The sequence below is a fragment of the Photobacterium sp. SP02 genome (assembly GCF_038519165.1).
Classification (GTDB): domain Bacteria; phylum Pseudomonadota; class Gammaproteobacteria; order Enterobacterales; family Vibrionaceae; genus Photobacterium; species Photobacterium halotolerans.
In genome coordinates this window covers 1-56227 of record NZ_JASJOJ010000014.1, presented here as the reverse complement: position 1 = coordinate 56227, position 56227 = coordinate 1, and the positions used below count along the sequence as shown (strand labels likewise).

The following is a 56227-nucleotide window of genomic DNA, read 5'->3' as shown; positions in this document are numbered from 1 at the left end:
CATCCAGCGACTCACCGGCGACACGATCCAGTTCAACGACCGAACCCTGGTTCAGTTGCAGTAAGTTACGGATACTGATCTTGGTGCGCCCGACTTCCATCGAAATCGTGACCGGAATATCCATGATGGAATCGAGACGACGACGTTCTTCATCAGAAATCGGGGTACTTTCGTCTGTGAGTTCTTCCAGCGGTGCCGCTTCAATATTGTCGTCGGCCTGCTCAGCCAGGGCTGCCGCCCAGTCGTCAGCAATTTGTTGATCTTTATCTGACATAAGTCACCTGTATTAATCGTCAATCGGGTCAGTGGCGGAGAAAGTCGGACTCAGTTCATCACCGTCTAAGAAGGCGAGGTCCGTTTTCACCGTATCTGGCCGCTTCAGTTTCTTGGAAATCTTTATCGCTACGTGATCGCCTGACTTACCCATTTTTCCGCGGTAAGTCGGCAGGTCTTCAACGTAGAGCGTGGCCGTTTCCGGCAATTCAATCGGTATCACATCACCGGAGTGCAGCTCCATCAGATCCCGCAGCGTCAGGTCAATATCGAGTAATTTGGCACGCAGATTCACTTCGACATCCATGACCTCATCCCGCAGGGCCTTGCTCCAGCGGACATCGGTATCCATTTTGTCACTCTGGACGCCGGCATCAAGCAATTCGCGGATCGGCTCCACCATGGAATACGGCATCACCACGTGGAAATCGCCGCCGCCGCCATCCACTTCAATGTGGAAAGAGCTCACCACTATCACTTCTGTCGGGCTGACGATATTGGCCATGGTCGGGTTCACTTCGGAATCCAGGTATTCGAACTCCACGCCCATCACAGGTGACCAGGCTTCGCGGTAATCCTCAAACACCAGTTTCAGCAGCATCTGAACGATGCGGCGCTCAGTCGGGGTGAATTCACGCCCTTCGATCTTGGCGTGAAAACGGCCATCGCCGCCAAAGAAGTTCTCTACCAGAATAAAGACCAGCCGGGCTTCCATGGTGATTAAGGCCGTGCCTTTCAGGGGACGAAAACGCACCATGTTCAGACTGGTAGGAACGTAAAGTGTGTTCTGGTACTCGCCGAACTTGAGCATCTGTACGCCATTGATCGACACTTCTGCCGTCTTGCGCAGCATATTGAACAAACTGATCCGCATATGGCGGGCAAAACGCTCATTGATAAGCTCAAGCGTCGGCATCCGGCCACGGACAATGCGGTCTTGCGATGAGAAGTCGAACGATATAACCCCAGTGCCTTCCTCTTGCCGGGGGTGATCATCCTCTACATCATCGACGCCATGCAGCAGCGCATCAATTTCGTCTTGGGTTAATAAATCAGTCACTGGGAACCTATTGCATTACAAAGCCAGTAAACAGTACCTGTTCGACCACAGGGCTGCCAGACACTTTCACCAGCGCAGACTGCACGGATTGCAGCGACTGTTGACGGAGTTCAAGCCGTCCGCTGGGAGAACGAAGCTGCTCCACACTGGCTGCACCGAAAGATTGAAGCAGGGTACTTTCTACCAAAGGAATATGTTGACGGGCCAGAGTATCGTTCTCATCACCACGTACCATGAGTTGTACTTTCACCTGTACCAGCCGCTGCTGGGTATCCCCAGTTACGTTAAAGATAAAGGGATGCGGCAAAATCACATAATAAGCCGGTTCCGGCTTACCTGAAGACTGGCTTGCCGACATGCCGTCGCTATCAGCAGCAGACTGATCGTCAGACAGGAAAAACCAGGCTGCTGCGCCCCCCAGAAGTACGGGGACCAAAGCAATTAAAATCAATAAAATGCGTTTTTTGCTATTTGTCGTTGCCGCTGATTCAGCCATATTTCCAATTCCGTTCGCGGGTCAATAATAGTCACTTGGGTCTCGCAGGATGCCAGCTATATCGCCGGGGGTCATGCGTAATAATCAATGCCGTCGCTTTGTTCACTGACAGTCACGGCAATCGCATTGCCATCGTCATCATCCCGCTGCGACTGGCCGCTCTGACCGCCGCCGGCCATGCCTTCTTCACCCTGTTGAGTGCCGGTATGCTGGCCGGCAAATTGCTGATTACCGTCCTGTTGGACGCTGCCCTGGGTCAACTGAATACCCTGCTGCTGTAACAGCTCTCTCAGTCGCGGCATGGCCTGTTCAACCAGATCCCGGGTCTGCGCGTTACCGACATGGAACTGGACTGAGGCCTGATCGTTATTGATGGCCAGTTTTATCTGCATCCGGCCCAATTCAGGCGGATCCAGGCGAATATCGACATGCTTGAGATTTTTACTCATCAGCATCTGTACCCGCTCCGCCAGTTGCTCACCAGCCATCTCTTTTTGTAATGGCAGTGCGGTGGGCTGCGCCTGCGCTTCAGCTCGCTGCATCGCAGCCAGTGAAGTAGGCTGCCCGGTGATCGCATTGGTGCCGGATGCCGGCCCTGTCGCCATGGCGTCTTTTTGCGCGGTGTCCATCTGCAGCCCGGCATCAGCCAAAGCCGCCTGAAGCGAGGCAGAGACGCCCGCTTGACCGGCTCCGGCCTGATTCGCACTTGCACCGTCAGCCGAGCCCGCTTCCCCGCCTTTGGCAGAAGCAGAAAGCCGGGCAATGGCGTCACTGAGCCAGTCTGGCTGAGTGTCTCCTTCGCTGCCCGCCTTGGCGTCACCCTGAATGGCGGACTGAACCGAGCCGGCCACCAGGGTCAAGTCAGGTTTCTCGCCCTTACCTTTGGCATCAGATGCCGTCCCTTTGCTGACCGCGGCCAGCATCTCGGCAAGTTTACCCGATTGCCCGCCAGCCATACTCGGCTCATCCCCGGCCTCAGTCATATCACCGTTCAGCGCCTGAGCTCCGGGTTGCAGAGGGACGCCTGCCGATAATAAGGCGACATCCGCCCCTTGCGCGTCACTGCTTTCAGACTCAGGTGGCAATTCTTTGCCATCTTTTGCCATTTGCAGCTGCTGGCTGGAGGCATTGAGTCGGTCTAACAGTGCTTCTGCCTCGGCACGGATGCTCTCTTCGGTGCTCTCAGACTCAGGGCTCTCGCCTGCCGCTGTCTGGGTGGCATCCGCCGTTTTTTCCGATGCTTTATCGGCTGTCACTGTGTCTGCACTTTCTTGCCGCTGGCTGTCTTTCGCCTTATGTGATTGCGCGGCGTTGTCACTGGCTTTTGCCGGCTGCGCGGCTGGCGATTCAATTTTTTGACGCTTAGGCGCCGCCTTGCTTTCACTGTGGACGGCAGACTCAAGTCGTGATGAAAAACCCGACACTCCGGGCTCTTCACGGCTGTCAGAACGACCAGGCTTACCCGGCCGGACGGAGGATCCGGACGTGCTAAAATCGACAGAAATGCTGCTGGACGGTTTCATAACTACCTTACACTGACAATTATTTGACGACCAAAGTCGTGGTTATACTCAAAACCATGCAAGAAGTGAACCAGCTCTTGAGTTGACTGCGATAAGCGACTAACACCGGCGGCGGGCAGATTGCAATGTGGCAAACTCATCCATTAACTTTTGTTCCTGACGTGCCAGACGTTGTTCCCGCTCTGTGTGTTTTTTTTCCAGCAGCCATTCAACTGACTTTCGTTCAGTACGGGCCTGTTGCCACAACTCAGCGCATTGCTCTGCCTGGCGTTCAAATTCTCGGCCGGCCGCTCCCTGCTGAACCAGAGTTTCGTCTAACTGGCCCAGGAATTTATGCAGATGGCTGAACTGACTGGCCGTCAGTCCATTCTGGCCGCGCTCGGTCAGTTGCAGGCAGTAATCGTAGCGGTACTTTTCAATTTGTTCGCGCTGCTGATAAAAGCTGTCCAAATCCCGCTTGGCCTGCTGAAGAGCCAGAAAAGCGTGATGTTCTTTGTCTTTGACCTGTTCAAGAATCAGGGTCAGTGCCTGATCAGACATCCATGCCTCCAGCCATGCCGTTTAGGTGTTTCATCTTCAGGCTCCCAGCGTAGAACGGAGCATATTGACGCACATATCATAGGGAACCGACTCTTTCATTGTCTGCTGCAGGTACTGATCCAACCTGGGTTTTAACGTAAAGGCCTGGTCAATCGCCGGATCTGAACCGGGTTTATAGGCGCCGATAGACACCAGATCCTGGTTTTTGCGGCAAATAGACAATATCTGCCGGACAGCTTTCGACATCAGCATCTGCTCTTCATCTACTATGGCAGGCATAACACGACTGACAGAACGTTCAACATCAATCGCCGGATAATGACCGGCATCGGCCATCTCACGTGACAACACGATATGGCCGTCAAGAATCGCTCGTGATGCATCGGCAATAGGATCCTGCAGATCATCGCCTTCGGTCAGCACAGTGAAGAAGGCCGTGATCGAGCCCTGGTCATCCCCGCCGTTACCGGCGCGCTCAACCAGGGCCGGGAGCTTGGCAAACACAGAAGGCGGGTAGCCTTTGGTGGCCGGTGGTTCGCCAATCGACAGGGCAATTTCACGCTGCGCCTGAGCAAAGCGAGTGAGCGAGTCCATCAGCAGTAACACATCTAAACCCTGATCGCGGAAATATTCCGCCACGGTCAGGGCGGTCTGGCACCCTTTCAGGCGCATCAGAGGGGAAGCATCAGCAGGGGCTGCCACCACGACCGCGCGCTGGCGGCCTTCTTCACCTAAGATCTCATCAATAAATTCTCTGACTTCGCGGCCACGCTCACCAATCAGTCCGACCACCACCACTTGCGCCGTAGTGCCCCGGGTCATCATGCCCAGAGTGACAGATTTACCCACACCGGAGCCGGCAAACAGGCCAATCCGCTGGCCTTTACCTACGGTCAGCAACCCATTAATGGCTTTTAATCCGACATCCAGCGGTTCACTGATAGGTTTTCTTGCGAGAGGGTTGATAGGTTCCGCGTTCAGGGCAGCCCGGGCCGAGGTATAGATCTTTCCTTTGCCGTCCAGGGGGTTGCCCATGCCGTCAATCACCCGGCCAAGCAACTCAGGGCCCACCGGCAGGCCGCCGTCGCTCATCACAGGCGTGACTTTAGCGCCGGGCATCACCCCGGTCAGCTGTTCACTGGGCATCAGGTACAGGGTGTCACCACTGAAGCCGACAACTTCGGCTTCGATACTGCCCTGTACCGCTTCGACACGGCACACACTGCCAACAGGCGCCCGGCAGCCAATGGCTTCCAGTGTCAAACCAACCACACGCACCAGTCGTCCGGAGGCCACAGGGCGGCAGGCCAGCCCCTGTAAACGGTAGCTACCCAGCCGTTGCGACAGGGTCATTCCGCGCTATCCTGTGCTGAAACGCCAGCCGGACGCTGATTCATGCCCAGAAACTGGCTCAACAGATGACGAACACGATCTTCCATTCGATAATCCACCGCAGAATCACCGGCACTGAGCTGGACATCACCGCGCTCAAGCCCCGGCTCTGAAAGCAACTGCCAGCGACGGGTATCGAGTTCCTGCTGACTGTACGCAGCGGTGACCAGCGCGAGATCGTCCGGATGCAACTGCACAGTAATCGACTGAGAGGCCAGCGGCAAGGTGGCAATGGCTTCGCGTAAGGTGGACAGAATCACCTGCGGGTTGGTCTGCACTTCAACCCGGATTAACTCGCGGGTCAACACGCTGACCATCTCCACCAGCTGGCTTTCGACCTGCTGATCGACCTGCTGTAGCGGTTGGGCGAGTTTGTCAAAAACCTGCGTTAAATGAGCCACATGCTGCTCAACTATTTCCTGTCCGGCAGCCAGCCCTTCTTCACGGCCAGCCTCCAGCCCTTCCTGATGACCGGCGGCAGCACCTTCCTGTCTTCCGGTTTCAAAGCCTTCAGCATGACCGGCAGCCCGGCCTTCGGCCAGTCCTTCTTCATAGGCAGACTGGCGGATATCGTCCAGATCCGCTGCCGTCAGTGGCTGGGGAGCCTGCTCCTCTTCCGGCACCTCTCTGGGGCGCCAGCCCGGATCATAATTTAACGCGTTCTCAACCGGGCCGCGATCTTCATCGCTATAATCGGGATAAGCCCAGCGTTCCAGCTCTTCTGCCTGGTGGCCACTCAGGCGGACAAAGCCCCGACGGCGTTCAATCGTCATTGTGCTTCCCCGGCTGAATTAGAGGTATTCATCCTGCCCACCGCCGCCATTCAGCATCAGCTCACCGGCTTCAGACAGACGACGGGCAATAGACAGAATTTCTTTCTGTGCTGCTTCCACATCGGAGACACGTATCGGCCCCATCGCTTCAAGGTCATCCATCAGCAATTCAGAAGCACGCTTGGACATATTGCGCATAATTTTCTCGCGCAGCATATCGTCGGCCCCTTTGAGCGCTTTTTGCAGCAGTTCCTGAGGCACTTCGCGCAGCAGGCTCTGGATACCCCGGTCGTCCACTTCGGCCAGGTTCTCGAACACGAACATCAGGTCTTCGATCTGAACGGCCATCTCCTCGTCGTTCTCGCGGATCTGATCCATCAGCAGACCTTCGATGTTGTTGTCGAGGTAGTTCATGATATCGGCCGCCGCCTTCATGCCGCCAATTTTCGCGGCCTGGGCACCGGCCTGGCCTGCAAACTGCTTCTCCATGATGTCGTTCAGCTCATGCAGGGCGGCAGGCTGAACTTCTTCCAGATTCGCAATTCGCATCATCAGATCCAGGCGCACGCGCTCAGGGAACTGGGATAAAATCTCTGCCGATTGCTCAGGATCCAGATACGACAACACGATAGTCTGTATCTGCGGGTGCTCATTGAGAATGATGCTGGCGACCTGACGTGGATCCATCCATTTGAGAGAATCCAGGCCACGCGAACCACTGCCCATCAGGATCTGATCAACCAGGTTATTGGCTTTATCTTCACCCAGCGCGGCGATCAGGGTATTGCGGACAAAGTCGGCGCTGCCCATGCCAATGCTGGTGTATTTCTGGATATCGGTCAGGAACTGACGGTGTACAGCCGTCACCTTGTCATTGCTCAGTTCCTTCATGCTGGCCATCGCCCCACCCACGCGCTGAACCTGCTTGGGTTCCAGGTGACGTATGATGGAAGCCGCATCCTGTTCATTCAGACTGAGTAACAGGATGGCTGCTTTATCCGTTCCACTTAAACTATTAATGTCGAACGGTTTTTCATCTGTCGTCGCGACTTCATTTGCCATCTTCGTATACCCAGTTCTTCACAACCTGAGCCGCCAGATCCGGTTCATTGGCCACCAGTGCACGCACGGCTTTCAGCAAGTCGTCATCTTTGTGCAGATTTGGCAGATCCAGGTTGTTATTGGTTAAATCGATACCGTCAACACCGTCCAGATCGGCCCCTATCAGATCTGAACCGTCACCCGCCATGATAGGCAGACCATTCTCATCCAACGGTGTGCCATCGGCAGCCTGGTTCGGATAGAGCAGTTTGCGCATGGCAGGGCGCACCAGCACCACCAGCACCACTATGATAACCAGCGCTGCAGCCAGCCAGCGAACCCAGGTATTGAAATTCGGGTGTTCCCAGATAGGCAAGTCGACAATGCGTTCCTGCTCCTGGGTGGCGAAAGGTACGGAAATCACTTCCAGCATATCGCCGCGATCCTGCAGGAAACCGACCCCGCCCATCAGCAGACGACGGATTTTCACCAGTTCTTCTTCGGTCACCGGGATACGGGTCATTTCGCCGGTTTCCGGATTAAGCTGCGGCTTATAATTGACCGCCACCGAAACCGTCTGACGGCTGATCGTACCGGTTTGCGAACGCTTATGACGGATAGTAGTATCCAGTTCAAAATTTCGCGTTGCTTCCCGGTGCACAGAGCCGTTGCCGCCTTTACCAGTTTGTAAGTCGATCACATCCTGCGGTATCGCTGAATCCTGCGGCGGCTGATTACTCAGCGCGCCCGGAATACCCGCTACAGACTGGCCGTTGTTGTAATCTTCCAGCGTATATTCACTGCGGGTAGACGGCGTATTGGGATCAAAACGTTTTTGCGTTTCTTCCTGGGCACTGAAATCCATCGAGACATCGACCTGAGAGGTGTAGTTACCCAACCCCAGGACAGGAATTAATATTGCATCGATCTTTTCGCGCAAGGCTTGCTCTTGTTTGCGCTCCAGTTCGTATTCTTTCCGGCGGGCCGTGGCTGCCGGATCTTCAGTACCGGAGCTGAGCAGACGACCGTGTTGATCTGTGACTGTGACACGGCTGGGTTTCAGGCCCGGCACGGCGGTAGAGACCATATCAACAATGGAGTCCACTTCCTGCTGACCCAGCGTGCCACCTGTACTCAGGGTCAGAAATACACTGGCCGTCGCTTCCTGATTATGACGGACAAAAACGCTTTGCTTTGGCATCGCCAGCAGTACCTGCGCTTTGCGCACTTGTCTGATCTGCTCTATGGCTCTTGCCAGCTGACGTTCGCGACTCAGTTTCAGCCGTTCTTGTTCAAGACGCTGTGAAACACCAAATCCCATATCCTGCAGCAGGATATCATCACCTTCCGCCGTCGGGTTATTCAATCCGGCACGGGTCAGCTCCAGCTTAAGTGCGCCGTATTTATCAGCCGGCACCCTGATGGTATTGCCTTCCAGCTGGTATTCAATTTGCTTCTGGTCAAAATGATCCAGAATCGGAATCAGCTCTTCAGTGGAGAAATTACCCAGCGGACGCATTTCCGGTTCTTTGAGCCAGGCGACGACCAGCACTATCAAAGCGACACAAATAGCCACTGACAGCACCAGAATAATCTGACGCAGCAAATCAAGGTTGCCCAGCATGCTGTCAACACGTGTGCTGGCGCTCTTCTCTTCAAGATCCGGATTTTGCAGATCCAGGTCGCTGTTGGCAACGACAGGAGCTGCAGCACTACCCGCTATGGCGAGTTCGTTGGATGTTTGTTCCGACACTCACTTAATTCCTGAATTAAACCGGCATATTCATCAGTTCTTTATAAGCTTCAACCAGCTTATTTCTAACCTGGACGGTTGCTTCGAAAGCCACGCTGGATTTATTTCGCGCGATCATGACATCTGACAGCGAAATGCTGCGATCGCCCTGATCAAAACGACTGGTCACCTCACTGGATGTATTCTGTAATCCGTTAACCGTTTGTATCGCATCTTGCAGGGCTGCACCAAAATCAGCACTGACCTTAGCGCCAGTCGCCGGACGTGACGCATTGCTGGCTTCCATTTGCATTGCCTGCATTTCTGACATAAATCCGTTGACTTTCATAGGTTATCTCCGTGGTACTTTTTTGACACAATCTAAATTGATCGCATCTTAAAAGATAAAGTTGTGCAAGCTTAACGCCAAAAATATGAAATTAATCTGTTAATTCCGCTTTTATGGTCAAACTGGGATCTCGATTCCGGCGTCCCGCATCTTGGCTAATTTATACCTGAGCGTGCGCGGGCTGATGCCCAATCGCTCCGCGACTTCTTTTCGTTTGCCTTCGCAGGCCTGTATGGCTTCCAGAATAATGGCAAACTCCTGTTCGCGAAGTTCGCTGCCCAGGCTGTCAGTCCCTGCCACGCCCGGCGGTATCACATGGACCGCAGTGTCATTCACTGCCTGCGATGCCACCGGAGTCAGGCTGATAGCGTGCTGCAGGCTGTGCGAATCCATCCAGTCCATGCCTTCCAGCAGAATATGCTCGCCACCTATGTCGGCATCACCGGCCAGAATCAGTGCCCGCTGGACCACATTGTCCAGCTCCCTGACATTGCCGGGCCAGCCATACTGCAGCAGTTTGGCTTGTGCAGCGGCAGAAAAGACCGGCGATGGCATGCCCTGTTTCTTGCAATGCCGGTCAGCCAGGTGACTGGCCAGCGGCATAATATCGCCCGGACGTTCGGACAGCGACGGCCAGACAAGCGGAAAAACATTCAGGCGGTAGTACAAATCCTCCCGGAAATTTCCTTCCGCCACGTATTGTTTCAGATCCCGGTTACTGGTGGCCAGCACCCGCACATCCAGCTTGATACTTTTCCTGCTGCCCAAACGCTCAACTTCGCGCTCTTGCAAGACGCGCAGCAGTTTCGCCTGCAGGTTCAAGTCCATCTCACTGATCTCATCGAGCAAGATGGTGCCGCCCTGTGCCTGTTCGAATTTTCCCGGACAGGCCTGAACCGCACCGGTAAACGCCCCTTTTTCATAACCGAATAAGGTCGCTTCCAGCATATTGTCGGGAATGGCGGCACAATTGATCGCGATAAAAGGCCCTTCACGACGCAGTGAGTGCTCATGAATGTATCGCGACATGACTTCTTTGCCCGAGCCGCTCGGCCCGAGTACCATCACGCTGGCGTCAGTCTGCGCGACTCTTTCGGCCAGCGCCAGTAATTTCAGGCTTTTCTCATCGGCGGCTATCGCCTGACTGCTGACCGCTTGCACAGGCGCGTAGCGGCTGACCATGTTCAGTAACACTTCCGGGGCAAAAGGCTTTGCCATGTAATCAATGGCGCCGTCTTTCATTGCCAGTACCGCATCTTCAATATTGGCATAGGCTGTCATCAGCAATACCGGCAGTTTAGGCCAGTGTTGCTTGATATTTCGCAGCAGGCCCAGTCCGTCCATACCGGCCATTTGAACATCGGATACCACAATATCCACCGGCTCAGATTTCAACAGCAGCAGGGCTTGTTCGGCACTGTCTGCTTCCAGCCACTGATAACCTGCCAGCGCCAGTGTATCCACTAAAGCTTCACGCAGACCTTCGTCGTCCTCAACGATCAGTACTCGGCTCGTCATTGCCTGTCTCCTGTTGCTGTTAATTCATCGTCTTGCTCATGGCTTGCTGCCTGAGGCAGGCTGAGCGTAAATGAGGCGCCTTCTCCCGGGGTGGAAAACAGCGAAAGGCTGCCATTGTGGGCTTTTGCCACCATCTGTACCACGGCAAGTCCTAAGCCTGTGCCTTGCTGGCGAGTCGTGAAAAAAGGCTCCAGCACCTTTTTCTGCATCTCAGGGGCAATGCCGGGGCCGTTATCGGTAATACTAAGGTGAATCATGTCGGCGCCGCAGTGTACCGACAAACAGACTTTGCATGCTTTGCCTGACATCTGAATGGCATTGGTGATCAGATTGCTAATCGCACTCGCCAGGGCATTCACATTACCCAGAACACTGGGGCTCTCATCATCACACTCAATCGAGAAATCCACCTGATTGGACACCACCTGGGCCTCTATCATGGCGTCCAGTTCATTGAACAAGGCTTCGAGCGTAAAAGGAGCCACCACTTTGTTATCACCGCCTTTGGCAAACAGCAGCATGTCATTAACCTGCTTTTCCAGATCCCGCAACCTGTCCATCAGTTTGCTCTGAAACCTGTCGCGGGTTTGCGCGGTCAGCTGAGGCGCGGCCAGATTGGCGGCATATAACATGGCACTGGACAGCGGTGTTCTGACCTGATGCGCCAGCGAAGCAACCATACGGCCCAGTGAGGATAAGCGTTGCATCTCACTGAAGCGGGACTGCAGCAGGCGGGTTTCTGTCATGTCAGTGATCACGATAAGCTGTCCACTGGCTGACGCGGAGATGGCCAGTTTGACTTTACGACCACTGCGTAAAGAAATTTCATGGCCGTCATCTTCCTGAGGCGCAAAGGCACGCTGTATAACATCCAGCCAGCGTTCCCCGGCCAATGGCTCTCCTAACAGGCGGACAGCTTCAGGGTTGGCCTCACATACCATTCCCATTCCATCGAGCAAGATCACGCCAGTTGGCATGACTTCAATCACTTGCTTATACCTGCTGACCTGTTGACTCAGGTTTCCCAGCGGGGAGACAGACTGCCCTTCTTCCACCTTACACCTACTTTCGCATTGTCCTTTGTTACACTAAACAAGCACTTTTTATGCCAAAAATATCCAATAAAAAACAACAAGTTATGATGAACCCATAAAAAAAGAGTGATGTCAGAATATTGACATCACTCCTGTCAGAGTCTGGAGTACTGCATAAAAGTGACAATACCCCAGGATAAATTTTTACTTGCTGATGCTATTCGCGCACAGACTCTTCACGCACAGACTCTTTGGTCGAGATATTGTACTTACGCATTTTTTCCACCAGAGTCGTGCGTCGCATGCCCAGCATGTCGGCCGCCCGCGCCACCACCCCGGCCTGTGCTTCGAGAGCCTGACGGATCATGTCAATTTCAAGATCCGCCAGCATCTCTTTCAGGTTAAGGCCTTCAGGCGGTAAATCGCTGAAGCCGAAATTATCGTCCTGATCATCATAACTGTCGGAGAAAACATCGGCTAACATCGCACGTTCTTGTTCCTCCACCGACATCATGCGCTCTTCCGGACGGAAATCCGGCAGATCACAGTACCGGTATTTCACCGGCAAATGATTCACATCCACCATTTCACCCGGATAGAGAATCATCAAGCGCTCGACCAGATTGGCAAGTTCACGCACGTTGCCTGGCCAGTCATGCTCCATCAAAGAGGTGATCGCTCTCGGGGTAAAATGCACCGACCTTGCCCCTTCGGCTTCCATCCGGGACAGCAGTTCCTGCAGCAGCAGGGGGATATCTTCCAGCCGCTCACGTAACGGCGGCGTTTCAATCGGAAAGACATTCAAACGATAAAACAGATCTTCCCGGAACAGGTTTTCTGCAATCATGGTATCCAGGTTACGGTGGGTCGCGGCAATAATGCGGACATTGGCTTTAATGCTCTGATTGCCACCCACACGTTCAAAGCAACGCTCCTGGATCACGCGCAGCAGCTTGACCTGCATCGGCATTGGCATATCACCGATTTCATCCAGGAAAAGCGTGCCGCCTTCCGCCAGTTCAAACCGCCCTTTGCGTGAGGATATCGCACCGGTAAATGCGCCTTTTTCATGGCCAAACAGCTCGCTTTCCAGCAGCTCAGCTGGGATAGCACCGCAATTGACCGGCACAAACGGGCCTTTACCCCGGGAGGAATGGTAGTGAATATTACGGGCAACAACTTCTTTACCTGTGCCGGATTCACCAAGGATCAACACACTGGCGTCGGTGCCTGCAACCTGTTCAATCAGGTAACGGACCTGGCTGATACTGTCACTGCGCCCGACCATGCTGCGAAACAGGGTATTTTTGCGCGACAGCTGCGGCACCTGAAAATGATTTTTGCCCTGAAATTCCTGACAATGACGCAGCGCATCCATCAACTGGCTGTAGTGCAGCGGATAGGCCAGGGTACCGACAAAATTCGGCATACCTGAGACCGCTTTTTCATGCTGAGGCATGGATAGCACAGGAATGTGATATCGCTGACGCAGTTGTTCCAGCACCTGATTCTGTTTTTTAACAGAATGGATATTGCCAATCAAACAGGCGCCCCAGGGTTGTTCCCACAGTGCGCCTTCAGCCTCATCGGTGGATATCGCTTCATGCTGCTCACCGACAAAATTAAGGATCACGCTGAGATCGTGACGGTGCTGCGGGTCGTCATCAATGACGAGGGTCTTAGCTAAACCTTGCATAGAAGTGATATTTGCCTGTCTTTATGTATTCTTATGGCGTATTCAAACGGAACAGCAACCAAAACTGATGCTGCCCATTGTAATAAAAGAACAGGACTTGGCAACCGGGCACAGTGAAAAGCTGTGAGCCCAGTGCCACGGAATTATGCCGGATACACAATTAATTGACTATTAGCGGCCAACATTGTGTGGGGGAGATGGGAAGCTGAATACTGACTCGTGAACGGATTAATACTCCATTTGAGTAATATTGTGATGCTCAGGAGGAATCTGATCCCACGCTGACTTCAGCTCCCTTAACATGTCGATCACTTCATCAACATGCTCTACTTCGTTTTTCTGGTTCGCTGCGGTGATTTTTTCAATCATATACAGATACAGCGAATCCAGATTGCTGGCGATCTCGCCGCCATCGTCAAACGACAGACAGCCACGCAGGCTGATGATGATATCCAGAGCCTTACCCAGACGCTCACCTTTGGTGGCAATTGATCCTTGCTCCATGGCCGCTTTACCCTGAATCAAACGCTCAATGGCACCCGCCATCAGCATTTGAATCACACGGTGAGGTGATGCGGATGTTAACTGACTGTCTACTGAGACTCGTTTATAAGCCTGTAGATTTCCTCTCATGACCATGATGTTACCTTAACGAAATTGATTATATGCCTGCAGCGAACGTTGTCCGTGCTGTAATCGTTTCAGTTGACTTGCCGACTTTTCGCGCTTTTCGCGCAATCTTGTCAGCAAATCCGATGTTCGGGTGATTGCTTCCTGCCAGCTGCCTTGATCCAGCATTTCTGGCACGGCTTTAAGATCATTCAGTACCGTCTGGCGATCCGCCAGCAAGCGGTACAGGGTATCCACGTCAATGTCCGTACCGTCATCGAGCAGCTGGTTCAGCTGTTGATCAATGTCGGCCAGGGTTTGCATCATCTTGTTTGACATTGCCTTCCCTCTTGTTATCCGCGATTACATCTGCGGCATCATACTCATCATTGAACCCAGTTGGCTCTGCATCTGCCCCATGGCATGATCCATCGCAGAAAACTGGTCGTGGGTGCGCTGATAGACGCCTTCCATCCGGCGGTCCAGATCGCGCTGATCATCATTGAGCGTTAACACCTGCTCATTGATGCTTTTCTCCCGGTTCGAGATACTGCCGGTCACGCCGGTATAAGCATGCAGCATATCTTCAATCCGGCGGGCAAAACCTTTACGGCTGCCAAAAAACTCACCAACCGCGGCAAAATTCTGGTTCAGTTGCCTGTCGAGTTTATCGTAGTCGATTTCCAGATGCCCGCTCAGTGTGGTGGTCACACCCAGTTCACTCAGGGTCTGCAGACTCGACGGCCCGTCTTCCAGCGGCGTACTGAATGCGTTTCGCAGCTGCTGAACCGATGAGCGCAGCATGCTGTCACCGACCAGCGGCCCTTTGTTCTGGGTATTCGGATCAAATTTACCCAGCTCCAGCGCGGTGTCGTAAAACTGATTGTAAGCATTCACAAACCGTTCGATCTGCGCCCCGGCCTTGTCTTTGTCGTAGCCGATTTCAATCACGGCTTGCGGCTTTTCGGCATTCGCTGACAGTTGCTTTAAATCTATATCCAAACCGGGAATCGCATCTGTCAGGGTATTGGTGTCGCTCGTCACTTCTGCCAGACCGTCAATCAGCACTTTGGCATCAGAGGCAGCCTGCATTTCCTGCATAGGGCTGCCGGGATTAGCAGCGTCAAACGCAAAAGACTGTAACGGACTGCCGGCTTGCGCATCGACAATCACTTTCAGCGGATTGCCAGCCCCTGTTTTATCGGCGTTCAGCACCAGCCGGGCGCCGCTGGCGTCCTTAATGACAGTGGCCAGCACGCCTTTGTTATCCGGATGACGGTTTATCTCACGAACCACATCCAGCAGTTTGGTTTGATCCTGGTCGAATGAAACGTCAAAAGACTGACCACCGACGGACAGTGTCAATTTTCCGGCACCCATTGCCGTTTTATCATCAACCGGCAAGGACGCAATTTTATGCGAGGTTGCCAGTTGCTTGACTTCAACAGAATATCGCCCGGGCTGCGCTTCATGGCTGGCACGGACAGACACCAAATCCTGATTGTCTGAAGAGGCGGTACGCTCGGCCAGCGTATGGTTCTGCCTGATGTCTGCCATCAGGGTTTTCATACCATCGAGTGCGCCTTTCAGCCGTCCGTAAGCACTCAGCTCAACATTGGCCTGCTCTTTTCGCTGATTGATGCGCTCTTCTTTTGGCGCCCGCTCTGCGGCGACAATTTTGTCGACCATGGCATTGATATCCAGGCCGGATGCCGTACCCATTGCGCCAATATTCATCTACAACCTCAATCAGTTACTATTACACTTTGGTGGTCAAAAGCCCGGTGGTGTAAGTTGCTATCTGGCGTGACAGCGCCAACATGTCTTCATCGGGGATCTGCCGGACCACTTCACCGCTTGCTTTTTCATAAACGGTAACGACCTGACGTCCAGACTCTTCATCAATTCTAAATGCCAGCCCTTTATTCATTGAGCCGACAAAATCTTCAATACTTTCCACCAGTTTCTCTAATTGCTGGCGATGTAACTGTTGCTGTTCTTCCAGCCTGGCCGACTGCTCTACGCGCCTGACGTCCGTGTTTGCTGCCACACCTGAGGCATTGTGCCCTGGGGTTGCGACCGCCAAAGAATCTTCGCGTGGATGACCAACAGAAGGGTTTGCAACATCTGTGCCAACAGGTGATTTCGCACCGGTTGAAGAAAAGCGGGATAGAAATGAAGGGTTTAATACAGATTTTACGTCCATTTTCTGACACCTTCTGATCGAAAAAAGCGGCAAGGGCTTGCCCCTGCCGCTTCATTGAGCGGATTAGCCCAGCAGGCTCAGTGCCGCCTGAGGCGCCTGCTTCGCTTGCGCCAGGATAGAGGTCGACGCTTGCTGCAGGATTTGGTTCTTAGTCAGGTTTGTGGTTTCTTTCGCAAAGTCAGTATCACGGATACGGCTGTTGGAAGAGGCCACGTTTTCGTTGATGTTGTTCAGGTTGCTGATGGTGTGATCCATACGGTTTTGTTTCGCACCCAGCTCTGCACGGTGTGAATCAACAAACTGCATCGCACCGTCCAGGATTGCCGCCGCTTGCTGCGCTCCACCGACTGTGCTGACATCCAGCTCAGACACTGTGATATTAGCCGCTGCACCAGCAATTGAGGCATCCACTGCCACACCTGCTGTGTCAGTCATTGCGATAGTACCGGTAGTCACACCGACAGTACCGTTAGATGAGAACAGCTGCAGCTCGCCTTTTTCAGAAACAGACGCATTGATCTGGTCATTCTGACCGTTAATGCGGGTCGCGATTTCTTCGATATCGTCGCCACCAACCAGGTCGATGCTTACCGCTGTCGCATTACCGTCAGCATCTGTTACGCTCAGCTCGATAGTGGTATCGGCATCCAGGGTAGAGTTTTTATCTGCCACCTGGTTCGTTGAAACCAGCAGGCTACCACCCATGTCAGCGCTGTCAGAACGCATATTTTTCAGCGTCAGCTGTACCGCTTCACCGGAATCTGCACCCACCTGGAAGGCACGGGTACCGAATGAACCATTCAGCAGCTTCTGACCACCGAAAGAGGTGGTTTCCGCGATACGGTTCAGTTCATCGTTCAGTGCTGTTACTTCTTCCTGAATCGCTTTACGGTCATCATCTGAGTTAGAACCGTTCGCCGATTGCAGAGACAGGTCACGCATACGCTGCAGGATGCTGGTGGTTTCTTGCATTGCACCTTCAGCAGTCTGAGACATTGAGATACCGTCGTTGGCGTTACGTACTGCTACGTCCAGGCCACGGCTCTGAGTCATCAGACGGTTAGAAATTTGCAGACCTGCTGCGTCATCTTTTGCACTGTTGATGCGTGAACCGGTAGACAGGCGCTCCATAGAAGCTGCTGTATTATCGCTAGCTTTGTTCAGGTAACGCTGAGCGGTCATTGCAGAAACGTTAGTGTTTACTGTAACTGCCATAGTAATTCTCCTTACTTGTGCTTCTTTGTGGCTTGACCAGCTCAGCCGGCAAGTCCGAGTTATTCTTCGTACATCACCTTTAACGGCACTGGTGAAGAAAGCTTTAAGGTTTTTTTTGAAATTTTTTTACTGGGCAAAAAAGTGTGAATCCGAACCCAATAAACAGCGAATCAGAATGCATTACCTTTATTCAACGGTGACGCACTTTCTTGTTCTATAAGGGTTATCGGCGCAATGGAGGAAAACTTTACAGGATTTTTTTGCTATTTATTTTCTATTTTTTTATTGGCTGGCACCAATAAAAAACGGCAAGGTATTGCCACCTTGCCGTTTAGTCAAATTACCGCTTATCGCGATTATTGCAGTAAGTTCAGTGCAGACTGCGGGATCTGTTTGGCCTGAGCAAGTATCGAGGTACTGGCTTGCTGCAGAATCTGATTCTTGGTCATTTCTGTTGTCTCTTTCGCAAAGTCGGTATCGCGGATACGACTGTTCGAGGCAGACACATTCTCAGAGGTATTGGCCAGGTTGTTAATGGTGTGCGTCAGACGGTTTTGCTTCGCACCCAGATCGGCGCGCATACTGTCGATATATTTCAGCGCCGAGTCAATCAGAGGAACGGCACGCTGCGCCCCACCTGCGGTTGATACATTGATCTGCGAGACAGTAATGTCGGTCGCTGTACCGGCGATATCACCCGCGACAGTCGTACCGTCGCTGTTGATCATGCTGATCGCACCATTGGTGACACCCACGGTACCGTCACTGGAGACCAGCTGAAGCTCGCCTTTCTCTGTCACGGACGCATTGATCAACCCATTCTGACCGTTAATACGGGTGGCAATTTCTTCCACATCATCACCGCCCACCAGACCGATAGCCACAGGAGTGACAGTGCCGTCAGCGGCGGTGACACTCAATTCAATATTGGTATCTGCCGCCAGCGTTGCATCCGGCTGAATCGTATTGGTCGAAACCAGCAGGCTGCCGCCCATTTGCGGTTCGTCGGCACGGACACTGTCCAGACCGACAACAATTGCTTCACCGGCATCGGCACCGACCTGGAAGGCCGCTTCACCGAAGGTACCGTTGAGCAGTTTACGGCCACCGAATGAGGTGGTTTCCGCGATACGGTTCAACTCGTCCTGCAGCGCGGTAATTTCTTCCTGGATAGCGACACGGTCGTCATCCGAGTTGGCACCGTTCGCCGACTGCAGCGACAGATCACGCATACGTTGCAAAATGCTGGTGGATTCCTGCATCGCCCCTTCTGCGGTCTGCGCAATTGAAATACCGTCATTGGCATTTCGCATCGCCACGTTCAGACCACGAGTCTGAGCAATCAGACGGTTGGAAATCTGTAAACCGGCCGCATCGTCTTTGGCGCTGTTAATACGACTACCCGTAGACAGACGCTCCATGGATTGGCTCAGGCCCTCAGATGCTTTGTTGAGGTAGCGCTGCGCAGTCATGGCAGACACGTTGGTGTTCACTGTTACACCCATTTTGCTCTCCTTTGACTTTTCGCTGTTAGCGAAACAGCTACCCGCAACGTCAACCCATCAGAGAGTGAAGCGGGACCAGCGTTAGTAAAAATGTCGTTAATGAAAATCACAATAATACTTTAGCAATTAGTGTGCCAGAAATAATAAGCCATTATTTTCATGACTTTACACTATATTTCATTGGCAATTGAAGCAAAGCGGCAAAGCCATGCCAGCTCATTAAGCCTCTCTGCCGCCAAGCCTTGCCGCCCGGCAAGTGGGCAGCGGCAAAGTTAAAACTAAGCCCCTTTTCTGAGAGGCCGATAAAGGGGCTCATCACACAGCCCACCGAGATCTGAGCTTAGATATAATTGAACAGGCTCAGGTTTTTGGTTTTTGCAAATGCCTGCTGGGAAGCCTGCAGCGCCAGCATATTTTCATTGAGCTCCACCACAGCTTTGCCGTAGTCCAGATCTTCCAGCGTACCGCGCGCTTTATTGATCACCAGCTTAAAGTCCTCATGCATATCGGCCTGGCGATCCAACGTTTGCAACCGGGTGCCGACTTCTGAGCGCGCCCGGTTAATATGCTTGAACGCCTGCGACAGCTCTTCCGCTACCTGGTGCAATTCAGCGGTTGCCGATGCATCTGAAGGTGCGCGGGCAGAGACTTCAATTCCGCGTTTGAAAGAATCAAACACACTGAAAGTATCCTGCCGGCTCAGGGTGATCTGATCGCCATCTGTCACTTCGCCTTCCAGCTGTACCGACAGCGTCCCCCACTCGATGCCGCGTTTCGGATCGAAAGGCTGACTGTCAACCAGCAAACCATCCTGATAAAGATCATACACCGCACCCGAATCCGTCTGCGTGAAATCAATGGTATAGCTGGCATTGTCTGAGTGGTTGTTATTCCGGGCATGCGACAGCAGCAGCAGCGAGCCAGACTGCAGATCGTAATCCGGCTGATAATCGCCGTAAGGGTTCTCGATGTTCATAAACAGCTTGTCGCCCGGATCATTCACCGGCACTTCGACGTTCGGTGACACTTTAGACATCCGCTGATAGCTGTCACCGACGTAACTGACATTGCCGTTGCCGTCTCGGAAAAACGGCTGCTTGTCGTACTGATTGCCCGCAAAAACAAAGTTACCGGATTCATCCTGGGTATTGACCAGGTGGATCACGGAATCAAACAGCCCTCGCAAATCCTGCATGTGGGCGATTCGGTCATCATCTGACAACGAACCGTTCACCATAGACATGGTTTTGCGCTTGGCGTCATCGAGCAGGGTTTCGGCATCGGAAATCGCGGTTTCTTCACTGTTCAGGCGATTACGTGCCAGGGTAATAGAGCGCAGCGACTGATCAATTTCCGTATTTTGCTGTGAAAAATTCTGCACATAGATAGAGGCAACCGGATCGTCCCCGGCGGTCAGCAACTGCTTGCCGGACGCCAGTTGTTCCTGGTTCTGTGAGACTTTCACTTGTTGGCGGTTCATATCATTCGCCACGGACTGATAGTTATGAAAGCTGGCAATTCGGCTAATCATACGGCGTTAACTCCTTATCGCGCGGCATTAAGCAAAGTATTAAAGGTTTCATTCGCCACCGTCATAATCCGGGACGATGCCATGTAAGCCTGCTGGAACTTCATCATGTTTGCGGCTTCTTCATCCATGTTGACGCCGGCTATTTCAGCCACACGGCTCTCTGCCGCTTCTTTTTCCTGACGGCCCACTTCTTTCAGACGTGCGGCCGATGCGCGCTGAACACCCATTTCGGTATTCAGCCCCTCATAGACGTCGATCACGCTGGATCGGCCTTTATTCATGAGCTTCATGTCCTGAAGATCCTGCATTTTGATCAGGTTCCCGTTATCGCCGCTGGCCGCATTGAGGTTGACGGCAAAGACGTCACCGCCCGCTGCACCATTACCCAGGGTGAACCCGGTGCCGCCGACCACCACCTGACCGCTTGGCGGATAAGGCTGCGGGGCCTGCAGCACATTGCCCTGCATATCCAGCACCGCAAACTGCGAGGAATCGGGTGATACCGCGACCTGGAATTCTCGTAACGGACCGGGAGATGTAATGGCAAACTCGGCTTTTCCCTGCGCCTGCGTTGCAGAGCTGAGGTAACTCTGCGCTGCAATTTTTGCCGGATCTGTCATTTCGGCCTGCACGTCTCTGGCCGCATTGCGGGTAGGCCGCAGCAGGATTTTTTCGCCGCTGGCAATCGGAGCGGCAATTTCTATCCGCACGCCATCAACATCGAAACTCGGCGGCAGGCCACTCGGAATGACAGATTGCGACGAACCATCCGGCATTTTCAGCGTATGCTGACTGCCATTGAACCCCAGCTCATACTCACCGGCCTGCAACTTACTGAGATCCTGTATGTACACTTTCACCTCTGCGCTGGAGCCCTGAGGGATCAGTGCGCGGGAGGCGGCAATCTCAGGGGCATTGACATCAGTAAACATCGCCTCCCCCACCTGGCCATTCAGATCCAGGCCCTGTGACTGCAGCTGGTTCACTGACTCAGTGAACCCCAGGGTCATTTTGCCCAGTTCATCCATCACCTGCGGCAAGGTTTTGTCGCGGTATTCAAACAATGACGCCAGTTTGCCACCGACATCGTCCGAGCTGATGGCTTTCAGGGATTTACCTGCCACCACTGCCAGCTGAGTCTGTTGCGGATCGGGATCGCCATTGATCATTTGCAGTTCGCTGGAATGGGTCCCGGACACCAGAGTATGACCACTGCCAATCAGCACGTTGAAGGTTTCCGCGTTCTTACGGGTGACCGTGACTTTGGTGTAGGTCGACAGCTCATTGATTAACTGCTGATGTCTGTCCATCAAATCGTTATCCGCGCCGCCGGCCGGGGTTTTCAGCAAAGCCTGATGGATTTCCACCAGCTCGCGGCCAATGTCATTCACCCGGTTCAGGGTTTTTGACAGGACATCGTTGGTGACATCTTTTTGTTCAGCCAGTACCCGGTGGGTGTCATTCAGACCGGCTGCAACCATTTTGGCTTTTTCCAGCACTACCTTGCGGGTGCCCAGATCATTGGGGCTGTCAGCCATAGCTTTGACGGCGTCATACCACTGGTTCATGTCCTGCGGCACCTGACTGGCACTGTTTGCCAGCAGCTTATCGAGCCGCTCAAGCTGGCCGTCGCGTTCAGTAGCATAGCTGTGGTTAGTCGTGGTGAGGTTCAGCTCGTTGGTGGCAAACTGATCATAACCGCGGCGAACTTCTGCCGCATGGACGCCTGTGCCGTAGTTATTGCCGCCCCACCACAGAGGATCGTTGGTCTGCTGCACCACAGACTGGCGGCTGTAACCATCCGTATTGACGTTGTTGATGTTATGGCTGGTGGTATTGAGCTGCCTTTGCGCTGTTAACACACCTTGAGAGCCCAAACTGAGCAAATCGAACGCCATTGCGCCTCCAGAAAACCTCGGGGAGTTACTTTACTGGAGATTAATAAGCAAAAATCATTCCAATATATAAATGTTTGTTTTTAATTGACTAAATTGAATTTAAGCAGACGCAAGGAAAAAGGTTGCCGCATATCTCAAAATGGGAAAGAGAATTACTTACAAACAAGAACCCTGAACTAATATGCAATTGAACTCACAAAGAGGTGTAACAATGTTCAATTATAAAAAACTGATTTTATTGTCGGCTTCACTCACAACCAGTCTGGCCTATGCCGGTACCGAGACAAATGCGTTTGATACGGAAGGGAACCCAATATTTATTGATACCTCCCAACTCTACCAAGATCCAGAAACAAAAATCATGCAGGGGCCTGGTGGACATAAATATATCCACACAGGTACTTACAATTCATTCGATGAGTATGGGAACCAGGCTGAAAAAGATTGTTCTCAAACACTTCTTTTTACTGATCCAAATAACCCACCCGATTTTAGTATTACAAACCTGCCCGGCCCAAGCTGCACATTACAAAGGCTTACAACCGATAACTTTGAAGAAATATCAGTTGAAAACCTTAAAGCGCCTAAAATTCAAAATAACGACCAAGTAAAAAAACAAGAAAACGATAATATTGCAGCTCTGCTAGACAAAGACTGCAAAAGATTTGGAGCTTATGCCCCACCGAATGTCTGGAGCTACCCTGTCCCCGTCGCAAGTCATATCGGGGTCACAACCTACAAAGTCAGCTCAAAAATCTTAGGGGATACACTTGTATTAAGCTGGGTCCGATACTGGTCTCAAGAAGACAAATGGGCAGACAGAAAGTTTAGTGGGAATGGCTGGATCAAAGTGACAACAGGCAATGCAGCCTCGAGTGTTTACACCACGTATAAAGGGGTTCCTTTCGGCTCTTCTGTTGAAGGAGAAATTTGCTGAATCATGAGTACGGCAAGTTGAGAACTTGCCGTACATTTTACTTCATCAGTTTCCGAACCGTGTCCATCACATTGATGATTTTATCGGCATATTTCGGATCGGTCGCGTAACCGGCCTGATGCAGGTTACGGATAAAGCGGCGCGGATCCTGCGGTGAGGCCAGTGCTTCTGAATAACGCGGGTTGTCATTCAAAAAACGGACATAGTCATTAAAGCTGTCTTCATAACTATTGTAAGAGCGGAATGCCGCACGTTCCTGAACCGGAATACCGTCATGATATTCCAGCGTCTGGGTGGCCACTTTATTGCCGGCCCAGCGTGGGTCCGCTTTGATATTGAACAGATTATTACTGTCACCTGCCGCATTTTTCACCACTTTTTTACCCCAGCCGGTTTCCAGTGCCGCCTGCGCAATCAGCACTGCCGGATCGGTGCCCAGCATGCCTGCCGCTTTTTCAGCAAACGGACGCATACGGGTCACGAAATCTTCCGGCGAAGAAAACGGTTTTTCCTGCGGCTGGCGCAATGGCGGACGGACAAACTCGGCTGGCGTGGTGGCAGAAGCTGCTGGTATCGCCGCTTTTTCCGGCGCTGACGCAGCTTTCTCTTTAGCCGCTGTGTCTATAGCCGTTGTATCTTTAGCTGCGAAGACTTTGGCAAGCACATCATCGGCAGACACTTGACGCGACTGCTGAATGGCCTCGAAACCGGCAGCTTTTTCTTGTGCCGCTTTCGCCTGCTCTTCCGGTGTTGCCGGTGGCTTCTCTAAGGCGCTTAGCTGTTCCACGATAAGATCAGCCAGACCAAGCGAACCGCGGGCGCTGAGTTCACTGGACATTTGCTCGTCGCGCATTTCTTCAAAAAACTTGGTGTTTGAGCTGCTCATCAGATCAGACTCAAAGGCTTCATTGGCCTGACGCATCGATTTAAACAGCATTTGAGTGAACAGGGCTTCAAACTGCTCTGCTGCTGCTCGCAAAGATTCCGTATCCCCTTTGCCTTTGATGCCAGCACGAAGTCTGTCAAGATTAGCAAGGTCGTTGACAAAGCCTGGGTCCGTCGGTTTCATCGTCAGTTATCTGCCTGTAATGGTCTTTCCATCAGCACCTTCACACAAGGTGCCAGCCATAATTAAATAATGATCAGCTGGCCTTCAATGGCGCCAGCCTGTTTCAGTGCCTGCAGAATCGCCATCAGATCGGAAGGCGCAGCCCCCACCTGATTGACCGCGCGTACCAGCTCATCCAGGGTAATCCCCGGATTGAACTTAAACATCCGGGAGTCTTCTTCCGTCACTTCAATCTGAGAGTCAGGTACCACCACAGTTTCGCCGCCGGAGAATGGATTGGGCTGGCTGACAGTAGGATTTTCCCGGATCGACACTGTCATACCACCGTGGGTAATCGCTGCCGGTTTGAGCTTTACATGCTGGCCGACGACGATTGTCCCGGTACGGGAGTTGACGATAATTTTCGCCGCACCTTCGGCCGGGTCGAATTCAAGGTTTTCGATAGTCGACAGGAAAGCCACCCGCTGGCTCACATCTCGCGGCGCACGTACACGTACCGAAGTGGCATCAATCGGCGCGGCCATATCAGGGCCGAGAAACTGATTGATGGCATCTGACATACGTTGCGCTGTGGTGAAATCAGATTCAAACAGATTAAAGGTCAGATGATCGCCGCGGCTGAACGGGTTAGGGACTTCCTGCTCGACAATCGCGCCGTTTGCGATGCGGCCGACCGTCGGGTTATTGCCCACCAGCTTAGAACCGTCCAGACCTTCGGCACTGAAACCGCCCACCACCAGGCTGCCCTGCGCCACCGCATAGACTTTACCGTCCAGGCCGCGCAGGAAAGTTTGAATTAAGGTGCCGCCGCGCAGGCTTTTCGCCGAGCCGATAGAAGAGACGGTGATATCAATATGCTGACCTTGCTTGGTGAAAGGCGGCAAGGTCGCGCTGACAGCCACAGCGGCCACATTTTTGGTTTTGGGTTTAGTGCCTGCCGGCAATTGAATGCCGAAGTTTTGCAGCATGGCATTGAAGCTCTGATCGGTAAATGGCGTGGTTTCCCCGGTTCCCGGCAAGCCGACAACCAGACCGTAACCCGACAACTGGTTACTCCGCACCCCGGCAACTTCAGAGACATCCTTAATTCGGGCAGCCTGCAAAGGGAAAGCCATCAACAGGGCGAGTCCTGCCCATAGCATCTGTCTGGTCACTGTCATACTCTCATCGTCGGGTGGCGGTTAAAGGGAAATACGTGGCTTACAAACTGACGTTGAAGAACCGGGCCAGCCAGCCCTGCTCCTGCACATCCTGCCTGTCACCGGTGCCGGAATACTGAATGCGGGCATTGGCAATCCGGGTCGATTCTATAGTGTTTTCCTGCGTGATGTCGTCAGGACGAATCGTGCCGCTCAGCCGGATATACTCATCACCGCTGTTGAGCGTCAGCCACTTCTCGCCGCGCACCAGCAGATTACCGTTCGCCAATACGTCAACCACTTCGACTGAAATTGAGCCCTGAATACTGTTGCTCTGATCGGCCGAGGTACTGCCTGAAAAGGTATTGGAATTATTGACATCGTAAGAGATGTCACGATCGCCAATCGTCAGCGGCTTACCGCCGAGTGTCAGGGGATCCATGGTTAAATCCGTCGACTTGTCGAGATCGGTACTGGCACTTTTGTTGGCTTTGTTTTTCTCTGCCAGCATCACGGTCACGATATCACCGATCCCGCGCGGACGGGTATCGTCATACATGTCCTGCGCCAGCGCCTGACTGAACAAAGAGCCGGTCGCTGTGGCGTAATGGGCCGGTTTATCCTGAGGGCGGATACTGCTCCAGGCCGGATCGCCGGCCTGCGGGTCGTCACGACGGCGTACAAGGTCAATCAAATCACCGCCCGATGACTCCTGATTCCCTTCTACGGCATCGACATTGGTCGTCGCCTGTGTCAGCTCATCCTGTTGTTCCGGCATCTGGACACAACCGGTCAGCGTCAGTATTAAAGCAGTCAACAACCAATTTTTCATCTTAGACCCCACTCTTAATTAAAGCTGCTGGTTCACGTAGCTCAGCATCTGGTCAACGGTTGAAATCACTTTGGAGTTCATTTCGTACACACGCTGGGCTTCAATCATATTGACCAGCTCTTCCGTCACGTTCACGTTAGATGTTTCCAGCATGGACTGACGGATCTGACCAAACCCTTCCAGACCTGGCACGCCTTCCTGCGGATCGCCGCTCGCACCGGTTGGCAGGAACAGGTTCTGACCGATAGGCTCCATACCGCCCGGGTTGATAAAATCGACCGTGGTCAGCTGACCCAGTACCAGGCTTTCCTGCTGGTTACGGATACGGGCAGACACTTCACCATCGGTGCCGACCGTAATGCTGACCGCATCTTCCGGCACCACAATTTCAGGCTGCAGCAGATAACCGCCACCCGAGGTCACCATCTGGCCTTCTTCATTGATAGTGAACTGGCCGTTGCGGGTGTAGCCGATGTTGCCGTCCGGCAGCAGGATCTGAAAGAAGCCATCGCCTTCAATCATCATGTCCATGGCGTTGTTGGTGGTCTGGGTATTCCCCTGTGTAAACACTTTTTGTGTTGCCACCACCTTTGAACCTGCCCCCAGCATCAGACCGGATGGCAAGGTGGTATCCTGAGAAGACTGACCACCTGGCTGGTTAATGTTCTGATAAAACAGATCCTCAAACACCGCGCGGCTCTTTTTGAAACCTATGGTCGAGGCGTTAGCCAGGTTATTCGAAATGGTCGAGATGTTTGTTTGCTGAGCGTCAAGACCGGTTTTACTGACCCATAATGCTGGATGCATGTGTTATTCCTTTCCTAATTAGCCCAAACGCAACAGAGACGAGGACGCCTGGTCCATTTCCTCTGCGGTTTTCATTAATTTAACTTGCATTTCAAAATGACGCTGAAGATCGATCATGCTGGTCATTTCACCCACGGCATTCACGTTACTGCCTTCCAGCGCACCGCTCAGCAGCGTCACCTCTGCATCTGCATCAAAGATCTGCGCCGGCACTTTGGATTTGAACAGACCATCAACGTCTTTAAAGACTTCACTGTTATCCGGCTTGACCATTTTGATGCGATCAACCACTTCCATCGCATCGGCGGGTGCACCCTGCGGGCGAACCGACACAGTGCCGTCTTTACCAATTTCAATTTTGCTGATTGGCAGCGGAATAAAAATCGGACCGCCATTTTCACCAACCATCAGGCTGCCATTGCTGTTTTGCAGCAAGCCTGTCTGATCGATTTTCAGATGACCGGCACGGGTATAGGCTTCCTGGCCGCTGGCATCCAAGACCGCCAGCCAACCGTTACCTTCTACGGCAACATCCAGATCCCGGCCTGTTGTCATCACTGCCCCCTGGGCAAAGTCCTGCCCCGGTCTTTCTGTCATAGAGAACACGCGGGACGGCATACCTTCGCCAAACGCCTGCATACTCCGCGCCTGCTCTAAATCAGCACGAAAGCCAGTGGTACGAACGTTAGCCAGGTTGTTGGCATGAAGCTGCAAGCCATACATATCTTGTTTAGCGCCGCTCATTGCCAGGTACAGTGCACGATCCATTTCGAGTCTCCCAATCAGTACTGCAGCTATAGAAGCAATATACGTACCACTTTGGTAAACAGCTGAAAAACAGTCATGAAACAGCGAAAGATCAGGCAATTAGTGAGAGATGCTTGCCATAACGAAGATGGGAAATCAGTAAGGTGCCAAAGAAATGGCATCCGAAAGACGGGCGTCGGACAAACATTGCCGCCATCAGAGACTCAGGCGGCAATGTCAGACGAGATGAGATTAACGAATTTGCAGTATGGTCTGCTGGAGACTGTTGTCCACTTCCAGGGCCCGGGAGTTGGCCTGGAAATTACGCTGCGCGGTGATCAAATCCACCAGCTCCTGAGTCATGTCAATGTTTGACTGCTCCAGCGTACCGCTTTTCACCGAACCAAACGCTCCGAAGGTCGCCTCCCCCCAGACAGCGGCACCAGATTCCTGGCTGACCGCCCACTGCGTGCCGCCTTTGGAGAGCAGCCCCTGCTCGTTCGGCACGCGAACCATGCCGACACGACCGAGGGTAATATTCTCCCCGTTGCTGTAAGTGGCCACAATCGAGCCTTTGGCATCGACATCCACTTTGGCCAGATACCCTGTGGTGGCACCATTCTCACTGAACTTACGCACTTCAAACGGCGCCGCAAACTGAGTCGGAGCATCAAAGTTAAAGTTCAGCGTCTGCGCACCGTCCGCACCGTTCATGCTCAGGCCTGCCGCGGCAAACTGCTCAGAAATCATCGGATTGCCGCCATTCACCTGAGCCACAGTTCCGTCGAAATTAAAGTCAATCAATGCGCCGGTATGCCCCGCCACATTCGACGCTGCGCCGCCGTCAATATCCAATGGTTTTTCACCATCGGCATCCGTGACGGTATAAAAAGTCGCCCAGCGATTTGGCTGCGTATTGTCCTTCACATAATAACTGGTCATTTTGTAGGGCTGACCTAAGGAGTCATACATGGTGACAGAAGTGGATTTGTTATAGGTATCCGGGTCTTCAAAGTTAAACTGATTGATGTCTTTCGGATCGCCGTTGGCCGGCAGGTTGACACCAATCTCGACCTGGCTGGTGGCTTTCGGCTGACCGAATTGATCAGGCACTTTCAGTGCCTGTGGTTCATAAGAGACCACCTGATCGGTTTCCTGATCCACACCGTAGCCCAGCAAGAACTGATCTTCTGAGTTGACGATATAGTTATCTTTGTCCAGATGGAAAGCACCGTTACGGGTCAGGCTGTTATTATTCGGTTCCAGACGCTGGTCTGAGACGGCAAAAAAGCCGGTACCGGAAATACGCAGATCCATCGGGTTGTTGGTATAAATACTGGAACCTTCATGAAACTGCTGAGCCACCACAGAATTCTGGACACCGCCACCTGTGGTGGTTTTGGTGTTGGAAAAAATGGAGCTTGAATACACATCACCAAATTCGGCCCGCGACTCTTTAAAGCCGTAGGTGTTGGCGTTGGCAATGTTGTTACTTGTGGTGTTCAGATCTTTCTGGGCGGCGCCCAGTCCACTCAGTGCGACATTAAAGCCCATAGGTGACTCTCCTGAATTCTGTGTACAGCGTACTTATTGTTCACCAGCGCAGCGTATTCACTGCCGCTGGTGATTTGTTAATGCGTCCGGCGTTATGCTTTGCCGACTTCCAGCACTTCAGCCAGCTTGATCGGGGATTCAAATCCAGCCAGATTCAGCATGACATTGCCGTCACCATTGCCCAGCAGCACGCTGTTCACATTGGCGTAAGTCGACACGTCAAATTCCGAGTTCTTGCCGTCGGCCAATGCGCTGACTTTCAGCTGATACTTACCGGCTGGCAACATATTGCCGCGGTCATCTTTGCCGTCCCATGCCACACGGTGGTCGCCGGCAGGCTTGGAGCCTAAGTCAAAGCTGCGTACCAGCTCGCCTGCCGCATTCTCAACCCGGACTATCAGGTTATTGAGCGATTGCGGCAGCTTAACCATTCCCGCCACCCCACCTTCGGCAGTTTTCGAGCCGGTTGGGTTAGGAACCAGTACATCACGGCCAACCAGCGATGAGGCCTGCAGCGCCTGATTGGATGTCATGGCAGCGTTCAGACCGCCAAACTGTTCGTTCATCTTGCTGATGCCGTCTACTGTGGCAAACGACGCCATCTGGGCAATCATCTGGTCATTGCCCACAGGTTTGAACGGATCCTGCTGTGACATCTGCTTGGTCAGCAATGACAGAAAATCTTCCTGCTTAAGCTCTTGTTGTCCAGTTACTTTCTGCTCAGACTGCAGTTTTTTCTCCTGCATGCTCTTAAGCTGGTCAATATAGGACAAAGGGCTTTGACCTGTGCCTTTAATACCGGTCATGTCAGTTACTCCCTACCCTTATTTGCCCATCTGCAGTGTTCGCATCAGCATCTGCTTACTGGCATCTGCGACCTGAACATTGCTTTGATAGGAACGTGAAGCCGAGATCATGTTTGCCATCTCTTCCATCACGTTAACGTTCGGTTTATAGATATAACCTTCGGCATTAGCCAAAGGGTGTGCCGGGTTATATTCCGCCGTCAAAGGCTTCTGGCTTTCGACAATGGCTTTCACCCGTACAGGAACACTTTCTTCACGCTGGTAGCTGGCACTTTGCAGCGCCGCCTCAAACACAGGATGACGTGCTTTGTAGGTTTGCGCGGCAGAGCTGCTGACTGTGTTGGCATTCGCCATGTTACTGGCCGTGGTGTTCAGCCGTATGGATTCCGCACTCATTGCCGAACCGGTGACATTAAAAACGTTAAACAAACTCATTGATTATTCCCCTTTTAATGCCTTGCTCAGATTGCTAAATTTCGAGCCCAGAAAATCCAGCGATGCCTGATACTCCAGCGCGTTTTGCATAAACAGGTTTTGCTCCAACTGAGCATCGACCGTGTTGCCATCACCGGTATCCGGCTGATCGGGCACACGGTATTTCTGTTCACCCATGACTTTGGTGGAGGCAGCAATATGCCGCTCATTGGTACGGCTGAGGCCAACTTTTGCCTCTGATGTTGCCGCATTCAGCGCACGCTGAAAGTCCATGTCTTTTGCTTTATAACCGGGTGTATTGGCGTTAGCGATGTTACTGGCAAGGGTTTCCGCCCTTTTGCCCCTGACACCGACTGTGTACTGATGCACACCTAATGCTTTATCAAAAGAAATGGCCATCGTCTGCCTCCTGAATCACTTACTGATTTATGTGCAAAGGGCGTGCCAATATTGAAATGTATGTGATCACGCGACGAAAGGAGATGATGTCGCAAGTCTTGCGGGGCAAAGCACCACTACACGGATGCAAATAACACAGATGCAAAAAAGGGTCCACTACGGACCCCTTCGGTTCTACTGCATCAGTTCTGATACGATTGAATCATTTCAGCTTGTAGATAATACCCGGGTTACAGCGGATCATCTCAAACCTGTCAGTCAGTCCGGTCAGAGACTCAGATGCGCCCAGCAGCAGGTAGCCGCCTGGGTTCAGGCTGGCCGCCATTTGATTGAGCACTTTCGCTTTCATCTCTGGCGCAAAATAAATCAGCACATTGCGGCAGAAAATCACATCAAACTTACCGAGCAGCGCATAGCTGTCTTTCAGGTTCTGCGGACGAAAATTTACCATCTGCTTCACCTTGCTGCCAATTCGCATCCGCCCGTCACCAATCGGTTCGAAAAACGCCTGGCGGCGCTCCGGGGACAGGCCACGGCCTAACGCCAGAGCGTCATACACACCCGTCCGGCACATATCCAGCATGGTTTGCGAGATATCTGTGGCGGTCACCTGAATCCCCAGCGGCAGCATACCAGGACGGCGCTGCTGTGTTTCCAGTACTGTCATGGCAATGGAGTATGGCTCCTGGCCGGAAGAGCTTGCGGAAGACCAGATTCGTATCGGGCGCTTATTCGTGGCCAGTTCCGGCAGGATCTTGTCGGCCAGTACAGTAAACGGATAGGTATCCCTGAACCACAGGGTTTCATTCGTTGTCATGGCATCAACAGCCGCGACCCGTAATTCACGGTTACGGCCACTGATCACAATCTGCAACAGTTCAGAGAGCGATGCCAGACCAAAGCGGTTGACCAAAGGACTCAGGCGACTCCGAACCAGATACTGCTTGCTGTCGCCAAGAATGATACCGCATTGACCTTCCAAGAAACGGCAAAAATCTCGATATTCCTGGTCTTTAATTGTTATGGCTGTCATCTACTACTCTAACGTTAGTTTATTCAGGCATGGCCGCTTTAACTGCTGCGCCAAGTTCATCGGGATTAAACTTGGGAATAAACGCATTAGCACCGACTCTGTCTACCATGGCCTGATTAAATACCCCACTCAACGAGGTGTGCAGGATAACATGTAAATCTTTTAGTTTGGCATCATTTCTGATGGCCGCCGTCAGGGTATAACCGTCCATTTCAGGCATTTCGATATCAGAAATCACTAGATCAAGCTGATTATAGATACTATCTTCTGTTGCCATTTCACGGAGCTTATTGAGGGCTTCTTTGCCATCCTTCACCAGAATGCACTCGCAACCGATTGATTCAATTGCCCGTTGCACCTGTTTACGTGCCACACTGGAGTCATCAGCCACCAGCACGCGGCGAGTGACAGGATTGTCACGAATCATCTCATCGCGCAACGTCTGCGACACTTCAGTGTGTCTTGGCGAAATTTCATCCAGGATTTTTTCTACATCCAGAATTTCGACCAATTCACCATCAATTTCAGTCACTGCGGTCAGGTAGTTACCACTGCCTGCGCCTTTCGGTGGCGGGAGAATGTCTTCCCAGTTCATATTAATGATTCGCTCAACAGCAGACACCAAAAAACCCTGCACAGAGCGATTAAACTCGGAGATGATCACAAAACAATTTTCTGTGTTCTCAATCGGACGTCCGCCGGTTGCCAGACTCATGTCAATCACTGAAATGGTCTGACCACGAATATGGGCTATTCCTTTCACCAGCGGATGAAGATTCGGCATGGCTGTGAGCTTAGGGCACTGCAGTACCTCTTTGACCTTGAAGACATTAATGCCGTAGCGCTGGCGGCGGTTCAGCTTGAAGGTCAGCAACTCGAGACGGTTTTGTCCCACAAGCTGAGTGCGCTGGTTCACAGAATCCAATATCCCCGACATATAACGTGACTCCAAAGTTGTCGAAATGAATTGTTGTAAAAATAGACAATTTTGAAGGATCAACGGGTAATCCGAGTCAAAATCCCCTATCATGGAGCAATTGTAGCCCCAGAAAGCGACATAAAAAGAGCGAAAAGCGTGACAGGAAGAACACAATTTACACTCTGTTTAATCTTTATCGGCATACTGTGCGGTTTCTTAAGCATGAATGCAATTGCTGCTAGCGATAATATGCTCAGTAATGTGCGCGAGGCAGCAGCGGATCACATCAGAAGTCTGGTGGCCCAACCAGAGCGCGGGGAATTGGACATCACGGCCTCCGAGCTGGATAACCGGTTACGCATTGGTGATTGCCCGGACGCGCTTGATACTTCCGTGCCGGGTAAGCAGTCTCTGACCGGCAATGTCACCGTTCTGGTCAGCTGTCCTTCAACAAACTGGCAGGTTTACGTGCCGGTGCAGGTTTCCCTCTTGCTGCCCAGGGTCGTTGCTGCAAGGCCACTGGCCCGCGGTGCAGTCATTGCCGACTCAGACCTGCAGGTGCGCCAGGTGGAAAGCCGCTATCAGAGAGGCATAGTGTTCGAATACCCGGAACAAATCATTGGCTCGACAGTAAAACGTAATATCAACATGGGTGAGGCTGTGCTGGGCAATGATATCTGCCTGGTTTGCCGTAACGATTCCGTGCTGATCAGAGCAGGCCAGAGCGGCCTGAACATAGTGACTAAAGGGACGGCACTGTCCGATGGCTCCCTGGGTGAAGACATACGGGTGCAAAACAACAAGTCACGCCGCATTATCAATGCGACCATTACCGCAGTCGGTGAAGTCACAGTGAAGTACTGAACGAAAAAAATGCTAAAGTTAGTCATAGCCTTGCCGATAGCAGGGCATCAACGATGAATATCTGTTAAAGGCAACACGATTATGGCAAGTATTGATTCCCTGCGCAGTGGTCAGCTGTTAAGCAACCTGCGCAACAGTAGCAGTACGAACAACACACAAGGCAGGACCGAGGCCAGAGAAGAGTCTGGTCACACGCCTCGGGATGCGGTCTCACTGAGCTCGCAGGCACGTGCGGTCGGGCAAATTCATCAGCAACTGGCTGCTGAACCTAGCTTTGATCGCAACAAGGTTGAGTCGATTAAAAATGCCATCAGCAATGGTTCCTACCAGGTGGATGCAGATCGACTGGCCAGTAATATGCTGCGATTTGAGGACGAATTACGCGGGCTCTGATATTATCCATAGCTTGCAGATTCAGCGCCGGAGTGCAGAAACATGTCGCCAACCATAGAACAATTACTTGCCCAGCAACATGCCACGCTTGAGGCTCTGTTACGCCTGCTAGAGCAGGAAAGGGCGTCAATTGTGAACCGTGAGGCTGGCGACATCACCCGGCATGCCAGTGACAAAAAATCACTGGTCGATAAAATTCAGCTTCAGGATCAGCAAATAGCCCGACATTCGCAGAGCAGTCAGTTGAAAGAAAACCCTGAGCTTACCCGTCAGGTGGAAGCCATCCAGGCGCTGGTTGACGAATGCCGAGGCCAAAACGAGATTAACGGTGCCGCTTTGCAGCGTGCACAGCTCAGTTTTCACAAACTCAACAATCTGTTCCAGCAGAGCCTGGGTCATCACCAGACATACAACAAAGAAGGTGTTGCACAGAATCTGCGTTCCTTAGGTACAAACCTGAAAGCCTGAACCGCCCCCGCCCATTGTTCGTCATTTATTTGACACCAATGTGTTCTGTTTCCGTCTCTATACAAAAACGTTATAAATCAAAGCCGCGCGGCTAGCATTCAAAGCCCCAATACTCTTTCTATACACATTTTCAGCCTGAATAGCATGCCGAAGCTATCCGCTTGGCATTCGGGTGTCAGAATTACGTCAGCTAATGAAACTACTCAAAAATTTCATTGGATATTGACTTGAATCACATTTACCATTGCGCGCAATATCTTATCCCTATTCACTAAGAGTCTGATTTTCATGCTGTTAACCATTTTATACATTGTCGGGATCACCGCAGAAGCGATGACCGGCGCTCTGGCTGCCGGCAAGCGCCACATGGACTGGTTTGGTGTGATGCTGGTTGCCAGTGCAACAGCCATAGGCGGCGGGACGGTTCGGGACATACTCTTGGGTCATTATCCTCTGAACTGGATTGCCAATCCGCAGTATCTGCTTATCACGTGCCTGGCGGGGTTAGCCACCACCTGGATTGCGCCTCTGGTGGTTCGCTTTCATAAAATATTCGTTGTTTTAGATGCCCTGGGTCTGATCGTATTCAGCATCTTAGGCTGCCGGGTCGCTATGAACATGGGGCAACCTGTGATCATCTGTCTGGTTGCCGCCGTAGTAACGGGGGTATTTGGTGGTTTGCTTCGGGATCTGATTTGCCGCCGCACGCCATTAGTGCTTCACAAAGAGCTGTATGCGTCAGTCGCCTTTATTGCCGCCGGACTCTACATGGCTCAGCTTCACTTTGGTGTGTCGGAGAACATCGCTATCGGGGTAACGCTGGTCACAGGATTTGTGCTGCGCCTTGCCGCAATCCGTTTCAGCTGGCAACTTCCCGTTTTTCGGATAGATGAGTCAGCAGACAAGCCGAAAGAAGAAGCAAACAGTTAACAGACAAAGACAAGGCGGCAACCTGACTGGCATAAGGTTGCCGCCTTGTCTGACGAGAGCATATTTAGAACATCACTTCCTGATTCGCAGGCACGTGATAGACCTCACCCTGCTGCTTCATTCGCTCCATTTTATTTAAATCGAGCTGCATTTCAGTCACATAGCTATCGCCTACCGGATAGCTGCGGATCACTTCTGCTCCGCGAATCACACCGTCCACCGCGCCATCGGTTTCTTCAGAATCCAGTTGCTGATCTGTCAGTCCCGTTCTGGCACTGATACGCATGCCATAGACCTGCTCGGTCAGCTCGCGGTAAGCATCCACTTTCGAAGCCCGCATCGCACGAATACGTTTTTCTTCAAGGGTTTGTCCGCGTTGCTCGCTGATTGAGGCGTAGCCAACCGCAGTGAGCAAGTTGATATCGCGAAATTCTGTTAACGGCTGGCAACCAGACAGGGTAATCAGCAAAACAGCCATCCACCAAAACCGCATAGTGACTCCTAAGGTTTTAAAATAATTGAATTGTTCTCAAATTTTGTTGCTTCTGAGCGAATCAGGACACCGTTTTCCAGACGCATTTTATTGAGTGTATCCAAATCGCGTCCGATCCGATCTTCCGGCAGGAACCCCTGAGCAGTGGCGATAACGACGCGGGAACGCATGCCAATCACACGTGCATTGATCAACACCCCGCCACCCTGGCGCAGCATAGTCCCGGTCAGTACATAGTCCACCGGTTGTTCAGCAGCCAGTTCCTTCCAGTTACGGCTCAGGGAAAAATCCCCTTCCGCTGTCACGCGTATCGCACCGGTGGCCTTGTAATCCACCACAGTGTATCCCAATTGCTGCATGTGATACATGAAGCCTTCGGACACGGCATTACCCAGCCAGTTTGTTTCATTCATCTGCTGCATATCAACAAATGAAGTCACAGCCAGCGGTGTTTTCGCTGTCAGGTACTGATTCGAATCGACCAACTGCTTGGTCAGACCTTCAATAAAAAAGTCCATGGTATGGCGAGGCGTTTCCGCCAGCAGAAAATTGCTGCCCGTATAGCTCTCTTTACCATTATAAATTGGTGAGTATGCACATGATGCTGTCAGCAGCGACAACAGCAAGATGGTCAATTTTTTCATTCTACCCTGCTCCGGAAGAAACGAGACAATGGCTTTTTATCGTCCGCTATCTCGAAAACTTTACGACTTTTCATTGCCTCGCTCCCAATTTGAAATTTTGGGAACACTCTTTGCATGCATCAGCTAGCGACTCAGGATGTTGGCACAGCAAAAAGCTGATAGGCTAATCAGCATGAATCCATAGTGATTCAACCTGAACGACACACAAAACTTAGCAATTATCGTACCGAAATCGCCCCCGAGATTGGAAAACCTATGAAAAAGACGCTCAGGAAAGCCCTTCTGGGTCTGGGAATGCTCACTGCTTTACCCCTCCAGGCCGCCTGGTTTGAAGTGACTGGCCAGGCTATCTTGCTGGAAAGTAAAACTTCGGCCCGAACCAATGCGATTGAAGACGCTGTCTACCGCGCCATGTACTATTCAGGGGCTGATTTTTCCAGCTTTGCGCAAATGAAGCCTTACTTTCAGGAAGACAGGCAGGATTATCAGTTCAATGGTACCGAAGTTCGCCACGTACAGATCAGCAAGGCGTTTACCAAGGACGGCAATTATTATGTCACTGCCAGGGTCGATATTTACCCCTCGGCAAAAAGTTGCCACAACATCCAGTACAAGAAAGGGCTGCTGATCAGTGATTTCTCACTCAGCGTTCCCCAACAAGCGGCGCTGGGGGGCATTTACCAAATCGGCAAAGATTTCACCCAGTTACTTAAGCGGCAAATTGGTAAGCAATCGCAGAGCTTTGTGGTGACAGGTACCAGTGAGATCCCTCTCCAGCCAGGTAATCCCGACGCTATGATGATGCTGGCGGAAGATTATGATGCGCAATATATTATCAGCGGACAGGTGACGGATCTGACCTCCACGCTTGATCAAAGCCTGCTATCTGATGACAAAATTAACCGGCAGTTTTCCGTAGAAACCATGGTGATCAACGGCAAAACGGGGGAAATTCTGTCCCAGCGGAAATACCGGGAAGTGGCAGAATGGCCGTTTTCCCGCATCAGCCAGGTAGATACTCAAAGCGCCCGCTTCTGGGTATCACCTTATGGTGCCGCGCTGCAACGTTTAAGCCGGAATATCATGCTGGATATGGAATCGTCTCTGGCCTGCCGGGCCAGTCTGCCTGAAGTCATTAATGCACACGGCAATCAGGTACAGATCAATGTCGGCAGAGTCCATGGCGTAAAACAGGGTGATGAATTAAAACTTTGGCATACCGCCGGGTTTATCGACCAGTACGGCATTTCCCGTAACCGGATGGTTGAAACCAAGATGACGCTGGTTGTCGACCGCGTCTATGAAACTTCCGCGGAAGGCAGTGTGCAACAAAGCGATTTGGCTGCCAGCATCCAACCTGGCGATTTACTGACCAAGCAACCGGATCGCAGATACTAATTACTTAATAATCCATCACTTTTGGGTATAATGGCCTTTCTGCATTTTCAGAAAGGCTCCCTTAGCTCAGCAGGATAGAGCGTCCCCCTCCTAAGGGGAAGGCCGCAGGTTCGACTCCTGCAGGGAGCGCCATTTCCCCGATTTCACACGCTTCAGCTATCTTCTTTGCTTCCGTCCTGTCTCATTGATGAGATAAGACACAGCTTTGCTCTGTTCAAAGTGAAATTATTCACCGCTCGGCCAGTCTATTTACATGACAAGATTCTGAGTCTTTTTAATAATTGAAAAATATGATCTTGTTCTAGTCTAATAGTGATAAAGACCAAGTGATAAAAGAAAACCAGAGAATAAGTCCATAACATTCTCTTTTCACCTATCACTTTGTGCCGCCACAAAAGGAGAGAGCTATGAAAAAGTTCGCAATGTTCGTAACAGCCGCACTGATGGCATTCAGCTTTAATGCGCTGGCTTATACATTGTCCGGAACACCAACTCAAATCCCACAAGATGCCATGCAATATTGCGCTGGCGCACAAAACTTTTGGGTTTGCGTGGATACATTTGAAAGACAAAACAAATAGCGCTCCACCCAAAGAAAAAGCGGAGGCACTGGCCTCCGCTTTTCATCTTCAGAACGTTATCTGCACTCAACCACTCAATAACAGTAGTAATTAAGCATTCGCTTCGCGCTGGGCGATGAAGTCGAGAGCCATTTGAATACGTGCAACAACGCGCTCTTTACCGATCAGATTCATTACAGCATCCACCGAGGGTGATTGCCCCTGACCCGTTACCGCGACACGCAGCGGCATGCCGACTTTGCCCATCCCCAGATCCAGCTCCTCACAGGTTTGCTGAATCAGCTGATGTAATGCGTCAGTATTCCAGCTATCCAAGGCTTGCGCTTTGGCTTTTGCCAATTCCAGTGCTTCTTTCGCCACCGGGCGTAAGTGCTTTTTAGCCGCGGCTTCATCAAATTCGGAGAAGTCCTGATAGAAGTAGCGAGACTGGGCAGCAAGCTCAACCAGGGTATCGCAACGCTCAGCCAGCAACTGAATCACGTCTGTGACAGCCGGGCCATTGCTGGTTGCAATAGCCTGATGGTCCAGGTGCCATTGCAGATGCTTAGCCACATATTCAGGTTCGCAGGTTTTGATGTAATGGTTGTTCAGCCAGCGCAGTTTGTCTGTGTTGAATGCAGATGCAGACTTGCTGATGTCGTCCAGACTGAAAAACTCAATCATTTCCTCCTGAGAGAAAATTTCCTGATCGCCATGTGACCATCCCAGTCGAACCAGGTAGTTCAGCAGCGCTTCAGGCAGATAACCGTCATCACGGTATTGCATCACGCTTACCGCACCATGACGCTTAGACAGTTTGGCACCGTCATCACCCAGGATCATGGCACAATGTGCGAACTCAGGTACCGGCGCTCCTAAGGCTTTGTAGATGTTGATCTGACGCGGGGTATTGTTGATATGGTCTTCGCCACGCACCACGTGCGTGATTTCCATATCCCAATCATCAACCACTACGCAGAAGTTATAGGTCGGGCTGCCGTCAGTACGACGGATAATCAGATCATCCATTTCACTGTTGCTGATTTCAATACGACCACGGATATGATCATCAAAAACAACGCTGCCTTCTTTCGGATTGCGAAAACGGATTACAAACGGAGAGTCTGCGGTTGCTGCCGCATTGGCTGCAATAATTCGAGGATGATTAGCATCGTAACGAGGCTTGAGGCCAGCAGCCATTTGCTCTTCACGAATTTCATCCAGCAGCTCTTTTGAGCAGTAGCACTTATACGCTTTATCTTCCGCCAGCAGTTGATCAACCAGCTGGTTATAACGGTCAAAACGCTTAGTTTGATAGTATGGACCTTCATCCCAGTTCAGGCCCAGCCACTCCATACCTTCCATGATCGCGTCAATAGCTTCCTGAGTGGAACGCTCGATATCAGTATCTTCAATACGAAGTACAAATTCGCCACCGGTGTGTTTAGCGTATAGCCAGGAATACAGTGCCGTACGGGCACCACCGACATGGAGGAAGCCTGTTGGACTTGGAGCAAAACGAGTTTTAACCGTCATGAAAAGACCTTCAATCAAAATGATTCAAACGAGAAGTGAGCAATAGCGGCATTCTACCACTGACACGCCAATCCTCAACCTGCTATTCAGGCAAGAGATGAAAACCTGGTGTAATTCATCGCTGCGAGAGTGACCAGCTTCAGATTATACAAGTTTGCCAGTTTTACTGCTTTACCCCGCTCACAGCCTCAGTAAACTGTATTTTTATAAACCACACTCAGAACTCCCTTAGCGCTTAAGGAATGTACCCAATGAAAATGAAAAATTTACTCCTGTCATCTGCGCTGTTGGCTTTAGCTTCCCCGTCAATGGCGCAGGTAAATCTAGCACTGCCGAAAGGTGTCCATCTTCTGGTTGTCAATGGCCAGGATGCGGGTTATTCCTCACTTGGCTTTAACCATCAGCCGGTTTTGGAGTTGCCTGACGGACAAAACCAGGTCGTTTTTCGCATTGGAAAAATTGTCATGGAATCGGGCAGTCTGAAGACAAAATACGACTCAGTCCCTATTGTTGCACTTTTTGAAGCCAGTGATACAACCCTGACACTGGATGTCCCACGCATTGATACCCTGGCACAAGGCCAGCAATACGATAAATCGCCAAGCTTCGACATGCTGGATCATGGCAAGCCCATCAATGTTCAGTCTGACACCCTGTCGGTTGGGTTTGATATCTCTCCCAATTATGTCGCATTGACCAGAGAGTACAACCAAACACAGAGTGTCGCTTCATTACGCAATGTGCCACAGTCACAAGCGGCAACACCCAAGACTGCACAAGCACCAAGCCACCCCGATGCAGATAACATGCTGAAATACTGGTTCGAGCAAGCCAGCCCGGAGAGCAGAAAAGCATTTCTGAGCTGGGCAATCAGCAACATGGATAAATAAGCCTGATTGGCTGAAACTGAGAAAACAATCACCACCGCCAAAGGCGGTGGTTTTGTATTAACCATAAAAAAAGCACCTTTGAAGGTGCTTTTGAAATCCTAGTCCAACGCTGACATTACCTGCCCTAACATTGCTTGCCTTAACACGGCTTATCTAAACAATGATTACTCAATCAAGCTAAGCAAAAGGACCGGCCTTGAAGGCCGGCCAAAATGAAATAAGGCAGAAGCAGTTGAGCAATTAGAAGTAGTACTCTACTCCCCATCCCCAACCGAACTCAGCGTCTGAGTCGTCTTTCGAGATCATGTATGGACGAACATAAGTCAGCGCAGAGTCATCCAGGAAGTATAGTGCTTGTGCAGATACGATGTAATCTTCAGTACCTGAAACCGAGTTTCCTTTCGCGTCAGCTTCCAGGTTAGCGGCATAGTTCGCTTTGAACTGCCAGTTCGCCACACCGTTGTACACGGCACCGACAGAATAACTGTTTTGGTCGATATCCAAATCAGTCACACTGATGTCTGAACCGTCAACAGTCAGAGTGGTATCTTCGTAATCGGCTTTTTCATTTTTGAACGCGCCGTACAGACCAAAGTCACCCAGATTCAGCTCAAAACCAACCAGGAAGGCATTGGTGTCAGACAGAGTGTCACCTTCTACATCGGAATAAGTTGGTTTGTTACCTGGCTGCTGAGCTAAGTACGCATCATAGAATACTGAAGAAGCACTCACATTACGGTCGAAACCAGCTTCATAACCCGCATGCAGCGTAAACATACCCGTTGAGTAATGTGCACCAACGCCGTAGAAGTTAGAGTCTTTGTTGCCTTCATCGCCACGACCAGCCGCTACGTTAAAAGTGAAACCACTGTAGTTGCCTGAGTCATAACGCACCATGTTAGATTGACGGTCGTAACGTGCACCGCCAACGACATCACCGCCCCAGTCAAAGATAGCGCCGGCACGCTGACCAGAATACGGCCAGTCAATCATCTCATACAGAGGCGTCAGCATACGGCCTAAACGCACTTTACCGCCGTCATCAAAGCTCACACCCACGAAAGTATCACGCACACCCAGACCGGAGTTACCGCCGTCATCACCGACGTTACCACCTTCCAGCTGCCAGATCAGGTTTGGACCGCGAGCCAGATCTTTTGAGCCGCGCAGGCCGAAACGGGATTCGTTTTCAACTTTCAGCGGTGCATCACCACCACCGATTTTATCTTCGCCGAATTGCCAGACAGAAACAGCAACCTGACCATACAGATCAACAGAATCTGTTGCTGGAGCTGCTTGTGCAGATGCAGCCATAGTTGCAGCTGCTGCAACCGCAATTCCTAATACCGAACGCTTGAACACATTTTCCATGGAAAAACTCCTAAAAAACTAGCTGTATACCTGCGTCAAAATGGTTGGCCGCCGTTGACGTCAGGTGATTCTCCCCAATATGTCAGTCAAACTTATCGTGAGTTTGCATTTCCATATTTTTGTTTGGTTGAGAACTTTATAAGTTCACAGCTAAGACTACTTTCGCAGCGCAAAACATCAATCAGAAGTTAATTTGTCGTTAAAAAAATATGATTCAGCGCAAATTTATCCAGTAACAGTGATCCCAGTCATGAAACCGTCACAACCCGATCGAAAATAAAATATAAATCAATTAAAACAAGCACTTAAAAAAACAACCATCTCATTAGTGAGAGTTTAGTTGTAGTTTTTTGCATGTTGCAGTCATAGTTTCATTTGAATGTAAGATCTTACTCTTTATGCCATTTTGGGTATAAACAGATCTATTTATGCTATTCAGGTTATTAAAGTCCGGCGAATACTTTCATGAAAAACACGGTTCGAAAAAAGTCATTCACCCAGCCAATAAATAAAAGGCCTGTCTTATTCAGACAGGCCTTCCTCTATTTTCACAGCTGAAATAAACAATCAGGGCTCAAGCCTGCTCAGCAGTTCCGCTTCATCCCAGATTTCAATACCCAGCTCTTGTGCCTTAGTCAGCTTGGAACCCGCGGCTTCCCCAGCCACCAGCAAGTCGGTTTTTTTGGAAACGCTGCCAGTGACCTTGGCGCCCAGCGCCTCTAATGCTTCCTTGGCACCGGTACGGCTTAGCTGAGAAAGCGTGCCGGTCAGCACTACTACCTTACCGGCAAGAGGCAATTCCACATCATCAGCCGGCTTTTCGATATCCGGCCAGTGCACACCTTGGTTTAACAAGTCAAAGATCACGGTCCGGTTATGTTCTTCCTGGAAAAAATTATGTGCGTGGGCGGCAACGACGGCCCCGACATCAGGCACTTCAACAAGTTGCTCCTGCGTGGCGGCCATTACGGCTTCCAGTGTGAAGAAATGTTTTGCCAGATTCGCAGCGGTCGCTTCGCCCACTTCCCGAATCCCCAGCGAGTACAGAAAACGAGGCAGAGTGGTCTGTTTTGCCTTCTGGAAGGCATCAACCAGCTTCTGGGCTGACTTTGGCCCCATGCGCTCAAGACCTGTCAGTATCCCGGCAGACAGCTTAAATAAATCGGCTGGCGTTTCGACCATTTCTTTGTCGACCAGTTGCTCAATGACCTTAGTGCCGCAGCCATCTACATCCAGCGCCTTGCGTGATACAAAATGCTTTAAGGCTTCTTTACGCTGAGCCTGGCAAATCAGACCGCCAGAGCAGCGAGTCACCGCCTCACCTTCCACCCGCTCAAGTGCAGACTGGCAGACAGGACAGGTTTCCGGAAACACTATGGCCTGCGCATCATCAGGCCGGCGAGAGAGAACCACAGAAACGACTTGCGGAATGACATCGCCAGCACGGCGGATCACCACAGTATCGCCAATCATGACGCCCAGGCGGGCAATTTCATCGGCATTGTGCAGCGTCGCGTTACTCACTGTGACTCCGCCAACCATGACTGGCTGCAATTTTGCCACAGGCGTAATCGCCCCGGTCCGGCCAACCTGGAACTCCACATTGTTCAGCAGTGTCAGCTCTTCCTGTGCCGGGAACTTATAGGCCACGGCCCATCTTGGCGCTCTGGCAACAAAACCCAGTTGCTGCTGATGACTGATACCATCAACCTTAATGACAACCCCGTCTATCTCGTAACTCAGCGCCTGACGCTTTTCACCTATCCCCTGATAGAAGCCAATCACTTCACTCAGGTTATGCAGCAACCGTGTTTCCGGGCACATTGGCAGGCCCCACTCTTTCAACTGGCATAAGCGCTCATACTGGCTGCCTGCCAGCTCCGCGCCTTCAACAACGCCAACTGAATAGGCATAAAAGCTCAAAGGCCGGGTAGCTGTGATACGCGGATCCAGCTGGCGCAGGCTGCCTGCAGCTGCGTTACGCGGATTCGCGAACACTTTCTCACCTTTTTTTGCAGCCCGGGCATTCAGATCTTCAAAGCCTTTTTTCGGCATGAAGACTTCACCACGCACCTCGAGGCGCACTGGCCAGTCGCTGCCGCGTAATTTTAAAGGAATGGCGCGAATGGTTTTTACATTGGCGGTAATATTCTCGCCCGTGGTGCCATCGCCACGTGTGGCGGCCTGAACCAGTACGCCGTTTTCATACATCAGGCTGACGGCCAGGCCATCCAGTTTGGGTTCACAGCAATAAGACACGGCCGCCGTTGCTGCCAGACGCTCTCGGATTCGGCGCTCGAAGCTCTGCAATTCTTCGTCGGAAAAGGCATTATCCAGCGACAGCATAGGCAATTCATGATTGATCTGGGTAAAAGCCGCCAACGGCTCACCGCCAACACGCTGGCTGGGTGAGTCAGCCGTAATCAGTTCAGGATGCGCAGCTTCCAACGCCAGCAATTCTTGCATCAAACGATCATACTCAGCGTCCGGAACCTCAGGGTTATCCAGAACGTAATACCGGTAGCCATGATAAGCAAGCTGCTCGCGCAGGGAGGTCAGCCTGGCTTGGATGTCTGTCATTTTTCTTTTCCTACATCAATTCTTATCGCTATCACTAGCGGGTATCAGGATGGCATTGTCTGTGACGGTAGCCGCCGAGACAATGGGCCATCACTCACCTTTCTTAGTCATATTGCCGTTTCTGAGCACTAAAACACAGGGCCCCTAACCGGGGCCCTGTTATTGATACATTCTGGGCAGTATTCAAGCCTGTTACAGGTATTTTTTCGCTTTTTCCCGGTAACCTTTCAAGCGCTGCGGCGTAATCAGGTTACGCTCGTGATCCAAAATATCAGCACCCATCTCATCGGCAATGCGTTGTACGGTTTGCAGCATCAGATTGAAATTGTCATCGGCACGGCCGTGGCAAGGCAGCATCAGATAAAAAGCAATGCCAGGTGTAGCAAATTCATCCAATTGATCTTGCGGGAAGTACCCTGGACTGACCATGTTCGCGACAGTAAAGAGCACAGGCTCAGTGCCCGCCAGATCAACATGGCGATGATAGACCGAGTTTTCACCATAAATCAGATGATGGCGTTCCAGGCACTGGAACAACTTCACACCCATCAGCATTTCGCCACCGCGGGCATGAACATTCAGAACCAGAAAATCAGGCTCAGGCGGCTGCTCTTCTGCCTGCACTTCTTGAGCAACGGCTACTTCAGCGTCTGACTGTTCTGAAAGCGCTTCACCTTGCTGTTCTGCAAATGCCGTTTGTAGCGGTGCTGAATCTGAGCCTGAAACCTCACCCGACACAGTCAATGACGGCTCTGAATCCTGAACATGTGCATGGTCGTGAATGGTTTCCGGTACTGACTGCCAGACGGTTTCCTGTGCTGGATCTCTCATCGGTACCGATTCCTGTACCAAGCCTTGAGTCGATTCCTGCACAGATTCCTGAACAGTCTCCCTTGGCGGTGCGGTTGGCGTTACAGGGTGAGATTCCACCTCAGTGGCCGAATTGGATGAGGCCGGCTTGCGTTGTTGATCAACAGGATCGGCGGCAGCACTGAACAAGGGATCAATCTCCAGTTCGTCACCGAAATGCAGCTCTGGCTCTCTTCGCTCAGCCCGCTTTGCAGCTCCTTCCGGAACCGGGCTACCGGCAACAACCCTGACAGAACCTATGCCATCCTGATCAAAGCCTTCATTATCTTTTTCCTTACCCTCTGCCAGTCGACCAATAGGCTTCTCACCGAACTTGGCGGGTTTGTCCTTCCGGCTTGACCACAATCCGTGCAACAGAAGCGCTGAAATCGCCAGCACTCCCACAATAATTAGAACCAGACGCAATTCCTGCATTATGAATACTCTGAATAACTTGTTTACCTGACAAAGACGGCCTGAAGCAGTGAATCCATTCTGTCTGAATACGATTGCTGTTCAGACGCAGACCAACTTAGCGAGTCACACCTGAGATTTTTTGTTGAACTAAACAGCCTATCTCATGAAGGTATTATCCTTAATGTATCAAAACTCAAATCCGAAAGAGAAGTTCAATGTTGTGATTGATGTCATATAGTGCATTTGAGCACAATTTTCCGCCAAACTGCTGGCAAATTTGACTTAAGAGACTATGCGCCCCAATTGATTAGTCGTTATAGATACCGTTACTATGCCTGCATCCATATCCTGACGCCTTACATTGGCATTGCAACAGGAAATCCAGTAGGAGACCAACGATGTCTAAAGCGACATACAACACCACACCCATTGGCGGGGCGGGTTATTTTTTTCGCGGCGTTTCTCTGGCGATGCAGCCAGGCACGCGTCGTTTTGTGATCATTCCACTATTAATCAATATCCTGCTTTTTGGTGCCGCATTCGGATACACACTCACTCAATTGGATGACTGGATTAACGGCTGGCTCTCCAGCCTGCCCGGTTGGCTGGATTGGTTGTCTTATTTGTTGTGGCCTTTATTAGCCATCGCATTGCTGGTCATACTGTCCTATTTTTTCAGTACGATTGCCAATTGGATAGCCGCGCCGTTTAACGGGCTGTTAGCCGAGCACCTGGAAGCCAAGCTGACTGGTGAAGCACCGCCTGACGCCGGAATCGCGGCCATCATCAAAGATCTGCCCCGTATCCTGCACCGTGAGTGGGTCAAACTGAAATATTACCTGCCCAAAGCCCTGGGCTTACTGATACTGCTATGGATTCCTATGGTGGGGCAAACACTTGGCCCGGTTTTGTGGTTTCTGTTCAGTGCCTGGATGATGACGATTCAGTATGTCGATTACCCTTTCGACAACCACAAGATCCCCTTCAATACCATGCGTGATGCCCTCAAAGAGCGTCGCGGCAAATCCCTCAGCTTCGGCAGCCTTGTCATGCTGTGTACCATGACACCGATTCTGAACCTGTTTGTCATGCCTGTCGCCGTCTGCGGCGCAACAGCCATGTGGGTTGATCATTACCGGCAGCCCATGCTCAACCGTCGCCAGTAAACCCTGCCTGAGAGGAGTTTTTGCTCCTCTCTTCTCGCGACCTCTGCGCAGTCAATATGCTCTCAGTGTCACTTCATATTACTCATAAGGAATAATAAAGCGGCACAGTTCACACCTTTTCTTATAACTCTAAGATATAACAATAAATTCCTTTCCAATGCGTGGTCAGCGATTATGCTTTGACTATCATTTGTTGATAACGTGTCACCAAGGAACGACAAGCATGAGTAAGATTTACGAAGATAATTCTCTGACAATTGGTAATACCCCATTGGTACGCCTGAACCGTGTCAGCAAAGGCAATGTTCTGGCAAAAATTGAATCACGCAACCCAAGCTTCAGCGTTAAATGCCGTATCGGTGCCAACATGATTTGGGATGCTGAAAAACGTGGCGTGCTGAAACAAGGTGTGGAGCTGGTTGAACCTACCAGTGGTAACACAGGTATTGCCCTTGCCTTTGTTGCCGCCGCCCGCGGTTACAAACTGACTCTGACGATGCCAGAGAGTATGAGTCTGGAGCGTCGTAAACTGCTCAAAGCACTCGGTGCCAACCTGGTTCTGACTGAAGCACCAAAAGGCATGAAAGGTGCGATTGAAAAAGCAGAAGAAATTGTCGCTTCTGACCCGGAAAAATATCTGCTGCTGCAGCAGTTTGATAACCCTGCTAACCCGCAAATCCACGAAAAAACCACTGGTCCGGAAATTTGGGATGCAACCGAAGGCGACATTGATGTGTTCGTTTCTGGTGTAGGTACCGGTGGTACTCTGACGGGCGTTAGCCGCTTTATCAAACAGCAGAAAGGTAAAGCCATCACCACTGTTGCCGTTGAGCCAAGCGAGTCTCCGGTTATTACTCAGGCATTGAACGGTGAAGAGATCAAACCGGCCCCGCACAAAATTCAGGGTATCGGCGCAGGCTTCATTCCTGGCAACCTGGATCTGTCTCTGATTGATGAAGTAGAGCGTGTCAGCTCGGAAGATGCGATTGCTATGGCTCAGCGTCTGATGGAAGAAGAAGGCATTCTAGCAGGTATCTCTTCAGGTGCCGCTGTGGTTGCAGCAAACCGCCTTGCTGAGCGCCCGGAATTCGCCGGCAAAAACATTGTTGTAGTGCTACCGAGTTCAGGTGAGCGCTATCTCTCATCGGCATTGTTCGCTGGTATCTTTACCGAAAAAGAAACCCAACAGTGATCACAAAATTGCCATTTTTGATAAGCATTTGTTAAAGTCAAGCCCCTCAATAGGGGCTTTTTTATTGCTTTTTGACCTTAGCTTTAATATAAATCCGACCACGCTTTTATTTTCAGCATCGAAATAAAGGAGTGAAAATTGACCTGGTCGATGTTTGCCCGGTCACAAACCTCTTAGAATGGGTTCCAGACATAAACTAAATCAATGTAAGTGAATGTGAAATTAGAACCTAAATTAGCATGCTTTCGCTATAGGGATTAAGCTTACTTTCAGTTACGTGATTATTACATAATACGATATTAAGAATCGGGGTGAAAAATGTATCAGAAGCAAGTTGAGATCACTGCAGAAAACGGCCTACACACTCGTCCTGCTGCGCAATTCGTTAAAGAAGCCAAAGGTTTTGACGCTGATATCACAGTGACTTCTAATGGTAAAAGCGCAAGTGCTAAAAGCCTGTTCAAACTGCAAACACTAGGCCTGGTTAAAGGCACTGTGGTCACCATTTCAGCTGAAGGTTCACAAGCTCAGGAAGCTGTTGATCACCTGGTTGCCCTGATGGACCAGCTGCACTAATCGGCCGCAGTACATTATTTCCCTAGTTGTTTGTTAAATTTAAGGTAAGGCTATGATTTCAGGTATCCTGGCATCTCCTGGCATCGCTTTCGGTAAAGCGCTGCTACTGCAGGAAGAAGAGATTACTCTCGACAAGTCACCCATTTCTGCCGATCAAATCGAAAAAGAAATCGAGTGCTTCTTCAATGCGCGTCAGAAATCTTCTGAGCAACTCGACGTTATCAAAGAGAAAGCACGTATTACCTTCGGTGAAGAGAAGGAAGCCATCTTTGAAGGCCACATCATGTTGCTTGAAGATGAAGAGCTTGAAGAGGAAATCATAGCCTTCATTAAAGATAACAAAGCGCGGGCCGCGTATGCGATTCACGCTATCATTGAAGAGCAGGCAACCACGCTGGAATCCCTGGACGATGAGTACCTGAAAGAGCGTGCCACCGACATCCGTGATATCGGTAATCGTGTGGTGAAAAACGCGCTGGGTATCAACATTGTCAATCTGAGTGCCATCAATGAAGAAGTGATACTGGTGGCCAACGATCTGACGCCTTCTGAAACGGCGCAAATCAATCTGAAATACGTGCTGGGTTTTGCTACCGACATCGGTGGCCGCACGTCCCACACCTCAATCATGGCCCGTTCACTCGAGTTACCTGCCATTGTGGGTACTAACGACATCACCAAACAAGTGAAGAACGGTGACATGCTGGTGTTGGATGCCATTAATAACCAAATCGTTATTAATCCATCAGCAGACGAAATGTCAAAATTCAAAGCCATTCGCGATGAGTATCAGGCAGAAAAAGATGAACTCGCGAAGCTGAAAGATTTACCGGCAATTACCCTTGATGGCCAACAGGTCGAGGTGTGCGGCAACATAGGTACAGTGAAAGACTGCGAAGGCGTAAACCGTAACGGCGGCGAAGGTGTCGGTCTGTACCGTACTGAATTCCTGTTCATGGACCGCGATTCACTGCCGACTGAAGACGAACAGTACCAGGCGTATAAAGATGTGGCAGAAGCCATGCTTGGTCAGTCAGTGATCATCCGCACCATGGATATCGGCGGCGATAAAGATCTGCCGTACATGGATCTGCCGAAAGAAATGAATCCATTCCTGGGTTGGCGCGCAGTGCGTATCAGCCTGGATCGTCGTGAAATCCTGCGTGCACAGCTGCGCGCTATCCTGCGTGCCTCTGCACACGGCAAGCTGCGTGTAATGTTCCCGATGATTATCTCTGTTGAAGAGATTCGTGAACTGAAAAACGAAATGGAAACCTACAAAGCAGAACTGCGTGAAGAAGGTATTGCTTTCGACGACAAGATTGAAGTTGGCGTCATGGTCGAAACGCCGGCTGCAGCGGCAATTGCTCACCATTTAGCCAAAGAAGTCGACTTCTTTAGCATTGGTACAAACGACTTAACCCAGTATACTCTGGCTGTTGACCGTGGTAACGAGCTGATTTCTCATCTATATAATCCAATGTCACCCGCAGTGTTAACTGTCATCAAGCAAGTCATCGATGCTTCCCACAAGGAAGGTAAATGGACTGGCATGTGTGGTGAGTTAGCTGGTGATGATCGTGCGACCCTGCTATTGCTTGGTATGGGCCTTGATGAGTTCAGCATGAGTGCGATTTCAATCCCACGCATCAAAAAAGTGATTCGTAACAGTAACTTTGCTGATGTGAAGCTGATGGCCGAGCAAGCACTTGCTCTTCCAACTGCCGCTGAAATCGAAGCACACGTAGAGACATTTATCGCAGAAAAAACCATCTGCTAAGATAGCTGCAGATAGAATAACAACGCTTAGGAGCAACACTATGGGTCTGTTTGACAAATTGAAGAAGCTGGTTTCTGACGACACCAATGAAACTGGTGCTATTGAGATCATCGCCCCGCTTTCAGGTGAAATCGTAAATATCGAAGATGTGCCTGATGTTGTTTTTGCTGAGAAAATTGTTGGTGACGGTATCGCTATCAAACCAGCAGGTAACAAAATGGTTGCCCCGGTAAACGGTACGATCGGTAAAATTTTTGAAACCAACCACGCATTCTCTATCGAGTCTGACGATGGTGTAGAGCTGTTCGTTCACTTCGGTATCGATACTGTTGAACTGAAAGGCGAAGGCTTCACGCGTATTGCAGAAGAAGGTCAAACGGTGAAAGTGGGTGACACTATCATTGAGTTCGATCTGGCTGTACTGGAAGAGAAAGCGAAGTCGACGCTGACACCAGTCGTGATTTCTAACATGGATGAAATCAAAGAGCTGACTAAACTGTCCGGCACCGTCACCGTGGGTGAAACGCCTGTACTGCGCATTAAGAAGTAAAGCTTCTTGATAATCGGTATGCGTTAATAAAACGCCGCCTGAAAAGGCGGCGTTTTTGCATCAGCGGATGATGAGGATCATCCCTGCAGCTGCATCAGCATTTCTGCCGAAGGTACAAAGAAGTAAGCGCCTGTGACCGCTTTGGTAAAGTCCAGCAACTTATCCGTCTGCCCGTCTTTTTCGCCGTACATACTGTCGAGCATTTCGCGGAAGTTCCGTTGCTGCGCACAGTAAGCAATAAACAACAAGCCGTGCTCACCGCTCACTGTGCCGTAGGGCAAGCTATGACGCACAATTTTTAGCCCTTTACCCGCTTCTTTCAGATCCACCCTGCCCACGTGTGAGTCAGCCGGAACGTCATCCAACTCAACCGAATCTGGTTTAGTGCGGCCGATTATTTTCTCCTGCTGAGCAACATGCACAGCATGCCAGGCAGGTAAATTATGGACAAAACGCTGAACCATCACGAAACTGCCTCCTGCGAATGGCCCTTCAGGAATAATAGCCACCTCTTCTCTGGCGGCCTGTTTCTTAGGATTCTCAGTGCCGTCGATAAAGCCGGTCAGATCGCGGGCGTCCAGATACCGGAAACCATTGGTTTCATCGATTAATTCCACTTCCGCTGCAATCGGCTGCATGAAGCTGCTCAGCAGGTGAAAATTCAGATCATGACGGTTAGAGTGAATATGAAGCAGTAAGTCACCGCCGGTGGAGGGTGCGGTAACATCCCCGCTTCCCAGCGGCGCAAATTCTTCAAAATCGTTGGGACAGCCTTTTTCAAATTGCTGCCAGAATGCTTTGCCAAAACCAAAGCTCAGGCGAATACAGGCACTGACGTGCTGATGATTTAGCTTTTCCGCGACTTCAAAGAGCCCCTGGCACTGACGAATAACCTTGTCTTTATTTCCTACCAGGTTAAACACACAGACCAAAGAATACGGACCCGCTTCAGGTAAAATGGCACTTTGTGGCGTCACATTCATTCTCCCAATGTTGCATTTTTCTATACTTAGCTCTTGCATGCTGCAAACTGCCTGATGGCAGCATCCAGAATGAAAAGTATATTGTAATGGGTTCTGAGTTAAGCATATTGATCATGGACAGCCAAGCCAGAAAAACGCGCATTGTCGACAAAATGTGGCAGAGAAAAAGCAAAAAGCGCCGAAAAGGCGCTTTTGTCACATAAAACCAGAATGCGTGAACACGTTAGGCTGACATCACTGCGACCTGAAGTTTAACCGACTGGTCATCTTCCTGGGATGACTCAAACGATGCAGGCGTATCCAGCCCGGTCGAAATTACCGGTGCCGCCAATACCCGCCAGGCGCCATCATCCAGTTGCTCCTGAATTTTAAAGGCAATCTTAACTTCTTCAGCAGACACTTCAAGCAACTCCGCGCTGCCGAGAAACTTGCGGCGCTGGTCACCGTCTGTGGTGCCGAAAATCACCGTTTCTTCACCCGGCAACAATTGCAATGAGGTGGCAACCGACTGGTGATAACCTGCACTTGACAGTTCCAGGTTCACATTCAGTAACCAGTCTGCCATTGCCAGCGGGCTTAACAAGGCGCTAAACAGCACCCCTCTTCCCAAATCATTCATCTGACACTTTCTCCATGGGGCTAATTGGCAAATGTATGTCTGACTCGGGAACTTCGTACCAGATAAGCCATTAGCCAAATGGTTGCCAGCAAAGTAACCGCTGCCGGCCAGCTAAAGGCGCCTCTTAACAATGTCAGTTGGTACACTTGCAATACTAAATCCAGCGCATATCCGGATAACAGAATAAACCTGCCATGCCGCCATGCTCCGTTTATCATTTTGTTATTTTTATGACGCAGTCCGCTCAGCCACATCAAGAACAAGGCAGGCAGACCGATCCCCATCAGAAAGTACAAATTCTCTGTGTGAGGATAAAATAACTGGAGCAGCTCAGCACCTTGCGCCCTGCTGACACCAGCCATGACAAACACTCCCCATCCCCTGGCACTGAACAGCATACTCAGCCATAACAGGCCGGAAGGTTTTAGCAGACCATTGCTGTCGTAAGCATCTATTGAATACATGCGTCTGGTGCTCAGAAACAGGGAAATCGTATTTATCTTTGCTGACAATAAATGATATGGATCAATTGGCAAAGGTACAGACATTCGTTCTGCGTTGTAACGCACGGATTAATTACTTAACCTGTAATCATGATCACGCTTTTACGTATATTTAACAAACAATGAAAAGTACTATGATTGCTTCAGAAGCAACACTTTTAGTTTTGTGACAATAACCGATGATATTTCATTCACTTACTGCCGTTTACGACCCCAAAGCATCGCTCTCGGGTTAATGTGGAATACCCTAAATTGTAGGAATATTCCTACAAAATCTGGCCTTTTACGCACAACGACACCAGCGGCATAAAATGCTATCAAACCGATAAATTTACCATTAACAGGATTGCAATGAACAAAACGACCCATTCACCTTCACCAGAAACACAGGCAGAAGCGATGCAAATTGCCAGAGCAACACAAAAACCCGGACAGACAAAAGAACAGACCAAGCTGATCGCGCAGGGGATTCAGAAGGGCATCGAACTCTATAAAAAACAGCAAAAGGCCAAAGCGCGCGAAAGGGATAAATTTCGTAAGAAACAGTTAAAAGAAAAAACGGCACTCAATACCGATAGTGCAACTGGGTCGGAGGATTCACAAACACAGACAGTCGTCAGACAGAGTCCGATAGCTTGGATACTGCTGGTGTTATCCTGGGCAGGATTCATTGGCTGGCACTTTATTGAGTGATGTGTAAACAGCCCACAAATGCACTTGATAACAATTAGCATTTGCATCTATACTTATCCGTAGATTTTCAAAGGATATATGTATGGAGCGGAATGTGTTTCGTATTATCTGTTTGCTTGGTTTGGCCTGCGTTGCTGTACTTCACCTGGGTGAAATTTGGCTGACAGGCCACACACCTTTTGCCGCATTGCTGACTGACTGGCTGCCGCTTTATGCTGCCTGGCTGGCGGCTTTAATCATCAGCTACAAGCCGCCTGGCCAGGGTAATGGTTGCCACTAACGGCCTGATTTGTCTTTTCCGATTGAGAGTATCCATAAAGACACCACAGCCACCATCAGAAAGCCCGTTAAGATAATCACGGGCATGGCGGCATAACCCAGCACATGCCAGATAATCGATTCCAGCGTACTCATCGCTCTCTCCTTATTGCCAGCCTTCAACGTCTCTCATATCAGGCAGTCGGTGGGCTATCCCTTTGTGGCAATCCACACAGGTTTTATCTCCTGAGGCGAGCGCCTCTGAGTGCTGCTTCACTGCGCGTAACCCTTGTTCAGAATAATCCATGTAATCAAACTGATGGCAGTTCCGGCATTCCTTGGAGTCGTTGTTTTTCATTCGACTCCATTCGCGATGAGCAAGGTGCCCCCGCCTGGCCTGAAATTTCTCCTCGGTGTTTATCGTCCCCATCGCAAACGCAAACAGCTCCTTGGATGCCTGGACTTTACGAACAATCTTGTCTGTCCACTCATGAGGAACGTGACAATCTGAACAAATCGCCCGCACACCCGAACGGTTTGAGTAGTGAATGGTTTCACGTATCTCCTTCACTATGGGGGCATGACAGCCAGAGCAGAAAGCTTCGGTGTTCGTGGCCTCCATCCCGGTGTTAAAGGCTCCCCAGAACAGCAGACCGCCCATAAAGCCCAGAAACAGCACCACACCCGCTGCCGCTTTACTCGGTGATTTCAGACGGCACCAGAAGCGTTTAATGATATTCATAACTGGCTCCGTCGTTATTTTTCATCCAGGGCATCAACCCGCTTGAAAGTGTTTTCTACTAAGGGGGATGCATCGGCCTGCGGCACATGGCATTGCAGACAGAAATAGCGGCTCGGTGACACATCTGACAGCACCTGCCCGTGGCGCGGAGAACGGTAATGGGTCACGCTGATTTTGGTCGCGCCCATCTCGTTGGCGTATTTCCAGCTGTGGCACGACAAGCACTTATTGGCATTGAGTGAGACTTCATAGTTACGCACAGTGTGCGGGATCAACGGCGGCTGGTAGACATAGTCGCTGTCAATCGGCTGACCGTCTTTCGGGTACTTTTTCCAGCTTTCGCCGGGAAAAGTATCTTTGATTTCAGTCTGGCCGCGTAACGAATGCAGGCCTCCGTTGCCGCCCACCAGCTCCTCGTCAGCGGCATGCGCCCCCCCAAAGGCGAGCAGTAAGATCATCAATCCGCCGGCAATGTTTTTATTCATTTTCATGGTCGACTCCATTACACCTTGGTGATCTTGATTGGGCATTTTTTGTAGTCTGTCTGTTTTGACAGTGGATCTGTGGCATCCAGCACCAGCTTATTGACCAGCACCCTGGCATCAAAGAAAGGCACGAAGACCAGCCCGACCGGCGGTCTGTTACGGCCGCGGGTATCCACCCGGCAGCGCACTTCTCCGCGGCGCGAGGTCAGTAACACTTGA

General features: G+C 51.1%; 60 protein-coding genes and 1 tRNA gene (1 of these 61 cut by a window edge). 16 read left to right on the top strand and 45 right to left on the bottom strand.

Annotated elements, in window-relative coordinates; all coding sequences use genetic code 11:
* The 21 genes from fliN to flgK form a co-directional block, all read right to left on the bottom strand.
* A protein-coding gene (fliN, locus tag P0Y67_RS08605) for a flagellar motor switch protein FliN (RefSeq protein WP_342391555.1) crosses the window boundary here: on the bottom strand, positions 1–274 show its 5' portion. Its footprint begins 116 nt before the window's first position; only the first 274 of its 390 coding nucleotides appear in the window; it begins with the start codon at positions 272–274; the stop codon falls past the left edge of the window.
* Positions 275–286: 12 nt separating this feature from the next.
* The gene (fliM, locus tag P0Y67_RS08600) at positions 287–1333 is read right to left on the bottom strand and encodes a flagellar motor switch protein FliM (RefSeq protein ID WP_027253942.1); all 1047 of its coding nucleotides are present in this window, start codon (positions 1331–1333) and stop codon (positions 287–289) included.
* Positions 1334–1340: 7 nt separating this feature from the next.
* Positions 1341–1829, bottom strand: a complete 489-nt coding sequence (gene fliL, locus P0Y67_RS08595; protein WP_192014705.1) for a flagellar basal body-associated protein FliL — start codon at positions 1827–1829, stop codon at positions 1341–1343.
* Positions 1830–1900: 71 nt separating this feature from the next.
* A complete protein-coding gene (locus tag P0Y67_RS08590) occupies positions 1901–3352 on the bottom strand; it encodes a flagellar hook-length control protein FliK (RefSeq protein WP_342391554.1) in 1452 nt (483 codons plus the stop codon).
* 99 nt (positions 3353–3451) lie between these two features.
* Complete coding sequence (gene fliJ, locus P0Y67_RS08585; RefSeq protein ID WP_342391553.1) at positions 3452–3892, bottom strand: flagellar export protein FliJ; 441 nt, start codon at positions 3890–3892, stop codon at positions 3452–3454.
* Between the two features lie 36 nt (positions 3893–3928).
* Entirely contained in the window at positions 3929–5245 is a 1317-nt protein-coding gene (gene fliI, locus P0Y67_RS08580; protein WP_342391552.1) for a flagellar protein export ATPase FliI, read from the bottom strand.
* Complete coding sequence (fliH, locus tag P0Y67_RS08575; protein ID WP_342391551.1) at positions 5242–6057, bottom strand: flagellar assembly protein FliH; 816 nt, start codon at positions 6055–6057, stop codon at positions 5242–5244. Before fliH ends, fliI begins: the two co-directional genes overlap by 4 nt.
* 18 nt (positions 6058–6075) lie before the next feature.
* The gene (gene fliG, locus P0Y67_RS08570) at positions 6076–7119 is read right to left on the bottom strand and encodes a flagellar motor switch protein FliG (RefSeq protein WP_046219526.1); all 1044 of its coding nucleotides are present in this window, start codon (positions 7117–7119) and stop codon (positions 6076–6078) included.
* Positions 7109–8851, bottom strand: coding sequence for a flagellar basal-body MS-ring/collar protein FliF (gene fliF / locus P0Y67_RS08565; protein ID WP_342391550.1), 1743 nt, complete (start codon positions 8849–8851; stop codon positions 7109–7111). The genes fliG and fliF overlap by 11 nt, the downstream gene beginning before the upstream one ends.
* 16 nt (positions 8852–8867) lie before the next feature.
* The gene (gene fliE, locus P0Y67_RS08560) at positions 8868–9179 is read right to left on the bottom strand and encodes a flagellar hook-basal body complex protein FliE (RefSeq protein WP_342391549.1); all 312 of its coding nucleotides are present in this window, start codon (positions 9177–9179) and stop codon (positions 8868–8870) included.
* 117 nt (positions 9180–9296) lie between these two features.
* The gene (locus tag P0Y67_RS08555; protein WP_342391548.1) at positions 9297–10697 is read right to left on the bottom strand and encodes a sigma-54-dependent transcriptional regulator; all 1401 of its coding nucleotides are present in this window, start codon (positions 10695–10697) and stop codon (positions 9297–9299) included.
* Positions 10694–11752: a sensor histidine kinase gene (locus tag P0Y67_RS08550; RefSeq protein ID WP_342391547.1), complete on the bottom strand. Its 1059-nt coding sequence runs from the start codon at positions 11750–11752 to the stop codon at positions 10694–10696. Before P0Y67_RS08550 ends, P0Y67_RS08555 begins: the two co-directional genes overlap by 4 nt.
* A 196-nt stretch (positions 11753–11948) precedes the next feature.
* Positions 11949–13427, bottom strand: a complete 1479-nt coding sequence (locus P0Y67_RS08545) for a sigma-54 dependent transcriptional regulator (protein ID WP_342391545.1) — start codon at positions 13425–13427, stop codon at positions 11949–11951.
* A gap of 228 nt (positions 13428–13655) precedes the next feature.
* On the bottom strand, positions 13656–14060 hold the full coding sequence (gene fliS / locus P0Y67_RS08540) for a flagellar export chaperone FliS (protein ID WP_027253930.1): 405 nt from the start codon (positions 14058–14060) through the stop codon (positions 13656–13658).
* 15 nt (positions 14061–14075) lie between these two features.
* Entirely contained in the window at positions 14076–14375 is a 300-nt protein-coding gene (locus tag P0Y67_RS08535; RefSeq protein WP_342391544.1) for a flagellar rod protein FlaI, read from the bottom strand.
* Between the two features lie 24 nt (positions 14376–14399).
* Positions 14400–15773 carry a flagellar filament capping protein FliD gene (gene fliD / locus P0Y67_RS08530; RefSeq protein ID WP_342391543.1) on the bottom strand — a complete coding sequence of 458 codons (1374 nt, stop codon included), beginning with the start codon at positions 15771–15773 and terminating at the stop codon, positions 14400–14402.
* A gap of 22 nt (positions 15774–15795) precedes the next feature.
* Positions 15796–16242, bottom strand: coding sequence for a flagellar protein FlaG (locus P0Y67_RS08525; protein ID WP_342391542.1), 447 nt, complete (start codon positions 16240–16242; stop codon positions 15796–15798).
* Positions 16243–16305: 63 nt separating this feature from the next.
* Positions 16306–17457 (bottom strand): flagellin, encoded by a 1152-nt coding sequence (locus P0Y67_RS08520; protein WP_342391541.1) that lies wholly within the window; start codon positions 17455–17457, stop codon positions 16306–16308.
* Between the two features lie 356 nt (positions 17458–17813).
* Positions 17814–18962 (bottom strand): flagellin, encoded by a 1149-nt coding sequence (locus P0Y67_RS08515; protein ID WP_342391540.1) that lies wholly within the window; start codon positions 18960–18962, stop codon positions 17814–17816.
* Positions 18963–19302: 340 nt separating this feature from the next.
* Positions 19303–20493 carry a flagellar hook-associated protein FlgL gene (gene flgL / locus P0Y67_RS08510; protein ID WP_342391539.1) on the bottom strand — a complete coding sequence of 397 codons (1191 nt, stop codon included), beginning with the start codon at positions 20491–20493 and terminating at the stop codon, positions 19303–19305.
* A 14-nt stretch (positions 20494–20507) separates the two neighbouring features.
* Positions 20508–22391: a flagellar hook-associated protein FlgK gene (gene flgK, locus P0Y67_RS08505; protein ID WP_342391538.1), complete on the bottom strand. Its 1884-nt coding sequence runs from the start codon at positions 22389–22391 to the stop codon at positions 20508–20510.
* A gap of 211 nt (positions 22392–22602) precedes the next feature.
* On the opposite strand from flgK, the gene P0Y67_RS08500 reads away from it, so the two are divergent.
* Positions 22603–23328, top strand: coding sequence for a hypothetical protein (locus tag P0Y67_RS08500; RefSeq protein ID WP_337113067.1), 726 nt, complete (start codon positions 22603–22605; stop codon positions 23326–23328).
* Positions 23329–23365: 37 nt separating this feature from the next.
* On the opposite strand, the gene flgJ is transcribed toward P0Y67_RS08500, so the two are convergent.
* From flgJ to P0Y67_RS08445, 11 genes are all read right to left on the bottom strand, one after another.
* Entirely contained in the window at positions 23366–24397 is a 1032-nt protein-coding gene (flgJ, locus tag P0Y67_RS08495; RefSeq protein ID WP_342391537.1) for a flagellar assembly peptidoglycan hydrolase FlgJ, read from the bottom strand.
* A gap of 62 nt (positions 24398–24459) precedes the next feature.
* A complete protein-coding gene (locus P0Y67_RS08490) occupies positions 24460–25557 on the bottom strand; it encodes a flagellar basal body P-ring protein FlgI (protein WP_272872717.1) in 1098 nt (365 codons plus the stop codon).
* Between the two features lie 40 nt (positions 25558–25597).
* Complete coding sequence (gene flgH, locus P0Y67_RS08485) at positions 25598–26368, bottom strand: flagellar basal body L-ring protein FlgH (protein ID WP_342391536.1); 771 nt, start codon at positions 26366–26368, stop codon at positions 25598–25600.
* A gap of 18 nt (positions 26369–26386) precedes the next feature.
* A complete protein-coding gene (gene flgG, locus P0Y67_RS08480; protein WP_337113063.1) occupies positions 26387–27175 on the bottom strand; it encodes a flagellar basal-body rod protein FlgG in 789 nt (262 codons plus the stop codon).
* Between the two features lie 18 nt (positions 27176–27193).
* The gene (flgF, locus tag P0Y67_RS08475; RefSeq protein ID WP_192014688.1) at positions 27194–27943 is read right to left on the bottom strand and encodes a flagellar basal-body rod protein FlgF; all 750 of its coding nucleotides are present in this window, start codon (positions 27941–27943) and stop codon (positions 27194–27196) included.
* A 231-nt stretch (positions 27944–28174) separates the two neighbouring features.
* Positions 28175–29476 (bottom strand): flagellar hook protein FlgE, encoded by a 1302-nt coding sequence (gene flgE, locus P0Y67_RS08470; protein WP_342391535.1) that lies wholly within the window; start codon positions 29474–29476, stop codon positions 28175–28177.
* A gap of 92 nt (positions 29477–29568) precedes the next feature.
* On the bottom strand, positions 29569–30282 hold the full coding sequence (locus P0Y67_RS08465; protein ID WP_161444416.1) for a flagellar hook assembly protein FlgD: 714 nt from the start codon (positions 30280–30282) through the stop codon (positions 29569–29571).
* An 18-nt stretch (positions 30283–30300) separates the two neighbouring features.
* On the bottom strand, positions 30301–30717 hold the full coding sequence (gene flgC, locus P0Y67_RS08460) for a flagellar basal body rod protein FlgC (protein ID WP_120510255.1): 417 nt from the start codon (positions 30715–30717) through the stop codon (positions 30301–30303).
* Positions 30718–30720: 3 nt separating this feature from the next.
* Positions 30721–31116, bottom strand: coding sequence for a flagellar basal body rod protein FlgB (flgB, locus tag P0Y67_RS08455; protein WP_027253914.1), 396 nt, complete (start codon positions 31114–31116; stop codon positions 30721–30723).
* 202 nt (positions 31117–31318) lie between these two features.
* The gene (locus P0Y67_RS08450) at positions 31319–32149 is read right to left on the bottom strand and encodes a CheR family methyltransferase (RefSeq protein WP_342391534.1); all 831 of its coding nucleotides are present in this window, start codon (positions 32147–32149) and stop codon (positions 31319–31321) included.
* Positions 32150–32168: 19 nt separating this feature from the next.
* The gene (locus tag P0Y67_RS08445) at positions 32169–33086 is read right to left on the bottom strand and encodes a chemotaxis protein CheV (RefSeq protein ID WP_120510253.1); all 918 of its coding nucleotides are present in this window, start codon (positions 33084–33086) and stop codon (positions 32169–32171) included.
* 138 nt (positions 33087–33224) lie between these two features.
* On the opposite strand from P0Y67_RS08445, the gene flgA reads away from it, so the two are divergent.
* From flgA to P0Y67_RS08425, 4 genes are all read left to right on the top strand, one after another.
* Complete coding sequence (gene flgA / locus P0Y67_RS08440) at positions 33225–33932, top strand: flagellar basal body P-ring formation chaperone FlgA (RefSeq protein ID WP_446728817.1); 708 nt, start codon at positions 33225–33227, stop codon at positions 33930–33932.
* A gap of 81 nt (positions 33933–34013) precedes the next feature.
* On the top strand, positions 34014–34325 hold the full coding sequence (gene flgM, locus P0Y67_RS08435; protein WP_120510251.1) for a flagellar biosynthesis anti-sigma factor FlgM: 312 nt from the start codon (positions 34014–34016) through the stop codon (positions 34323–34325).
* Positions 34326–34367: 42 nt separating this feature from the next.
* Positions 34368–34793 (top strand): flagella synthesis protein FlgN, encoded by a 426-nt coding sequence (locus P0Y67_RS08430; protein ID WP_342391533.1) that lies wholly within the window; start codon positions 34368–34370, stop codon positions 34791–34793.
* Positions 34794–35081: 288 nt separating this feature from the next.
* Entirely contained in the window at positions 35082–35723 is a 642-nt protein-coding gene (locus P0Y67_RS08425; RefSeq protein ID WP_342391532.1) for a trimeric intracellular cation channel family protein, read from the top strand.
* 64 nt (positions 35724–35787) lie between these two features.
* Here the strand turns inward: P0Y67_RS08425 and P0Y67_RS08420 are convergent, their stop codons facing one another.
* Positions 35788–36216 (bottom strand): LPP20 family lipoprotein, encoded by a 429-nt coding sequence (locus tag P0Y67_RS08420; protein ID WP_120510248.1) that lies wholly within the window; start codon positions 36214–36216, stop codon positions 35788–35790.
* Between the two features lie 8 nt (positions 36217–36224).
* Positions 36225–36860 (bottom strand): FlgO family outer membrane protein, encoded by a 636-nt coding sequence (locus P0Y67_RS08415; RefSeq protein WP_342391531.1) that lies wholly within the window; start codon positions 36858–36860, stop codon positions 36225–36227.
* A 255-nt stretch (positions 36861–37115) separates the two neighbouring features.
* Here P0Y67_RS08415 and P0Y67_RS08410 point away from each other — a divergent pair, with 255 nt between their 5' ends.
* The 3 genes from P0Y67_RS08410 to P0Y67_RS08400 all read left to right on the top strand — a co-directional run bounded on the left by P0Y67_RS08410 (position 37116) and on the right by P0Y67_RS08400 (position 38839).
* A complete protein-coding gene (locus tag P0Y67_RS08410) occupies positions 37116–38258 on the top strand; it encodes a flagella assembly protein FlgT (protein WP_342391530.1) in 1143 nt (380 codons plus the stop codon).
* A 55-nt stretch (positions 38259–38313) separates the two neighbouring features.
* Positions 38314–38390 (top strand) — tRNA-Arg (locus P0Y67_RS08405).
* 275 nt (positions 38391–38665) lie between these two features.
* Positions 38666–38839 carry a hypothetical protein gene (locus P0Y67_RS08400; RefSeq protein WP_155804966.1) on the top strand — a complete coding sequence of 58 codons (174 nt, stop codon included), beginning with the start codon at positions 38666–38668 and terminating at the stop codon, positions 38837–38839.
* 90 nt (positions 38840–38929) lie between these two features.
* Here the strand turns inward: P0Y67_RS08400 and gltX are convergent, their stop codons facing one another.
* On the bottom strand, positions 38930–40354 hold the full coding sequence (gene gltX, locus P0Y67_RS08395) for a glutamate--tRNA ligase (protein ID WP_342391529.1): 1425 nt from the start codon (positions 40352–40354) through the stop codon (positions 38930–38932).
* Positions 40355–40605: 251 nt separating this feature from the next.
* Here gltX and P0Y67_RS08390 point away from each other — a divergent pair, with 251 nt between their 5' ends.
* On the top strand, positions 40606–41244 hold the full coding sequence (locus P0Y67_RS08390; protein WP_342391528.1) for a YccT family protein: 639 nt from the start codon (positions 40606–40608) through the stop codon (positions 41242–41244).
* A 240-nt stretch (positions 41245–41484) separates the two neighbouring features.
* Here P0Y67_RS08390 and P0Y67_RS08385 read toward each other — a convergent pair whose 3' ends face one another.
* From P0Y67_RS08385 to zipA, 3 genes are all read right to left on the bottom strand, one after another.
* Positions 41485–42615, bottom strand: coding sequence for a porin (locus P0Y67_RS08385; RefSeq protein ID WP_337113053.1), 1131 nt, complete (start codon positions 42613–42615; stop codon positions 41485–41487).
* A gap of 567 nt (positions 42616–43182) precedes the next feature.
* Entirely contained in the window at positions 43183–45195 is a 2013-nt protein-coding gene (gene ligA, locus P0Y67_RS08380; RefSeq protein ID WP_342391527.1) for an NAD-dependent DNA ligase LigA, read from the bottom strand.
* Between the two features lie 192 nt (positions 45196–45387).
* Positions 45388–46479 carry a cell division protein ZipA gene (gene zipA / locus P0Y67_RS08375; RefSeq protein WP_342391526.1) on the bottom strand — a complete coding sequence of 364 codons (1092 nt, stop codon included), beginning with the start codon at positions 46477–46479 and terminating at the stop codon, positions 45388–45390.
* Between the two features lie 380 nt (positions 46480–46859).
* On the opposite strand from zipA, the gene cysZ reads away from it, so the two are divergent.
* From cysZ to crr, 5 genes are all read left to right on the top strand, one after another.
* Positions 46860–47627 (top strand): sulfate transporter CysZ, encoded by a 768-nt coding sequence (gene cysZ, locus P0Y67_RS08370; protein WP_342391525.1) that lies wholly within the window; start codon positions 46860–46862, stop codon positions 47625–47627.
* Between the two features lie 223 nt (positions 47628–47850).
* Positions 47851–48819, top strand: coding sequence for a cysteine synthase A (cysK, locus tag P0Y67_RS08365; RefSeq protein WP_027253898.1), 969 nt, complete (start codon positions 47851–47853; stop codon positions 48817–48819).
* Positions 48820–49137: 318 nt separating this feature from the next.
* Positions 49138–49395, top strand: coding sequence for an HPr family phosphocarrier protein (locus P0Y67_RS08360; RefSeq protein WP_027253897.1), 258 nt, complete (start codon positions 49138–49140; stop codon positions 49393–49395).
* 52 nt (positions 49396–49447) lie between these two features.
* Entirely contained in the window at positions 49448–51175 is a 1728-nt protein-coding gene (ptsI, locus tag P0Y67_RS08355) for a phosphoenolpyruvate-protein phosphotransferase PtsI (RefSeq protein WP_342391524.1), read from the top strand.
* A gap of 40 nt (positions 51176–51215) precedes the next feature.
* On the top strand, positions 51216–51725 hold the full coding sequence (gene crr, locus P0Y67_RS08350; protein WP_027253895.1) for a PTS glucose transporter subunit IIA: 510 nt from the start codon (positions 51216–51218) through the stop codon (positions 51723–51725).
* 77 nt (positions 51726–51802) lie between these two features.
* Here crr and P0Y67_RS08345 read toward each other — a convergent pair whose 3' ends face one another.
* From P0Y67_RS08345 to P0Y67_RS08335, 3 genes are all read right to left on the bottom strand, one after another.
* Complete coding sequence (locus P0Y67_RS08345; RefSeq protein ID WP_446728821.1) at positions 51803–52708, bottom strand: Dyp-type peroxidase; 906 nt, start codon at positions 52706–52708, stop codon at positions 51803–51805.
* 223 nt (positions 52709–52931) lie between these two features.
* Positions 52932–53327, bottom strand: coding sequence for a hypothetical protein (locus P0Y67_RS08340; protein ID WP_342391522.1), 396 nt, complete (start codon positions 53325–53327; stop codon positions 52932–52934).
* Between the two features lie 20 nt (positions 53328–53347).
* A complete protein-coding gene (locus P0Y67_RS08335; protein ID WP_342391521.1) occupies positions 53348–53791 on the bottom strand; it encodes a DUF2919 domain-containing protein in 444 nt (147 codons plus the stop codon).
* A 390-nt stretch (positions 53792–54181) separates the two neighbouring features.
* On the opposite strand from P0Y67_RS08335, the gene P0Y67_RS08330 reads away from it, so the two are divergent.
* Positions 54182–54523 carry a DUF2956 domain-containing protein gene (locus P0Y67_RS08330; protein ID WP_342391520.1) on the top strand — a complete coding sequence of 114 codons (342 nt, stop codon included), beginning with the start codon at positions 54182–54184 and terminating at the stop codon, positions 54521–54523.
* 82 nt (positions 54524–54605) lie between these two features.
* On the top strand, positions 54606–54803 hold the full coding sequence (locus P0Y67_RS08325) for a hypothetical protein (protein WP_342391519.1): 198 nt from the start codon (positions 54606–54608) through the stop codon (positions 54801–54803).
* Here P0Y67_RS08325 and P0Y67_RS08320 read toward each other — a convergent pair.
* The 4 genes from P0Y67_RS08320 to P0Y67_RS08305 all read right to left on the bottom strand — a co-directional run.
* On the bottom strand, positions 54800–54937 hold the full coding sequence (locus P0Y67_RS08320; protein WP_342391518.1) for a TIGR02808 family protein: 138 nt from the start codon (positions 54935–54937) through the stop codon (positions 54800–54802). The two genes, P0Y67_RS08325 and P0Y67_RS08320, sit on opposite strands and share 4 nt — an antisense overlap.
* A gap of 10 nt (positions 54938–54947) precedes the next feature.
* Positions 54948–55523 carry a NapC/NirT family cytochrome c gene (locus tag P0Y67_RS08315; RefSeq protein ID WP_337113043.1) on the bottom strand — a complete coding sequence of 192 codons (576 nt, stop codon included), beginning with the start codon at positions 55521–55523 and terminating at the stop codon, positions 54948–54950.
* 14 nt (positions 55524–55537) lie between these two features.
* Positions 55538–56008 (bottom strand): nitrate reductase cytochrome c-type subunit, encoded by a 471-nt coding sequence (locus tag P0Y67_RS08310; RefSeq protein WP_446728820.1) that lies wholly within the window; start codon positions 56006–56008, stop codon positions 55538–55540.
* A 17-nt stretch (positions 56009–56025) separates the two neighbouring features.
* Positions 56026–56227, bottom strand: a 202-nt coding sequence (locus tag P0Y67_RS08305; RefSeq protein WP_342391517.1) for a molybdopterin dinucleotide binding domain-containing protein, incomplete at its 5' end; no start/stop codon positions are given.

Excerpts from the sequence above, each read along its gene's own strand:
- P0Y67_RS08520 (WP_342391541.1), bottom strand. The coding sequence starts at position 17,457 with ATGGCAGTTACAGTAAACACTAACGTTTCTGCAATGACCGCTCAGCGT.
- P0Y67_RS08360 (WP_027253897.1), top strand. The coding sequence starts at position 49,138 with ATGTATCAGAAGCAAGTTGAGATCACTGCAGAAAACGGCCTACACACT.
- P0Y67_RS08310 (WP_446728820.1), bottom strand. The coding sequence starts at position 56,008 with ATGAATAAAAACATTGCCGGCGGATTGATGATCTTACTGCTCGCCTTT.
- fliL (WP_192014705.1), bottom strand. The coding sequence starts at position 1,829 with ATGGCTGAATCAGCGGCAACGACAAATAGCAAAAAACGCATTTTATTG.
- P0Y67_RS08335 (WP_342391521.1), bottom strand. The coding sequence starts at position 53,791 with ATGTATTCAATAGATGCTTACGACAGCAATGGTCTGCTAAAACCTTCC.
- P0Y67_RS08400 (WP_155804966.1), top strand. The coding sequence starts at position 38,666 with ATGAAAAAGTTCGCAATGTTCGTAACAGCCGCACTGATGGCATTCAGC.
- P0Y67_RS08500 (WP_337113067.1), top strand. The coding sequence starts at position 22,603 with ATGTTCAATTATAAAAAACTGATTTTATTGTCGGCTTCACTCACAACC.
- fliH (WP_342391551.1), bottom strand. The coding sequence starts at position 6,057 with ATGACGATTGAACGCCGTCGGGGCTTTGTCCGCCTGAGTGGCCACCAG.
- fliJ (WP_342391553.1), bottom strand. The coding sequence starts at position 3,892 with ATGTCTGATCAGGCACTGACCCTGATTCTTGAACAGGTCAAAGACAAA.
- P0Y67_RS08315 (WP_337113043.1), bottom strand. The coding sequence starts at position 55,523 with ATGAATATCATTAAACGCTTCTGGTGCCGTCTGAAATCACCGAGTAAA.
- P0Y67_RS08410 (WP_342391530.1), top strand. The coding sequence starts at position 37,116 with ATGAAAAAGACGCTCAGGAAAGCCCTTCTGGGTCTGGGAATGCTCACT.
- flgE (WP_342391535.1), bottom strand. The coding sequence starts at position 29,476 with ATGGGCTTTAATGTCGCACTGAGTGGACTGGGCGCCGCCCAGAAAGAT.
- flgC (WP_120510255.1), bottom strand. The coding sequence starts at position 30,717 with ATGAGTTTGTTTAACGTTTTTAATGTCACCGGTTCGGCAATGAGTGCG.
- P0Y67_RS08465 (WP_161444416.1), bottom strand. The coding sequence starts at position 30,282 with ATGACCGGTATTAAAGGCACAGGTCAAAGCCCTTTGTCCTATATTGAC.
- flgK (WP_342391538.1), bottom strand. The coding sequence starts at position 22,391 with ATGGCGTTCGATTTGCTCAGTTTGGGCTCTCAAGGTGTGTTAACAGCG.
- P0Y67_RS08425 (WP_342391532.1), top strand. The coding sequence starts at position 35,082 with ATGCTGTTAACCATTTTATACATTGTCGGGATCACCGCAGAAGCGATG.
- flgF (WP_192014688.1), bottom strand. The coding sequence starts at position 27,943 with ATGGATCGTGCACTGTACCTGGCAATGAGCGGCGCTAAACAAGATATG.
- fliI (WP_342391552.1), bottom strand. The coding sequence starts at position 5,245 with ATGACCCTGTCGCAACGGCTGGGTAGCTACCGTTTACAGGGGCTGGCC.
- flgG (WP_337113063.1), bottom strand. The coding sequence starts at position 27,175 with ATGCATCCAGCATTATGGGTCAGTAAAACCGGTCTTGACGCTCAGCAA.
- P0Y67_RS08325 (WP_342391519.1), top strand. The coding sequence starts at position 54,606 with ATGGAGCGGAATGTGTTTCGTATTATCTGTTTGCTTGGTTTGGCCTGC.
- P0Y67_RS08330 (WP_342391520.1), top strand. The coding sequence starts at position 54,182 with ATGAACAAAACGACCCATTCACCTTCACCAGAAACACAGGCAGAAGCG.
- ptsI (WP_342391524.1), top strand. The coding sequence starts at position 49,448 with ATGATTTCAGGTATCCTGGCATCTCCTGGCATCGCTTTCGGTAAAGCG.
- zipA (WP_342391526.1), bottom strand. The coding sequence starts at position 46,479 with ATGCAGGAATTGCGTCTGGTTCTAATTATTGTGGGAGTGCTGGCGATT.
- P0Y67_RS08450 (WP_342391534.1), bottom strand. The coding sequence starts at position 32,149 with ATGACAGCCATAACAATTAAAGACCAGGAATATCGAGATTTTTGCCGT.
- P0Y67_RS08340 (WP_342391522.1), bottom strand. The coding sequence starts at position 53,327 with ATGAATGATTTGGGAAGAGGGGTGCTGTTTAGCGCCTTGTTAAGCCCG.
- P0Y67_RS08420 (WP_120510248.1), bottom strand. The coding sequence starts at position 36,216 with ATGCGGTTTTGGTGGATGGCTGTTTTGCTGATTACCCTGTCTGGTTGC.
- P0Y67_RS08345 (WP_446728821.1), bottom strand. The coding sequence starts at position 52,708 with ATGAATGTGACGCCACAAAGTGCCATTTTACCTGAAGCGGGTCCGTAT.
- gltX (WP_342391529.1), bottom strand. The coding sequence starts at position 40,354 with ATGACGGTTAAAACTCGTTTTGCTCCAAGTCCAACAGGCTTCCTCCAT.
- crr (WP_027253895.1), top strand. The coding sequence starts at position 51,216 with ATGGGTCTGTTTGACAAATTGAAGAAGCTGGTTTCTGACGACACCAAT.
- P0Y67_RS08445 (WP_120510253.1), bottom strand. The coding sequence starts at position 33,086 with ATGTCGGGGATATTGGATTCTGTGAACCAGCGCACTCAGCTTGTGGGA.
- flgB (WP_027253914.1), bottom strand. The coding sequence starts at position 31,116 with ATGGCCATTTCTTTTGATAAAGCATTAGGTGTGCATCAGTACACAGTC.
- P0Y67_RS08320 (WP_342391518.1), bottom strand. The coding sequence starts at position 54,937 with ATGAGTACGCTGGAATCGATTATCTGGCATGTGCTGGGTTATGCCGCC.
- flgJ (WP_342391537.1), bottom strand. The coding sequence starts at position 24,397 with ATGAAACCGACGGACCCAGGCTTTGTCAACGACCTTGCTAATCTTGAC.
- P0Y67_RS08385 (WP_337113053.1), bottom strand. The coding sequence starts at position 42,615 with ATGGAAAATGTGTTCAAGCGTTCGGTATTAGGAATTGCGGTTGCAGCA.
- P0Y67_RS08415 (WP_342391531.1), bottom strand. The coding sequence starts at position 36,860 with ATGAAAAAATTGACCATCTTGCTGTTGTCGCTGCTGACAGCATCATGT.
- P0Y67_RS08390 (WP_342391528.1), top strand. The coding sequence starts at position 40,606 with ATGAAAATGAAAAATTTACTCCTGTCATCTGCGCTGTTGGCTTTAGCT.
- P0Y67_RS08535 (WP_342391544.1), bottom strand. The coding sequence starts at position 14,375 with ATGTCAAACAAGATGATGCAAACCCTGGCCGACATTGATCAACAGCTG.
- fliE (WP_342391549.1), bottom strand. The coding sequence starts at position 9,179 with ATGAAAGTCAACGGATTTATGTCAGAAATGCAGGCAATGCAAATGGAA.
- P0Y67_RS08555 (WP_342391548.1), bottom strand. The coding sequence starts at position 10,697 with ATGACGAGCCGAGTACTGATCGTTGAGGACGACGAAGGTCTGCGTGAA.
- flgH (WP_342391536.1), bottom strand. The coding sequence starts at position 26,368 with ATGAAAAATTGGTTGTTGACTGCTTTAATACTGACGCTGACCGGTTGT.
- P0Y67_RS08590 (WP_342391554.1), bottom strand. The coding sequence starts at position 3,352 with ATGAAACCGTCCAGCAGCATTTCTGTCGATTTTAGCACGTCCGGATCC.
- flgM (WP_120510251.1), top strand. The coding sequence starts at position 34,014 with ATGGCAAGTATTGATTCCCTGCGCAGTGGTCAGCTGTTAAGCAACCTG.
- P0Y67_RS08490 (WP_272872717.1), bottom strand. The coding sequence starts at position 25,557 with ATGACAGTGACCAGACAGATGCTATGGGCAGGACTCGCCCTGTTGATG.
- P0Y67_RS08525 (WP_342391542.1), bottom strand. The coding sequence starts at position 16,242 with ATGGACGTAAAATCTGTATTAAACCCTTCATTTCTATCCCGCTTTTCT.
- fliS (WP_027253930.1), bottom strand. The coding sequence starts at position 14,060 with ATGAGAGGAAATCTACAGGCTTATAAACGAGTCTCAGTAGACAGTCAG.
- flgL (WP_342391539.1), bottom strand. The coding sequence starts at position 20,493 with ATGATTAGCCGAATTGCCAGCTTTCATAACTATCAGTCCGTGGCGAAT.
- fliG (WP_046219526.1), bottom strand. The coding sequence starts at position 7,119 with ATGGCAAATGAAGTCGCGACGACAGATGAAAAACCGTTCGACATTAAT.
- P0Y67_RS08545 (WP_342391545.1), bottom strand. The coding sequence starts at position 13,427 with ATGCAAGGTTTAGCTAAGACCCTCGTCATTGATGACGACCCGCAGCAC.
- P0Y67_RS08430 (WP_342391533.1), top strand. The coding sequence starts at position 34,368 with ATGTCGCCAACCATAGAACAATTACTTGCCCAGCAACATGCCACGCTT.
- fliD (WP_342391543.1), bottom strand. The coding sequence starts at position 15,773 with ATGAATATTGGCGCAATGGGTACGGCATCCGGCCTGGATATCAATGCC.
- ligA (WP_342391527.1), bottom strand. The coding sequence starts at position 45,195 with ATGACAGACATCCAAGCCAGGCTGACCTCCCTGCGCGAGCAGCTTGCT.
- P0Y67_RS08515 (WP_342391540.1), bottom strand. The coding sequence starts at position 18,962 with ATGGGTGTAACAGTGAACACCAACGTGTCTGCCATGACTGCGCAGCGC.
- cysZ (WP_342391525.1), top strand. The coding sequence starts at position 46,860 with ATGTCTAAAGCGACATACAACACCACACCCATTGGCGGGGCGGGTTAT.
- cysK (WP_027253898.1), top strand. The coding sequence starts at position 47,851 with ATGAGTAAGATTTACGAAGATAATTCTCTGACAATTGGTAATACCCCA.